The 57,438-nt window shown below is 68.9% G+C and carries 48 protein-coding genes, 1 tRNA gene and 1 pseudogene; 30 read left to right on the forward strand and 20 right to left on the reverse strand.

The genetic code is table 11. The features are described 5' to 3' along the window. Positions 1-172 precede the first annotated feature (172 nt). Positions 173-1,798, forward strand: a complete 1,626-nt coding sequence (locus IEZ08_RS28280) for a methyl-accepting chemotaxis protein (RefSeq protein WP_189243324.1) — start codon at positions 173-175, stop codon at positions 1,796-1,798. 657 nt (positions 1,799-2,455) lie between these two features. Here IEZ08_RS28280 and IEZ08_RS28285 read toward each other — a convergent pair. The 4 genes from IEZ08_RS28285 to IEZ08_RS28300 all read right to left on the reverse strand — a co-directional run bounded on the left by IEZ08_RS28285 (position 2,456) and on the right by IEZ08_RS28300 (position 7,022). Beyond that, positions 2,456-3,544, reverse strand: coding sequence for an LLM class flavin-dependent oxidoreductase (locus tag IEZ08_RS28285; protein WP_189243325.1), 1,089 nt, complete (start codon positions 3,542-3,544; stop codon positions 2,456-2,458). A 174-nt stretch (positions 3,545-3,718) separates the two neighbouring features. Beyond that, positions 3,719-4,270, reverse strand: coding sequence for a flavin reductase family protein (locus IEZ08_RS28290; protein WP_068923800.1), 552 nt, complete (start codon positions 4,268-4,270; stop codon positions 3,719-3,721). A gap of 149 nt (positions 4,271-4,419) precedes the next feature. Beyond that, entirely contained in the window at positions 4,420-5,637 is a 1,218-nt protein-coding gene (locus IEZ08_RS28295; RefSeq protein ID WP_189243326.1) for an FAD-dependent monooxygenase, read from the reverse strand. Between the two features lie 239 nt (positions 5,638-5,876). Next, positions 5,877-7,022, reverse strand: coding sequence for an NDMA-dependent alcohol dehydrogenase (locus IEZ08_RS28300; RefSeq protein ID WP_068923798.1), 1,146 nt, complete (start codon positions 7,020-7,022; stop codon positions 5,877-5,879). Between the two features lie 792 nt (positions 7,023-7,814). On the opposite strand from IEZ08_RS28300, the gene exaC reads away from it, so the two are divergent. Together exaC and IEZ08_RS28310 are read left to right on the forward strand one after the other, a co-directional pair. After that, the gene (gene exaC, locus IEZ08_RS28305; RefSeq protein WP_068923797.1) at positions 7,815-9,332 is read left to right on the forward strand and encodes an acetaldehyde dehydrogenase ExaC; all 1,518 of its coding nucleotides are present in this window, start codon (positions 7,815-7,817) and stop codon (positions 9,330-9,332) included. Positions 9,333-9,708: 376 nt separating this feature from the next. Next, positions 9,709-11,289 carry an acyl-CoA synthetase gene (locus IEZ08_RS28310; RefSeq protein ID WP_189243327.1) on the forward strand — a complete coding sequence of 527 codons (1,581 nt, stop codon included), beginning with the start codon at positions 9,709-9,711 and terminating at the stop codon, positions 11,287-11,289. Positions 11,290-12,147: 858 nt separating this feature from the next. Here the strand turns inward: IEZ08_RS28310 and IEZ08_RS28315 are convergent. Further along, positions 12,148-13,446: an aspartate aminotransferase family protein gene (locus tag IEZ08_RS28315; protein WP_068923795.1), complete on the reverse strand. Its 1,299-nt coding sequence runs from the start codon at positions 13,444-13,446 to the stop codon at positions 12,148-12,150. Between the two features lie 189 nt (positions 13,447-13,635). Between IEZ08_RS28315 and IEZ08_RS40370 the strand changes: the two genes are divergently transcribed. From IEZ08_RS40370 to IEZ08_RS28335, 5 genes are all read left to right on the forward strand, one after another. Further along, positions 13,636-13,761 (forward strand): hypothetical protein, encoded by a 126-nt coding sequence (locus IEZ08_RS40370; RefSeq protein WP_268249370.1) that lies wholly within the window; start codon positions 13,636-13,638, stop codon positions 13,759-13,761. Between the two features lie 325 nt (positions 13,762-14,086). After that, complete coding sequence (mftG, locus tag IEZ08_RS28320; protein WP_189243328.1) at positions 14,087-15,643, forward strand: mycofactocin dehydrogenase MftG; 1,557 nt, start codon at positions 14,087-14,089, stop codon at positions 15,641-15,643. A 244-nt stretch (positions 15,644-15,887) separates the two neighbouring features. Then, positions 15,888-17,396 carry an MFS transporter gene (locus IEZ08_RS28325; protein WP_189243329.1) on the forward strand — a complete coding sequence of 503 codons (1,509 nt, stop codon included), beginning with the start codon at positions 15,888-15,890 and terminating at the stop codon, positions 17,394-17,396. A 604-nt stretch (positions 17,397-18,000) separates the two neighbouring features. After that, positions 18,001-18,795, forward strand: coding sequence for an alpha/beta fold hydrolase (locus tag IEZ08_RS28330; RefSeq protein WP_203863511.1), 795 nt, complete (start codon positions 18,001-18,003; stop codon positions 18,793-18,795). Between the two features lie 35 nt (positions 18,796-18,830). Beyond that, on the forward strand, positions 18,831-20,330 hold the full coding sequence (locus IEZ08_RS28335) for a flavin-containing monooxygenase (protein WP_189243331.1): 1,500 nt from the start codon (positions 18,831-18,833) through the stop codon (positions 20,328-20,330). Between the two features lie 285 nt (positions 20,331-20,615). Here the strand turns inward: IEZ08_RS28335 and IEZ08_RS28340 are convergent, their stop codons facing one another. The 3 genes from IEZ08_RS28340 to IEZ08_RS28350 form a co-directional block, all read right to left on the reverse strand. Further along, a complete protein-coding gene (locus IEZ08_RS28340) occupies positions 20,616-21,707 on the reverse strand; it encodes an LLM class flavin-dependent oxidoreductase (RefSeq protein ID WP_068923791.1) in 1,092 nt (363 codons plus the stop codon). A gap of 386 nt (positions 21,708-22,093) precedes the next feature. After that, positions 22,094-23,437 carry an MFS transporter gene (locus IEZ08_RS28345; protein WP_189243332.1) on the reverse strand — a complete coding sequence of 448 codons (1,344 nt, stop codon included), beginning with the start codon at positions 23,435-23,437 and terminating at the stop codon, positions 22,094-22,096. A gap of 100 nt (positions 23,438-23,537) precedes the next feature. Then, positions 23,538-23,687 (reverse strand): hypothetical protein, encoded by a 150-nt coding sequence (locus IEZ08_RS28350; RefSeq protein WP_189243333.1) that lies wholly within the window; start codon positions 23,685-23,687, stop codon positions 23,538-23,540. Positions 23,688-25,056: 1,369 nt separating this feature from the next. Between IEZ08_RS28350 and IEZ08_RS28355 the strand changes: the two genes are divergently transcribed. The 3 genes from IEZ08_RS28355 (at position 25,057) to IEZ08_RS28365 (ending at position 28,135) form a co-directional block, all read left to right on the forward strand. Beyond that, complete coding sequence (locus IEZ08_RS28355; RefSeq protein ID WP_189243334.1) at positions 25,057-25,446, forward strand: acyl-CoA thioesterase; 390 nt, start codon at positions 25,057-25,059, stop codon at positions 25,444-25,446. Positions 25,447-25,931: 485 nt separating this feature from the next. Next, positions 25,932-26,804, forward strand: a complete 873-nt coding sequence (locus IEZ08_RS28360) for an NAD(P)-dependent oxidoreductase (RefSeq protein WP_189243335.1) — start codon at positions 25,932-25,934, stop codon at positions 26,802-26,804. Between the two features lie 584 nt (positions 26,805-27,388). Continuing rightward, positions 27,389-28,135: an integrase core domain-containing protein gene (locus IEZ08_RS28365; protein WP_203863512.1), complete on the forward strand. Its 747-nt coding sequence runs from the start codon at positions 27,389-27,391 to the stop codon at positions 28,133-28,135. 53 nt (positions 28,136-28,188) lie between these two features. Here the strand turns inward: IEZ08_RS28365 and IEZ08_RS28370 are convergent, their stop codons facing one another. Together IEZ08_RS28370 and IEZ08_RS28375 are read right to left on the reverse strand one after the other, a co-directional pair. Continuing rightward, positions 28,189-29,118, reverse strand: coding sequence for an inositol monophosphatase family protein (locus IEZ08_RS28370; RefSeq protein WP_229803585.1), 930 nt, complete (start codon positions 29,116-29,118; stop codon positions 28,189-28,191). A 17-nt stretch (positions 29,119-29,135) separates the two neighbouring features. Beyond that, positions 29,136-30,071, reverse strand: a complete 936-nt coding sequence (locus IEZ08_RS28375) for a hypothetical protein (RefSeq protein ID WP_189243359.1) — start codon at positions 30,069-30,071, stop codon at positions 29,136-29,138. A gap of 364 nt (positions 30,072-30,435) precedes the next feature. Between IEZ08_RS28375 and IEZ08_RS28380 the strand changes: the two genes are divergently transcribed. The 4 genes from IEZ08_RS28380 (at position 30,436) to IEZ08_RS28395 (ending at position 33,524) form a co-directional block, all read left to right on the forward strand. Further along, on the forward strand, positions 30,436-30,831 hold the full coding sequence (locus IEZ08_RS28380) for a hypothetical protein (protein ID WP_189243336.1): 396 nt from the start codon (positions 30,436-30,438) through the stop codon (positions 30,829-30,831). Beyond that, on the forward strand, positions 30,828-31,034 hold the full coding sequence (locus IEZ08_RS28385; protein ID WP_189243337.1) for a hypothetical protein: 207 nt from the start codon (positions 30,828-30,830) through the stop codon (positions 31,032-31,034). The genes IEZ08_RS28380 and IEZ08_RS28385 overlap by 4 nt, the downstream gene beginning before the upstream one ends. An 11-nt stretch (positions 31,035-31,045) precedes the next feature. Beyond that, positions 31,046-31,669: a hypothetical protein gene (locus IEZ08_RS28390; protein WP_189243338.1), complete on the forward strand. Its 624-nt coding sequence runs from the start codon at positions 31,046-31,048 to the stop codon at positions 31,667-31,669. Between the two features lie 274 nt (positions 31,670-31,943). Further along, positions 31,944-33,524, forward strand: a complete 1,581-nt coding sequence (locus IEZ08_RS28395) for a hypothetical protein (protein ID WP_189243339.1) — start codon at positions 31,944-31,946, stop codon at positions 33,522-33,524. A 445-nt stretch (positions 33,525-33,969) separates the two neighbouring features. Here IEZ08_RS28395 and IEZ08_RS28400 read toward each other — a convergent pair. Next, positions 33,970-34,043, reverse strand: a tRNA-Arg gene (locus IEZ08_RS28400). A gap of 93 nt (positions 34,044-34,136) precedes the next feature. Between IEZ08_RS28400 and IEZ08_RS28405 the strand changes: the two genes are divergently transcribed. From IEZ08_RS28405 to IEZ08_RS28445, 9 genes are all read left to right on the forward strand, one after another. Then, entirely contained in the window at positions 34,137-35,069 is a 933-nt protein-coding gene (locus tag IEZ08_RS28405) for a tyrosine-type recombinase/integrase (RefSeq protein ID WP_189243340.1), read from the forward strand. A 276-nt stretch (positions 35,070-35,345) separates the two neighbouring features. After that, positions 35,346-35,657, forward strand: coding sequence for an STAS domain-containing protein (locus tag IEZ08_RS28410; RefSeq protein ID WP_189243341.1), 312 nt, complete (start codon positions 35,346-35,348; stop codon positions 35,655-35,657). Between the two features lie 110 nt (positions 35,658-35,767). Beyond that, entirely contained in the window at positions 35,768-37,744 is a 1,977-nt protein-coding gene (locus IEZ08_RS28415; RefSeq protein ID WP_229803587.1) for a PP2C family protein-serine/threonine phosphatase, read from the forward strand. Then, entirely contained in the window at positions 37,737-38,168 is a 432-nt protein-coding gene (locus IEZ08_RS28420; RefSeq protein WP_189243342.1) for an ATP-binding protein, read from the forward strand. Before IEZ08_RS28415 ends, IEZ08_RS28420 begins: the two co-directional genes overlap by 8 nt. 180 nt (positions 38,169-38,348) lie before the next feature. Continuing rightward, positions 38,349-39,023, forward strand: a complete 675-nt coding sequence (locus tag IEZ08_RS28425; protein ID WP_189243343.1) for a PadR family transcriptional regulator — start codon at positions 38,349-38,351, stop codon at positions 39,021-39,023. Between the two features lie 86 nt (positions 39,024-39,109). Continuing rightward, on the forward strand, positions 39,110-39,907 hold the full coding sequence (locus IEZ08_RS28430; protein ID WP_189243344.1) for a phosphotransferase: 798 nt from the start codon (positions 39,110-39,112) through the stop codon (positions 39,905-39,907). Between the two features lie 67 nt (positions 39,908-39,974). Beyond that, entirely contained in the window at positions 39,975-40,904 is a 930-nt protein-coding gene (locus IEZ08_RS28435; protein ID WP_268249371.1) for a cobalamin biosynthesis protein, read from the forward strand. Positions 40,905-41,022: 118 nt separating this feature from the next. After that, a complete protein-coding gene (locus IEZ08_RS28440) occupies positions 41,023-42,552 on the forward strand; it encodes a cobyric acid synthase (protein WP_189243346.1) in 1,530 nt (509 codons plus the stop codon). An 8-nt stretch (positions 42,553-42,560) separates the two neighbouring features. Continuing rightward, positions 42,561-42,761: an SHOCT domain-containing protein gene (locus tag IEZ08_RS28445; RefSeq protein WP_203863514.1), complete on the forward strand. Its 201-nt coding sequence runs from the start codon at positions 42,561-42,563 to the stop codon at positions 42,759-42,761. Between the two features lie 103 nt (positions 42,762-42,864). Here the strand turns inward: IEZ08_RS28445 and IEZ08_RS28450 are convergent, their stop codons facing one another. Beyond that, positions 42,865-43,026 (reverse strand): hypothetical protein, encoded by a 162-nt coding sequence (locus tag IEZ08_RS28450; protein WP_176728582.1) that lies wholly within the window; start codon positions 43,024-43,026, stop codon positions 42,865-42,867. A 100-nt stretch (positions 43,027-43,126) separates the two neighbouring features. On the opposite strand from IEZ08_RS28450, the gene IEZ08_RS28455 reads away from it, so the two are divergent. The 3 genes from IEZ08_RS28455 to IEZ08_RS28465 all read left to right on the forward strand — a co-directional run bounded on the left by IEZ08_RS28455 (position 43,127) and on the right by IEZ08_RS28465 (position 46,034). Then, entirely contained in the window at positions 43,127-44,044 is a 918-nt protein-coding gene (locus IEZ08_RS28455; RefSeq protein WP_068925868.1) for an ABC transporter ATP-binding protein, read from the forward strand. Next, positions 44,025-44,825, forward strand: a complete 801-nt coding sequence (locus IEZ08_RS28460) for a DUF2705 family protein (RefSeq protein ID WP_068925867.1) — start codon at positions 44,025-44,027, stop codon at positions 44,823-44,825. Before IEZ08_RS28455 ends, IEZ08_RS28460 begins: the two co-directional genes overlap by 20 nt. A gap of 99 nt (positions 44,826-44,924) precedes the next feature. Further along, a complete protein-coding gene (locus IEZ08_RS28465) occupies positions 44,925-46,034 on the forward strand; it encodes a PucR family transcriptional regulator (RefSeq protein ID WP_229803591.1) in 1,110 nt (369 codons plus the stop codon). A 27-nt stretch (positions 46,035-46,061) separates the two neighbouring features. Here the strand turns inward: IEZ08_RS28465 and IEZ08_RS28470 are convergent. Beyond that, positions 46,062-47,240: pseudogene (locus IEZ08_RS28470) on the reverse strand (MFS transporter); the annotation flags it as partial. Positions 47,241-47,307: 67 nt separating this feature from the next. Here IEZ08_RS28470 and IEZ08_RS28475 point away from each other — a divergent pair. Next, complete coding sequence (locus tag IEZ08_RS28475; protein WP_189243347.1) at positions 47,308-47,961, forward strand: winged helix-turn-helix domain-containing protein; 654 nt, start codon at positions 47,308-47,310, stop codon at positions 47,959-47,961. An 89-nt stretch (positions 47,962-48,050) separates the two neighbouring features. On the opposite strand, the gene IEZ08_RS28480 is transcribed toward IEZ08_RS28475, so the two are convergent. The 7 genes from IEZ08_RS28480 to IEZ08_RS28510 all read right to left on the reverse strand — a co-directional run bounded on the left by IEZ08_RS28480 (position 48,051) and on the right by IEZ08_RS28510 (position 55,997). Continuing rightward, entirely contained in the window at positions 48,051-49,010 is a 960-nt protein-coding gene (locus tag IEZ08_RS28480) for a quinone oxidoreductase family protein (RefSeq protein WP_068929064.1), read from the reverse strand. A 109-nt stretch (positions 49,011-49,119) separates the two neighbouring features. After that, a complete protein-coding gene (locus IEZ08_RS28485; protein WP_189243348.1) occupies positions 49,120-51,042 on the reverse strand; it encodes a serine/threonine-protein kinase in 1,923 nt (640 codons plus the stop codon). 36 nt (positions 51,043-51,078) lie between these two features. Further along, positions 51,079-51,873: an HAD family hydrolase gene (locus IEZ08_RS28490; protein WP_229803592.1), complete on the reverse strand. Its 795-nt coding sequence runs from the start codon at positions 51,871-51,873 to the stop codon at positions 51,079-51,081. Beyond that, positions 51,870-53,027: an ABC transporter ATP-binding protein gene (locus IEZ08_RS28495; RefSeq protein WP_068925859.1), complete on the reverse strand. Its 1,158-nt coding sequence runs from the start codon at positions 53,025-53,027 to the stop codon at positions 51,870-51,872. The genes IEZ08_RS28490 and IEZ08_RS28495 overlap by 4 nt, the downstream gene beginning before the upstream one ends. Beyond that, positions 53,027-53,908: an ABC transporter permease gene (locus tag IEZ08_RS28500; protein WP_068925858.1), complete on the reverse strand. Its 882-nt coding sequence runs from the start codon at positions 53,906-53,908 to the stop codon at positions 53,027-53,029. Before IEZ08_RS28500 ends, IEZ08_RS28495 begins: the two co-directional genes overlap by 1 nt. Beyond that, positions 53,896-54,834 (reverse strand): ABC transporter permease, encoded by a 939-nt coding sequence (locus IEZ08_RS28505; RefSeq protein ID WP_229803594.1) that lies wholly within the window; start codon positions 54,832-54,834, stop codon positions 53,896-53,898. Before IEZ08_RS28505 ends, IEZ08_RS28500 begins: the two co-directional genes overlap by 13 nt. Beyond that, on the reverse strand, positions 54,831-55,997 hold the full coding sequence (locus IEZ08_RS28510; RefSeq protein ID WP_203863515.1) for an ABC transporter substrate-binding protein: 1,167 nt from the start codon (positions 55,995-55,997) through the stop codon (positions 54,831-54,833). Before IEZ08_RS28510 ends, IEZ08_RS28505 begins: the two co-directional genes overlap by 4 nt. 209 nt (positions 55,998-56,206) lie before the next feature. Between IEZ08_RS28510 and IEZ08_RS28515 the strand changes: the two genes are divergently transcribed. Next, positions 56,207-56,962, forward strand: coding sequence for a GntR family transcriptional regulator (locus IEZ08_RS28515; RefSeq protein ID WP_068925853.1), 756 nt, complete (start codon positions 56,207-56,209; stop codon positions 56,960-56,962). 131 nt (positions 56,963-57,093) lie between these two features. Beyond that, on the forward strand, positions 57,094-57,363 hold the full coding sequence (locus IEZ08_RS28520) for a DUF6504 family protein (RefSeq protein WP_084780556.1): 270 nt from the start codon (positions 57,094-57,096) through the stop codon (positions 57,361-57,363). The last annotated feature ends 75 nt before the right edge of the window (positions 57,364-57,438 follow it).

Below are 57,438 nucleotides of genomic sequence, written 5' to 3' on the forward strand. Positions count from 1 at the left end.
ACAAGAGAGTGATCTTCAACGAACGCTCACTCTCTTGGAGGACGTTTCGCAACAGTCACTGAGGATCGGGTGGATACAGCAAAAGATCTTTCGGGACATCTCAGTACGGGTGGGCGAGGACCGATGGGAGGAGGAGCCCGGAAGGCTGCCGGGCTCCTACTGAGGAGACGTCATGAAGGCTGCAACCATGCGCACGGACGCGGGCAGGCGCCGGCTGTGGAATGATCTGCCGATCGGCATGAAGATCGCTTCCGCAATGTTGATCACACTGCTCGTTTCATCGGCCGCCACGCTCGCCACGCTGGTGCAGGCCAGTACCGTGCGCTCGGCGGGCCAGTCCATCTACACCGGCAATGTCCAGCCGATGGTGGTGATCTCCGACCTGCGCGACGCGGTCCGGGTCCTGCGCCTGGACCAGAACGAGGTCCCCCTGCGCAAGGCGGGCACCGAGGCCATGCAGGAGACGCTCGACGAGGTCGACGGCGACATCCAGAACATCAACGATCTGCTGGAGAAGTACCGGCCGGTCGCCGCCGCCCCGGACAAGGTCGAGGAGTTCGTCGACAGCTTCGGCGCCTACAGCGCGATCGCCGAGCAGCAGATGCTGCCCGCCGCGCTCAAGGGTGATGTGGCGGCTTATGTGTCGATCAAGGACACTGGCCAGGCCGATGAGCTCTGGGAGGCGTGCAAGGCTCTGCTCAAGGAGATGGTGGAGGCCGAGAAGAGCGAGGCCGCCGCCACCGCTGCCGACCTGGACGCCGAGTACGACCGCGCCGTGGTCTTGTCGGTCGCCTTGCTGTCGGGGGCCGTGCTGCTCGGCCTGGCGCTGGCCGTGTGGGTCGCGCGGGGGATCAGCCGTCCGCTGCGCGGCGTCGCCGACGCCCTCAGCGCGGTCGCCGACGGCGACCTGACCGTCGAGGTGCCCGACCCCGGTACCCGTGACGAGGTCGGGGTGATGGCCGGGGCGTTGCGCCGTTCGCTGGAGGCCATGCGTGCCAGTGTGCAGCAGGTGCTCACCCAGGCCCGGCAGCTGTCGGCCGCCTCCGGTGAGCTGACCGGCCTGGCGGCGCGCATCGAGTCGGGTGCCACCGTCACCGCGGCGCAGTCGCACAGCGCCGCGGCGGCCGCCGATGAGGTCTCGGCCAGCGTCACCACCGTGGCCGGGGCCAGCGAGGAGATGAACGCCGCCATCGCCGACATCTCGCGCAGCGCCGCCAGCGCGGTCCAGGTCGCCCAGCAGGCGATGAACGTCGCCGCCCAGACCAACGCCTCCGTCGCCACGCTGGGTGCGGCCAGTGCCGAGGTGGGCGACGTGGTCAAGGTCATCAGCAGCATCGCCGAGCAGACCAACCTGCTGGCGCTGAACGCCACCATCGAGGCGGCGCGCGCCGGTGAGGCGGGCAAGGGATTCGCGGTCGTGGCGACCGAGGTCAAGGACCTAGCCCAGGAGACCGCCAAGGCGACCGAGGAGATCAGCCGCAAGATCGCCGCGATCCAGGCCAGCAGCACCGAGGCCGCGCGGGCGCTGTCGGAGATCACCGGGATCGTCGAGCAGATCAACGAGCACCAGACCACGGTGGCCTCAGCGGTGGAGGAGCAGACGGCGACCACGCAGGAGATCAGCCGCAGCGTCGGCCAGGCGGCCACCGGCGTGGACCACATCGCGCGCAGCGTCACCGACGTCTCGCACGCGGCGGAGGAGTCCAACGCCGGCGCGGTTCAGGCGGCCGGGGCAGCGCAGCAGCTCGCCGATCTGGCGCGTGACCTGGACCGATCGATCGCGCACTTCCGCGTCTGAATCAACGCTACGGGTGGGGTGGACTCCCAGGGTCACCCCACCCGCCTTTGTCTCGACCTTCTCGGCGCAACTGGTTAGGGCCTGTATAGAGTGCGGAGCTCCAGGTGGGCCAGAGCCATGAATCGCCACCGCGACAGCCGCGGTTCCTGCGGTCGGCCGCCAGATGGGCCTTGCTGGTCAGTCCACCCTGAGAGCGGCCCAGTTTGGCCGCCGTCAGCCGGATCCTGCGCTACAACCGCAGCCGCCGACGTCCGGCCCGGTCCCCGTCTTCACGGGAATCGCCACCTTGGAGGTTTTGCCCCTTTGACGCAGCCCCTTTGCCTGCTCGGCGGCCTCCTGCAGCGCCGTGGCCACCTCGCCGTCCAGGATCCATCCCGGCGGTGTGGTGATAGTCGTGGGCCGTGGTGGAGTCCACGCTGACCAGGTTGAGATCGGCCTGCCCGCAGGCTGCGGCCTGGGCGATCACCGCCTGCATCAGACGCTCGAAGACGCCAGTTGAACTGCTGCCGCAGGTCCGGGACCGAGTTCCGCTCGCGCAGGGGAGATGAGGTTCGATCAAGAACTATTCCTCATTGGTGAGTCGCCACACGCCATGGCCTATCAGGAGCGGAGGCCAGAGTGCAGACGAATTCCTCTGATCTCGACTCCGTACAGGCCCTAAGAGCCCACCGCCAAGTGGGACAGCCGGGGAGCCACCTCTGATCCGAGGAGTTCGAGGCTACGCCGGTACCTCTCCGGCTCCTGGCCGCGGCCCGGGGCACCCATGAGGAGCGTGCCGAAGCCGCCTACCTCGGCATGGAGTTTCTCGATCTTCTTGACGACCGTCTCCGGCGAGCCGACGAGGAAGAAGTTGTCCACGAGCCATTCCAGGGAGAGGTCCTGCTCGGGCACGGCTGTTCCCGCCAGAAGCGAGCCCAGTCCGAGGTCTTTGAACAATGGGAGGTTGACCTCGGACCAGACCTCACCCAGAGGGCCACTCAGAGCCTGCTGTCGGGCCTCTTCATCGGTGTCGGCGAGCCAGAGGTCCCTCGTGACGCGCCAGTTCGATCGGTCTGGGACGTGCCCGGCGCTCTTGGCCGCCTCGGCATAAGTCTCCCAGTGCTGGATCAGCGTCTCACTTGAGACTTCCTGGCTGACCGGGCTGTAACCACGCCTGCCCGCCTCGGCGAGAGTCGGTGACCTGGGTTGCATGCCGGTCATCAGGATCTCGGGATGGGGCCTCTGGAAGGGCTTGAGATGCGGACCGTTCACGCTGGAGGAGAACTGGGGCATGTCGGCGGTCCAGTACCGCCCGTCGATACGCCAAGGCCCAGGCTTGGTGAAGATCGCATGGATGATGTCGAGACCCTCGGCGAGCATGCGCGCGTTCTCCCCGCCCGTCCCGAACAGCTGTGCATCCGTCGGAAAGGCGCCTGGAGCGACACCGGCGACGTATCGCCCGCCAGTCAGATGATCCATCCACATCATTCTGTGAGCCAGCGCCACAGGGTTGTGATATGGGATGAGATGTCCAAGGGCTCCGAGCCGAACGCGAGTCGTGGTCTGCGAAGCCGCAGCGATCATCAGTTCGGGCGCGGGACTCGGCTCGTGGCCAAGGGTGTGGTGCTCGGCGAAGAAGACTTCGTCGAGACCGTACTGATCGGCCCATGAAGCGACTTGGAGGTCCCAGGCGATGACGTCGGAGACGCTGTCCGTACCGGCCGCGTAATCCAACGCGTACGGAACGCACAAGATCGAAAATTTCACTCTTGACCCTCCATGGGATCGATCGAACGCTGGATGGGAGGCTTCAGAACCTCACGTCGACACCTACGGACGGGGAGCCGAGCGCCAGGGGCGCCGGAACGGTTGGCGTGACCCGCCCGCGCTCTCACATGACCGCGGTACGCCTTCGAGCATCAGCCTCGACGTACGCGTCGGTCACCAGTGCGCGGCTTCGAGGCCGGCGAGACTGTCGGCACTCACGCCCTGCACGTGCCGGAGACCGCGGAAGCCGCTGGCAAAGAAGACCATGGGGTCGTCCGCATGTGATTCAACCTGGAGCCGGAGGATTTCCAGAACGACGATCTCGTGGTCGCCTGCCTGGTGCGACTCACGAATCGCGCACTCGAACCACGCGTGAGTGCCGCCGACGACGACGGCCCCGGAGGGCAACCGGGTGACCTCCAGGCCGGCGAATCGATCGGCCTCTTTAGAGGCGAGTCGTTGAGCGTGGGCCTGCTGCGCTCGGCTCAGCACGCTCACGCCCACCACGCCCGCCTCCCGCAGTCGCGGCCAGGTCGTCGACGACAACTGGATACACACGCTGAGCAGGGGCGGATCGAGCGACACCGGCATGAACGCCGAGACGGCCATGCCCACCGGCTCCGTCCCATGCATCGCGCAAACCGCGACCACGCCCGTGGGAAATTTTCCGAACGCGGTCCGAAGAAGACGTCCGTCCAGGGGGACCTCAGCATTGTTGTGCGTCATCGGTCGACTCCTCAGCCGTAATCACCGCAGGTGGCATCCGAAAGTGTTCGTTGTCCCAGGGTCACCCGGATCGGCCCGGCGGGCATTGAGTCCGAGTGCCGTCTCGATGTGCGCGAGTGCCAGGCCACGTGAGCATGGCATCGTGCTGGTCAGGCCGCAGCGATGTCGAAATTCTTGTTCGCCATCTCTCCGCCGTCTTCGATGATCCTGCCCATGAGGGAGCCGATCATCGGGGTGTGTATCAGGCGCAGCCAGATGCTGCGGTGAAGGTGTTCCTTGCGGTCATGGGGAGTGAAGAGCGTGCGCAGTTCCAGAGCACCTTTCTGCTCCTGGAGGACGAATGGCCGCATGCGAGCCTCCCATTTCCGCAGGGCTTCGGCCATGTTGCCCGGGTGGCGGTCCAGCATGGTGCCGAGGAGTTCGCCCCCGGCGATGCCGCTGGAAGCTCCCATGCCCGAGTAGAGGGACAGGCACCAGGCGGCGTCGCCGACCAGGACGATCCGGCCGCGATGCCAGCGCGGCATCTTGACCTGATTCACCGAGTCGAACAGGACCTCCGTGGCCCCTTCGTACTTGGCCAGCAGGTGCTCCAGCAGAGCACCCGCAGGTTCGGGGCCGAAGGCTGCGCGGACGGACTCGCTCGGCGGCCGGGAGAACTCGCGATCGACATCGTCGGTGCGATAGGAGAAGAGCAGGCCTGGGGGACGATCGTCGAAGGGGAAGGTCCATACCGAGCGTCCGGGTTCGGCCAGCACCAGCCCTTCGTTCGGGGAGAAGCCGTCGACCGGTTCGTCCAGCGTGGTGGCACCGATCATGTAGTTCAGCGGGTGCAGGTACTCCGAGTGGGAGCCGAAGACCAGTTCGCGGACGGTGGAGCGCATCCCGTCCGCACCGACGACCAGATCGAATCGGTCAGCGGTCGTGGTGGCGGTGGCAGTGTTGAGCAGGGTGACATCGACACCCTGGTCGTCCTGGACGAACCGCGTCGGCACAGTGGAATAGCGGATCTCCACATCGTCGGGCAGCGCCGAGAACAGTCCTCGCTCCACATCGCCGCGCAACAGGGTCCGTGGCCGGCCGGGCAGGTCGGCGAACCCGACCCCTGGGCGGCGGCGTCCCGCTCGGTTCACCTCGTAGGCGACGAAATCGCGGTGGGTGCGGTCCCCGATGGCCTCCAGCACACCCAGGCGCCGGGCGGAAGCGGTGCCGGCGCCGAACAGCGCGATGAAGTAGCCACTGGAGCGGCGCGCAGGGGCCCGTTCCAGCAGTACCGGCGACCAGCCGATCTGGTGCAACCGCACGGCGGTGGCGATTCCGGCGATGCCCAGTCCTACGACGAGGGCCCGGCGGCGCGCCTGCTTCGACATGTACAGCCTCCTTCGGTTCACCCCCTGCAGGGCCTGGACCCCGCATGAGGACTCACCGTGTTGCCTTCTGGTTCCTTCGGAGGGCGTGGACGCGCACAAGCCGACGCTCGCCGAAGAATCCGTCGGTCACCGGAAAAACCGCCCCCACCCCTGAAAAGACCCTGTCGGCCAGCGCCCGGTTCGCCATAGGACGGACGCGTCGGCCGGTTGGACGAGGCAGACAGGCGGCACCGGGACGGTCAGAAGGTGATGAGACCGCGGATGTTCTTGCCGTCTCGCATGTCCTGATAACCCTGGTTGACCTCATCCAGCGTGTAGGTCGTGGTGATCATCTCGTCGAGCTTGAGCCGGCCTTCCTCGTAGAGGCGTAGCAGGCGGGGGATGTCACGACGGGGATTGGCGTTGCCGAAGATGCAGCCGACGAGCTCCTTGCGCTGCATCGACAGGTCGAACAGGTTGAGCTTGACGTCCTCCTGGTGGATCGGGCCGATCGCGGTGACGACGCCCCGGCCGCCCTTGGTGATCATGCTCATCATCGGGTGGATGAGGTCGCCGGTCGCGACGCCGGTGCACAGGATCGCCTTGTCGGCCATCGCGCCCCAGGTCAGCTCGCCGACCTTGGCCACAGCCTCCTCCACGGAGGCCGCCGTGTGGGTGGCGCCGAACTCGATGGCCTTGTCCCGCTTCCATTCGACCAGGTCGACGGCCAGCACGTGACGCGCGCCGGCGAGTGCGGCACCCTGCACCGCACCCATGCCGATCCCGCCCAGCCCGATGACGACCACGGTCTCCCCAGCGCGTACATCGGCTGCGTTGACCGCTGAACCCCAACCTGTCGTGACGCCGCACCCGATGAGTGCGGCCTTGTCCAGCGGAATCCAGTCATCGATCTTGACGCAGGAGCTCTCGGCCACAACCGTGTACGGGGCGAACGTCCCCGCACAGGCCATGATGCCGAGGTCGACGCCGTCCGCCGTGTGATGCCGGGCCGTCATGTCGGTGATCTGACGTCCGGCCAGCAGGAACGCGCCGAGGTCGCACAGATGCTGATAGCCGCGCGCACAAGACGGGCAGCGTCCGCATGCCGGGATGAAGGACAGGACGACGTGGTCGCCCTCCTTCAGGGTCGTCACCCCGGGGCCCACCTCGACGACCTCCCCCGCGCCCTCGTGGCCTCCGATGATGGGGAACTGCTCGACGCCCGTCAGCGCTGAGGTTTCCGGGTTGAGCACCATGTCGCCTGTGAGGATGTGCTCGTCAGAGTGGCACAGCCCGGAGGCCGCGAGCTTGACCTTGACCTCGCCGGCCTTCGGGTCGTCCAGCTCGATGTCCTCAACGTGCCAGGGCTTGTTCTGTTCCCACAAGACCGCTGCCCGAGTTTGCATGTTCTCACCTTTGAGGTAGGACCATCGTGGCAGTCGCGTTCGTGCCTCGACACGGCTGTCTCGATGGCGGGTTCGAATTACCGTGGAGCCGCCGTTGCCCGCTTCGGGCATCGCCGGGCGCCGCTTTGCACGTCCGCCGGGTCGCGGCCAGGTCGACGTCGATGGCGGCGAGCCATGCCCCGTCATTGCGATCCAGGCGGCACGCCACCGGGCGGGATGAAGCTCCTGTCAGCGCACATCTCCATCTCTGGAGACGGCCCATGCCCTGCCGTCGTTTTCTTGAAGGAGCATCAGAGCGCTGACGGGCTGCTTCCGGCTCGGTCCGCAGTCGATTCTGCGTGAAAGCAAAGTGACGTCTATTGGCCCACAGCGCCGTCAAATCGCACGCATGCGACAAGTTCCAGCCAGCTGTAACCGCCTATCGACCAGATGGCCCGGCATCCCCAGCGGGGCGTCGTCCACCTTCCGTCGCCGTCACCGCGCCGGCCCTGCTGGGGGAGGTCGGGGAATGGCATCCCGGAACTACCGGCTGGCGCGCTACTTCAACGAGTAGACCGTCCTGCTCAGGCAGATTGAGGCCCACCGGCGCCCACCGGCGCCCATCCGCAAGGGACGAAAGTCGCAGGTCTGGCACCCGCGCATCGCTCCATCGGGAGCGCTCGCCCGCCGCCGCGCGGATCAACGCAGCCCTGAACGACTTACGCGCCTGACGAGAACGTTTCGGCGGCCTGCGCACCGCAAAGTGTTCGCACCGCAAGCCCGCATCCGGGCTTGTGAATGAGGAGGAAGTCCATGGTCTACGCCAAGCCGGGCAGCGGAGGCAGCATCGTCTCCTACGCCAAGAGCTACGACAACTTCATCGGCGGCACTTTCGTGCCCCCGGCGGATGGCCGCTACTTCGAAGACCTGTCCCCGGTGGACGGACAGGTCTTCACCCGGGTGGCCCAATCCGGAGCCGCCGACGTCGAACTCGCATTGGACGCCGCGCACGCCGCCGCCGACAAGTGGGCTGCCACCTCTGTCGCTGAGCGCGCCCTGATCCTGCACCGGATCGCCGACCGGGTGGAGGAGAACCTCGAGAAGCTCGCCGTCGCCGAGACCTGGGAGAACGGCAAGCCGGTCCGCGAGACGCTGGCCGCCGATCTGCCTCTGGTCGTCGATCACTTCCGCTACTTCGCCGGCGTGATCCGCGCCCAGGAGGGCGGTATCAGCCAGCTCGACGAGGACACCGTCGCCTACCACTTCCACGAGCCGCTGGGGGTGGTCGCCCAGATCATCCCGTGGAACTTCCCGCTGCTCATGGCCACCTGGAAGCTCGCTCCCGCGCTGGCCGCGGGCAACTGCGTGATCCTCAAACCCGCCGAGCAGACCCCCGCCAGCATCCTGCTGCTAGTCGAGCTGATCGCCGACCTGCTGCCGCCCGGTGTGCTCAACGTGGTCAACGGGTTCGGCGTCGAGGCGGGCAAGCCGCTGGCGTCCAGCCCGCGGGTCGCCAAGGTCGCCTTCACCGGCGAGACCACCACCGGCCGCCTGATCATGCAGTACGCATCACAGAACATCATCCCGGTGACATTGGAGCTGGGGGGCAAGAGCCCGAACATCTTCCTGCCCGATGTCATGGCCGCCGACGACGACTTCCTCGACAAGGCGGTCGAGGGGTTCGTGATGTTCGCCCTCAACCAGGGCGAGGTGTGCACCTGCCCCTCCCGCGCGCTGATCGCCTCATCCATCTACGACGAGTTCATGGAGCGCTGCCTCGCGCGCACCAAGGCCATCGTCAGGGGGAATCCGCTGGATCCGGCCACCATGATCGGCGCGCAGGCATCCCGGGACCAGTACGAGAAGATCCTGTCCTACCTCGACATCGGCCGCGCCGAGGGCGCCCAGGTGCTGACCGGTGGAGGCTCGCGGACCGTGGAGGGCCTGGAGGGCGGGTTCTACATCGAGCCAACGGTCTTCAAGGGCACCAATGACATGCGGATCTTCCAGGAGGAGATCTTCGGTCCCGTCGTGTCGGTCACCACCTTCGACTCCACCGATGAGGCTCTGAAGATCGCCAACGAGACGCTGTACGGCCTGGGCGCCGGAGTTTGGACCCGGGACGGTTCCGCGGCGTACCGGCTGGGCCGTTCGATCAAGGCCGGCCGCGTCTGGACGAACTGCTACCACGCCTACCCGGCCCACGCCGCGTTCGGCGGCTACAAGCAGTCCGGCATCGGGCGCGAGAACCACCGAGCGATGCTCGACCACTACCAGCAGACCAAGAATCTGCTGGTCAGCTACGCTCCGCAGCGGCTCGGCTTTTTCTGACGCGCAACGAGCGGATGGGATGCCTCGGGCTCGGACCTGCGCCGGCATCCCTCTGCTTCGGTCCCTGAACACGAGAGCAGATTCCTTCGAGCCGGTGGGCACAGCTCGGCGGACCGGCCGACAGCTCAACGGCTCCCCGTGTCCCCCGAAGACGGCTGCGTGTCTGAACGCACCCCCACCAGGAGACCTGCCGCCATCCTCGGCCGGGTGATCGATCAGCCGGACGACGGGGGTGGCGGCCCGTTCTTTTCGCCAGATACATGCCCGGCCGTCCTGAGCTTGAGGCCGCCAAGCCGAAGAGAAGACTCCTGGTCGACACCTCTGCCCCGGCCCATCCCCTTCCCCGCCCACCCGGAACGAAGATGAGGAGTCTTCCGTGACCGAGCGCACCTATAACCTGGCCGATCTCCTGGAGATCGTCGCGACAGCGGACCCGGACAGGCCGGCGCTGGTCGCCGGCGATGTGCGGCTGTCCTATGGGGAATTGAGCGCGCGGGCGAGCAGGGTCGGCCACCACCTGGCGCAAGTGGGTATCAGGCCGGGCGATCATGTGGCGATCCTGGCGTACAACCGGGCCGAGTGGCTGGAGTCGATGTTCGGGATACACAAGATCAGAGCGGTGCCGATCCCGGTCAACTACCGCTATGTCGCAGGTGAGCTCCGGCACGTCCTCGTTGATTCCGACTCCGTCGCGATCATCGGGGAACGCTCCCTGCTCGCCCGTGTCGAGGAGGTCCGCAACGAGCTGCCGAAGCTGAGCCACGTCATGGTCCTCGAGGACGGCGGCGACGAGACGATCCCCGGCGCAGTGCCCTATGAGGAGGCGCTCGCGGCGGCCTCACCCCACGACGATTTCCCGCCACGTTCCAGTGACGACCGTTACATCATGTACACAGGCGGCACGACGGGTTACCCGAAAGGGGTGGAGTGGCGTTGCGAGGACATCTTCTTCGGCGCGCTCGGGGGCGGCAGCTCCCTGAACACCCCGATATCGCACCCCGCTCAGCTCGCGGAGGCCGCCAACAAGCCCGGCGCCGTCATCTTGAACTGCGCGCCGGTGATGCACGGGGCCGGTCAGTGGATGACGCTCATGGGCCTGTTCGTCGGGGCCAAAGTCGTGCTCTACACCGAGCGTGCGTTCGCTCCCGAGGAGGCGCTGGCCCTGCTGTCCGCGGAGGGCGCGAACGTATTGATGATCGTGGGCGACGCCATGGGCCGCCCGATCGCTGAGCAGCTGGCCAACGGCCGGTACGACACCGATTCGCTGTACGCACTCTCGTCCGGTGGAGCACCGCTGACCCCCGCCGTCCGCGATGCGCTCCGCAGCCATCTCCCTGACGTCCGCTTCGTCGATAACTACGGCGCCTCGGAGACCGGTGTCGGCGGCACCTCCGCCGATGGCAGGAGCAGCGGGACCGCCAAGTTCAGGATGGGGCCCGACTGCACCGTGCTCGATGACGAGCTGCGGGTCGTCGCACCCGGCGAGATCGGCAAGCTGGCCCGCAGCGGGCACATTCCCCTTGGCTACTACAACGACCCGGCCAAGACCGCGGCCACCTTTTTCACCGACAGCCAGGGCACCCGCTGGTCGATTCCCGGAGATTTCGCCACTCTTGAGCCTGACGGAACGATCGTGTTGCTCGGCCGTGGCTCCTTGGTAATCAACAGCGGTGGCGAAAAGATCTTCCCGGAGGAAGTGGAGGCGTCCATCAAGGAGCATCCCGATATCTCCGACGCGATCGTCGTCGGCGTACCCGACGAGAGGTTCGGCCAGAAGGTCGCGGCGGTGGTCTCTGCTCACCCGGGCAAGGAGGTCTCTCTGGAGGAGCTCAACACGTTCCTGGCCGACCGGATCGCCGGCTTCAAGCTGCCTCGCAAGATCAAGGTCGTCACCGAGGTGAAGCGCACGGCCGTCGGCAAGCCCGACTACAAATGGGCCGCGTCGGTCGTCGGCTGAGCCGGTCCCCGACGCCGGGCAAGCTCTTGTGCGCTGAACCGGGCGATTCAGGGATCGCCGCGATCTGCGACTACCAGAACGCTGCCGAGTTCATAGGCGGTCTCATGTCTGTTCGCCCCTTTTCGCCCGCAGGTGGGCCGAGTCCGGCACGATGCGGGCAAGGCCGAGCAGCTCAGGAGCGGCAAGTTTGTCGAGCACCGCTCGGCGCAGCCTGCCCCCCCGGGGGGCTCGCGACCGGATGAGGAAGCGGTGAGGGGTGCTCACGAGCGGTGTCAACCTGTCGGCGGACCAAGGAACGGTTGATCACTTCCCGGGACGAGGCGACGGCCCGCCCGAGTCGGGGTGACTTCCCGCGACCGACTGTCGAGCTGCCGGCGGGATCACCGCCTCCACAACATGCCGACCGGCCGGTCTGTGGTGCGCCCGCATGGCCGCACATCGTCAGTGCCCTTCTCCATGACCGTCATCCATGCTCGGAAGAGCCCGTCAACAGCCACGCCATCCGGGAGCGCAGTAAGATCCCGTCCGATCGAGGTGGTCGGACGGGATCTCGTCAACGTGCTTCAGGCCGTCTCGAGAACGGCCCCGGTGATGCGCGGCGGACTTTTCAGGTCCCGAAATGCGACGGCAGAGCCTGTCACGCACACCCGCTCTATCAACAGGTAGATGATGGCCTCGAACACCGCTTCATCAGGCGCATTCCGCGTCCCGCCCTCCTTGCGGGTGCAGCTGCGCCGACGACAGCAACGGCCGGGTGATCTCCCCGGATCCACCCGGAAGCGATTCACCGCCACACGCTCTTACCCATGCCTGACTGACGCCCGGCTCACCCCATAGGACATCCTCTAAGGCGCCGGATCAGGAGGTGACGCGCGGGGGCGGCAGCATGGCGAAGACCTCGGCGAAGGCGGCGACGGTCTCGGCGACCTCGGCCGGGCCGTGTTCGGTGGACAGGAAGAGCCTTCCATGGGGAAGCAGATAGATGCCGCGGGCCAGCATCTCCGGAACGAGGAGGTCGTCCCACCAGTGCCAGTCGGCGGTGATGAAGTCGTCCGGGCCGGTGATCTCCGGCAGGCCGGGCGCGACGAGCGCGGTCGCGCCGATGCCGTGGACGGCGATGGTATGCCCGGTCTTGGCCGCGGCAGCCCGGATGCCTTCCACGAGAGTCCGGCTGGTGTTCTCGATCTGCGGGTACACCCCGTCCGCGCTGAGCACGTCCATCGTGGCGTCGACCGCCGCCATGGCCAGCGGGTTGCCGTTGAAGGTGCCCGAGTGCACGGTGTCCCGGGTGACGAGGTCGATGATGTCGGCGCGTCCCGCCACCGCGGAGGCCCCCAACCCGCCGCCGATGGCCTTGCCGAAGGTCGCCAGGTCGGGGGTGACCCCGAATCGTCCGGTCGCGCCGGCGAGGCCGAGCCGTAGCCCGGAGACGACCTCGTCAAAGATCAGTAGGGCTCCGTGCTCGTCGCACAGGCGGCGCAGGCCCTCGAGGAAGCCCGGAGCGGGAACCACGCTTCCGGTGTTGGACGAGGTCGGGTCCACCAGGACCGCGGCGACCCGGCCGGGTTCGGCGGCGAAGAGCGCCGCACAGGCGTCGAGGTCGTTGTAGAGGCCGACTCGCAGGTCGGCCAGCGAGGACGCGGGCTGCCCCGCAGAATGCGGGATGGCGCTTCCCCCGCCACCGTAGACGACGACGCTGGCGAAGACGGTGTCATGCCAGCCGTGGTACCCGCCGCCGAGCTTGATGACGACATCGCGGCCGGTGTGGGAACGCGCCAGGCGCAGTGCGATCTGCACAGCCTCGGTGCCGGTATTGGACCACAGCAGCCGCTCGGCCCATCCCAGCGCGGCGAGGAACTTCTCGGCCGCGACGATCTCGGTGAGGTTCCCGCCGCCGAACAGGGTTCCCCGATCGAGCTGCGCTTTGACCGCCGCGCCGACCTGCGGGTGCGCATGTCCCAGCAGGAGCGGCCCCCAGCCCAGGACGTAGTCGATATAGCTGTTGTCCTCGATGTCGACGATGCGCGGTCCGTTACCCGAAGCGAAGTAGATCTGGTGGGGCTTGACCGAGCTGCGCACGCTCGACGTCACGCCTCCACCGATGCTTCGCTGCGCCCGGTCCAGCGCCGTCTTCGACGCGCTCCACTGCGACACCATGCCACTTCCTCCTGCGCGAGACCAGAGTTCTCGGACCGCGTCCGCGATCCGATCGTGCGGAACGCCGCGTCCTGATCCGACTCTGGCATCGGCGGCCGCGGGATCATTGACGACGAGTGCCAGCTTGTAGAAGCAAGGCGTCCGTCGCTACGGACGGGGTTTCGGCTGGACGGCAGGGCAAGGAAGTCCATGGTCGACCAGTCGGCCGGATCGGAAGGTCGCGTCACGGCCATCGGCACCATCCCGCCGGACGAGTACGAAGCCCTCTACTACGCTCAACACCACCCCAGCGAACCCGCTGGAATCAACTCCTGAGGTCTCCACCGAAGCCGGGGCGGTTCAACCTGAGGTGCGGCCGTCACGCAGGACAGAGCATGCAGGGCGGCAGCCCCGTCCAACGTCTTGGCGCGTTCGCCCAATGAGTTGTGGACGCTGCGACCGATAGTCGGAACACCGTCCATGGCGCGCGGAGCTTGTACCGCCAAGTGGGGCGACAGCGGTATCCCGGATGGAACGGCGGTCGGTTCCTTCACCCCGGTCTCCCCGGAACCGCCTTTCGTCTATCCGGTCCTCACACCGCTCCCGCGACTCCTGCCGGGATGTGAAAGGCATCAAGCGCGAGAGAAATGGGGTGGGGTCAATGGGCCTCCGTTCGGTCCCGGCGGTCGACGGCCGCCCCGACGTGCTGATCGTCGGGGCCGGGGGAGCGGGTGCGGTGCTCGGGGCGAGGCTCAGCGCCGATCGGAGCCGGTCGGTGCTGGTCTTCGAAGCAGGGCCGGTCCCGGTCGGCGGATTCTCCGCCGACCTTCTCGACGCGCGGCTGGTGCCAGGTGCACGGCCCCGTCTGACCACCACGAACGCTTATCCGGCAGAGCTCGCGCCGGGGCGGCCCTATATGGCGGTTCGCGGGAAGGTGCTCGGCGGCTCGACGACGGTCAACGGCGGCTACTTCATCCGGGCACGGAAGTCCGACTTCGCCCGCTGGGCGGCGGCCTCCGGAGATGCCCGCTGGTCCTACGAGGCGGCGCTTCCTTTGCTGCGGCGGCTGGAGAACGATCTCGACATGGGGGAGTCGGACCTGCACGGCGGGACCGGGCCGATCAAGGTCCGGCGGACTTCGCTCACCCACCCCGCCGCGCACGCCTTCGCGGAGGCCGCACGGGAACTGGGCCATACCGCAGAAGCCGACAAGAACGCCCAAGGTCCCCCGGGTTTCGGGCCGGTTCCCACCAATGTGGCCTGCGGCGTGCGGATCAACACCGGGGCCGCCTACCTGTTGGGCGTCATCTCCCGGCCGAACCTCGCCGTACACGGCGACTGCACCGTGCGTTCCATCGTGCTGCGACGGGGACCGGGCGGTCTGCGCGCGACGGGTGTCCTGGCGGTCCGGGACGGTCATGCCGAGGTGATCGAGGCAGGCCGGGTCATTGTGTGCGCCGGGGCGTTCGGCTCGGCGCACCTGCTGCAGGTGTCGGGGATCGGCCCGGCCGAGGTGCTGACCGCCGCCGGAATCCAGGTCGTCCACGACCTTCCGGCCATCGGCGCCGCGTTCAGCGACCATCCACAGGTCGTCGTCGAGTGGGTGCCCAACCGTACGCTGCCGGAGCCCGAGGACAGCTGGCTGGGCGGGGCGCTCCACCTGGGCTCGGGGGGAGGCGAGCCTGGCGACCTGGAGATCCTCCAGTCGCTCGTGCCTATGGCGGGACTCGTCAGGGGCCAGACCACGGCGCCGGGGGCGCCGCATGCGTTCCTCGTCTCGGTGCAGACTCCCCGGCCGCTCGGCCGGTTGCGCGCGCTCTCGCCCGACCTGGATACTCCACCCCGCATCTGCTACGGCTATCTGGCCGAACCGGAAGATCGCCGACGGCTGCGCCAAGCGGTCAGGGCGACAGCGGCGATCTTGGGATCGGCCGCGTTCGCCGAGCTGACCGCCGAGCGGGCCGAGGTCGTCGATCTGGACGACACGGGGCTCGACGAGTGGATCGCCGCCCGGCTCGGCACGTCGCAGCACACCTGCGGGACCGTCCCGATGGGCCGCTCCGGTGACCCGGCGGCGGCCGTGGACGGGAGCGGCGCGGTCCATGGAGTGGCCAACCTGACCATCGCGGACACATCGATCCTGCCGGCCGCCCCCCTACGCGGCCCGGCGAACTCGGCTGTGCTGGTCGGAGAGGTGATCGCGGAGGCGCTGGCCTGAGTACCCGCAAAAAGAGCGGCCGTCCGGAGCAACCTGTCCATGCGGATCAGGCCAGGGACTGGGAGCGGCTTCATCGAAGTCCCGAAAGGCCGACGTGCAGGCAGACCGGTGCGCAGCGGCGCACTGCGCCGACACCGTGGCACGCAGACGCAATGCGTAGATCGGCACAACGGCCAGACTTTCGGCGTATGCCGGGCGGTGCCGAGGTTCGCACACGCCGACCGGTTGCGGAGGGGGACCGAAAGTGCTTGACGACAGCGGCGCCACACAAGCAGATGCCAAGGAGCCCGTCCTGGGCGATGCCGCGCCCAAAGGCGGCAGGCAGCGCCGGGAGCGCTACCGGGAGGGCACCGAGGAGGGATCTCCTCGGCTGGTACTGCTGACGATGGCGAGCGCCGGATTCCTCTTGTCGATGATCCAGAGCACTGTGGTGCCGGCTTTGCCGTTGATGGCCAGCCAGTTGAATACCTCGCTCACCACAGTGGCATGGGCGACCACCGTCGTTCTGCTGAGTGCTTCCGCCATGACGCCTTTGATGGGAAGGCTGGGAGACGTCCACGGCCACAAAGTGGCATTCATCGGCGTGCTGACCGTGGCTCTGGCAGGCAGCCTTCTCGGGGCTCTCACCCACAGCGTGGGACTGCTGATCCTGGCGCGAGCGCTCCAAGGCGTGAGCCTGGGTCTCTTCCCGCTCGCCATGAGCGTCCTCCACCGGGAGATGCCGTCACACCGGCTGGCCGGCTCCATGGCCATCACCGCGTCCGCGATGAGCGTCGGCGGATGTCTCGCCCTCGTCGCGGGAGGGCTGCTGACACTGAACGGCGCGGACTATCGCCGCATCTTCTGGCTCAGCGTGGTGCTGTGCTGCCTCGTCCTGCTGCTCGCGACGCGGCTTCCACGACGGCGCGGGCCGGGCGGACGGGTGGACTATGCAGGCGCCGCGCTGCTGGCCTTGGGCCTCCTGGCGCTGCTGCTGCCGATCTCCCAAGGTGAACGCTGGGGGTGGGCCTCGGCTCCCGTGCTCGGACTCTTCGGCATCGCGGCGTTCGCACTCTGTGCCTTCGTCTGGTCTCAGGCTCGATCGTCGCAACCACTGGTCGCCGTCGGCATGCTCAAGAACGGCCCCGTGCTGGCGGCGAACATCGCCGGCTTCTGTGTCGGTCTCGCCATGCTGGTGCTCTACATGGGAGCCACCTACTTCGTTCAGGCGCCGACCGGTTCTGGATACGGCTTCGCCGCAGACGGTCTCCGCACGGCGTTCGTCTACATGTTGCCGGGTGCTATCGCCGCCATTCTGGCCGGTCCCATCCTCGGATCGTTGGTTCAGCGATTCGGCCCCAAGATCATTCTGGTGTTGGGCAGCCTCGTCGGTCTCGGGGCGATGCTCATGTTCACGCTCCGGCATGCCACGACCGCCGAGGTCGTGATCGCCATCATGGTCGGTGACCTCGCCATCGCCGCTGCCTATGCCTCAATGCCGGTGTTGTTGGTCGCGCACGTGCGGCCGGAAGAGACCGGGGTCGCTAACTCGATCAACTCGATCACGCGCACCATCGGCGGGGCCGTCGGCGCAGCAGTGGTGGGGGCTCTGCTGGTGAGCGACGTCAAGATGGTCGTCACCGGGACAGGACCGATCGAATTGCCGACCGAGGACGTCTACAACAAGATCTTCCTGCTCGGGGCCGTCTTCTTCGCCGGGGCCGCCGTGGCGGCCGCACTCGTCAAGACGCCACGTCTCCGGGACGGCAGATAAATCATTGGCCGCATTCCGATCGACCTCAGTGAGATCCGTTGGCCTCCTACCCGATGCCACATCGGCACGGGGCGGAAAAGCGGGCACGATCTGCGCCCGACCGCACCGCCACGGAGAAGCACCATGAAAAGCAGACCGCCATGATCGCGACCGAAACGCGAAGCGGCATGCCTCGTCCGGCCGGATGACAGAGCCGTCCTATGCCCTGGCGCGCCTGCTCAATGAGCAGCGCCGACACTGGCCGATAGTCGGAGCAGTCATAAACCCGCTCGCGGATCAGCAGGTCCGGGGGTGGATGACGAGGCGGAGGGTGGTTTCACCTCTTCGCCGCCGGCGTGGCAGTGGAAGAGCTGCTTTCCCAGCGGGTGTCCCTGCTCGGCGATCCCGCTCGACCGCCGCTCGTCTTCCACGGCAGCCGATTCCGTGCGCTGACCGTCACCGGTTGAGGCCCACCCCGTCCGCGAGGCGGTGAGGACCGGCGGACCGTAACAGCACATGATCATAAACCTTGGCAAGGAGAGCTATGTCAACGGCTAGCACGGTTCCGGCAACTGCCGGAGACGTCAAAGAGAACCACGGCTCACTTCACATCGGTGACCTTGAGGTGAACTTCTTCGATTCGGTCGACGAGCACAGCGGTCTTCCGCCCATCGTGCTGGTCCACGGAACCGGCGGCAGCGCCCGCAGCCATTTCGGCTTCCTGTTCCCCATGCTGGCGGCCAAGCAGAGAGTAGTGGCAGTGGACCTGGCCACCCCGCAGGGCCCGCCGGACGAAGGACAGATCCGGATGGCGGAGCAGGTCCAGGCGGTGATCGAGAAGGTCCTTCCCGACCGGCCCGTGACCCTCGCCGGCTACTCGCTCGGCGCGGTGGTCGCCGCCACCGCCGCCGGCACCCGACCGGACCTGGTGGGGGGACTGATCTTGATGGCCGGCTGGCTGAAGACTGACGCGCAGCAGAAGCTGCGCAACGACATCTGGCGGGCCCTGCGGCAGTCGGACGTCGAAGCGCTCCGGCGCTACCAGGCTTTCTGCGCCTTCAGCGCGCCTCTCCTGGCGATGTTGAGCGACGGTGAGATCGAAGCGCTCGTGTCGAGTTTCCGGACCGACGACCTCATGGCAGCCCAGATGGAGATCAACCGACACGTGGACCTCACCGATGTCGCGCCGAAGATCGCCTGCCCGACCCTCATCGTCGCCGGCACGGACGACTTGATGACGCCGTTCAGGCAGTCCAAGCGGCTCTTCGGCGCCATCGCGGACGCCCGATACACCGAAGTCACCTCCGGCCACGCGATGGTCGTCGAGCGGCCCGCCGAACTGGTGCACCTGATCGCAGCGTTCAACGCCAACCCGAACCAGTACCCCGCGGGCGCGATTCTGCCGACCCGCCGACCCTGACCCGCACCCCGTACCTCCATCCGAAGGAGCTTGATGTGCCCACTTCCACCCCAGACGCGTTGCGCGACGTTTCAGTGATCATCGTCGGCGCCGGATTCTCCGGCCTCGGCCTCGGCATCCAGCTCCGCCGGCGCGGCGAGAGCTCGTTCGTCATCCTGGAACGAGCCGATGATGTCGGCGGATCGTGGCGGGACAACACCTACCCAGGTGTGGCATGTGACGTTCCCTCGCCGCTGTACTCCTACTCCTTCCGGACGAACCCTGACTGGTCGCGGATGTTCTCACCCGGTCAGGAGATCTGGGATTACCTGCGGGCGGCGGCCCGAGAAGAAGGCCTGGGACCACACCTGCGCTTCGGCGCCGAGATGCTCGAGGCCCGCTGGAATGAGAACGACCACCGCTGGACGGTCCGGACGCCGCAAGGCGAGTTCTACGGTGACGTCCTGGTCGCCGCGACCGGACACCTGACGGACATCAAATTGCCCGAGGTGCCAGGCCTGGAGACCTTCACCGGCGAGCTGTTCCACTCCGCCCGATGGAACCACGATTTCCCGCTGGCTGGAAAGCGCATCGGCGTGGTGGGAACCGGAGCCTCGGCGATCCAGATCGTTCCACAGCTCGCAGAGATCGCCGATCAGCTCGTCGTGTTCCAGCGTTCGGCGCCCTACATCCAGCCCCGCCGGGACCGTGTCTTCTCCGAAGCGGAGAAGAATCTCTTCCGCCGCGATCAGCGCACGGTCGAGGAGATGCGGGAGATGTTGTTCTGGTACAACGACTCCCGCTTCGCCGCCCGCCGCCTCATCGACGACTACCTCGCAGAGGCCAGCTGGCAGGCGTTGAGCCACCTCGATAAGCAGGTATCCGACCCTGAGCTGCGCGCGAAGCTCACCCCCGACTACACGATCGGTTGCAAGCGGATCCTGCTGTCCGACGACTACTACCCGGCCATCCAGCGGCCCAACGTGCACCTCGAAGCGGCGGCCCTGGAACGGGTGGAAGGCTCGACGGCGTTCAGCGCCGCGGGAGAGGCGTTTGAGCTCGATGTCCTGGTCGTCGCGACCGGCTTCGAGACCTACGACCTCCCGTCGTCGTACCGGATCTTCGGGCGTGGGGGGAACGCTCTCGCCGACCACTGGTCGAACGGAATGCAGGCCTACAAGTCGATCGCCACGGCCGGCTTCCCCAATCTCTTCCTACTCAACGGGCCAGGGACGAGCCTGGGCCACAACTCGGTCATCTACATGATCGAAGCCCAGATCGACCACCTTCTCGCGGCGCTGGACTGGCGCTCGGCACACGACGGGCGGGTCCTGGAAGTCTCTTCTGACATTGAGAACGCCTTCGCGAAGCGTCTGGACGAGGGGGCCGCCGAAACGGTGATCATTCGGGGCGGATGCAGCAGCTGGTACCTCGACCCCCGCAACGGGCGAGCGACGCTGTCCTGGCCGGACTTCGCCCACCGTTTCCGAGACGAGTGCGCACCCTTCGACCCGGCCGCCTACGACCACGGCGAGCAGAGCGCGGCGCGAGCCTGACGGGACACAGTCCCCGCGGGGTCTGGGCCCCTCCAGGCCGCGACTCTCCCGGGACCTGCGCTACGAAGCCGTTGGCAGGCGTCCTGCCAACGGCTTCCTCACATGCGCATGCGATGCGATCGCCGTCGCACAGGAGTCGAAAGACGGTGTTCTCTCAGGCTGCGGGGACTCTGCTGTGCCCGGAGCGCCCGAACCGGCCCCTGCTCCGCACCACCAGGTGGCTCGCAGCCACGCAAAAGGCGATGGCAGCGATACACCGCTGCCATCGCCTTTTGTCGTCGCAGATCAGTGCCCAGAAGTCAGCTTTCCGACCCGCTCGGTCAGCCGCGGCGCCACCTCGGTGCCCAGCAGCTCGAGGTGCCGGCGGAAGGCCTCCGGCTCCTCGTGGCAGTCGTAGTTGTAGACCAGGAGAGATCCGAAGCCACCGCACTGCTCGTACTCGGCCGCCAGCCGGTCGACGACCGTGTCCACGGAACCGACGATCCACTGGAAGTAGGCGAGCGCCTCGATGTTGAGGTCCTCGGGGCTCACCCCCTCGGGGAGCGTCTTCGCGATGTTGTCCATGTTGTAGGGAAGGACCCACTCCTCCTGAGTCCGCCGCAGCGGCGTGGAACAGGCCAGCGCGAAGGCCTCCTCGTCGGTGTCGGCGACGATCACATCACGCACCACCCGCCAGTCCCGGCGGTCCGGGGTGCGGCCGGTGCTCGCGGCGCCTTCCGCGTAGACCTCCCAGTGTCCTGCGAGGAACTCGTCGGTCATCGCGATGGTGAGCGGGATGTCCCCTCGGGCCCCCGCCCTGAACAGGGTGGAGGAGCGCGGTGAGAACGCGGCCATGGCCACGCGGGGGCCGTTCTCCTGGTAGGGCCGCCAGTGGTTGCCGAGCAGAAGGGGGTTGTCGTTGGGCGGCACGTCGACACCGAAGTGCTTACCCTGGATCTTGAGGCTCTCGCCCTTGTTGGCCCAGATGCGTCGGATGAGGTCCTGGGCCTCCTCCAGCATTTCGTGGTTCTGCTCGGGCATCGAGGTGCCGAACAGCTGGGCGTCGGTCGGGTAGGCGCCGGCGCCGAAGCCGACCATGAGGCGGCCCTTGGTTATGTGGTCGAGCGCCATCAGGCGGTAGGCCAGGGCTACCGGATTGTGGTACGGCAGCAGGTTGGCCGCCGTACCGAGCTTGATCCGGGACGTCTCACGGGAAAGTGCCGCGATGTGGAGCTCCGGCGAGTTCCAGCGCTCGTAGCCCTCCGTGAAGTGCTCCGAGAACCAGGCTTCCGCAAGGCCGTACTCCTCAGCCCAGCGGGCCGTCTGGAGGTCCCACTCGAACCCCACGGAAGGAGGCGTCGAGGGCAACTGATGGGCGTAGAACAGACCGATGTCCATGGAGCCTCCGGGTTACCGTCGGAATCGTTGGATTGAAGAGAAGCAGCCGGTTGACGCTCTGGACGGGCCGGAAAGAAGCGCGACGCCGCGTTCTCTGGCCAGAGTCTGGCATTCGGCGGGCCCTGCGACATCGAGCCCGAGCGCCATCGCCTTGAGCCAGCGCGTCAGCTGGGATGTCCCGCTGTGCAGCGGCCATGACGGCTCCGGCCCCTGCCGTTACCGGCCAGTGCCGTCTCGTGAACGATGCGCCGCCCGAAGGACGGGGGCGAACTCGGTTGTATCGTCCATGAGTCCGGGGTGACGGAGAAGAGGGTGTCGTCTCCTGATGGGTGGGAAGGGACGCCCTCTCCTGCGGCCGGCTGCCGGACCCGAGGATGTCGGAAGCGTTACCGGGCGTTGCGGACGGTGTACATCACCGGGATCGCCGTGATGCTGATCACCGCTCCGGTGATATAGAGACTGATGTAGTTGTGCTCGCCGGAACCCAGGGACAGAAAGAACGGCGTCAGGAAAGGGGCCAGAGTCAGAGGAATCGAGATCGCGACGTTCGTGAGACCGAGATTCCTCGCACTGTTCTCCATATCGGTCATGGTGGCGATCGCGTACCCGAGATAGACCCCCGAATAGGCGGCCAGTCCGATGCCGCCCACCAGCGCTCCCACGTAGAACGTGGGAAGATCATTGCTGAACGCGGTGATCAGGAGCCCGATCACGCTGCACACCGTGCCGAAAAGCAGGATCGGCCGCCGCCGGCCGAACCTGTCGGCGAGCCACCCCGCGAGCGGGCTGCCGAGGAGCGCGGGGAGACATGAGGCCGCGTTGCTGTAGGCGATGACCGTGGTGAGCTCCTCAGAACCCACCTTCAGATGATCCTCGATGAAATACACCGCATATGTCGTTCCGAGTGCGCCGCCTAGGGAGATCAGGAACAGGGAAAGGAGAAGGCGTGCGAAGTCGGGCTCCTGCCGCGGGTCGAAGCGCATGCCCGCGAGCAGATTGCGCAACCTCCCGCCGGTGGCCGGCGAATCGTCGTCCGTGTCCTCCCGCTCCTGCGGGAGGCGATCGGGGAAAGCCAGAATGAAGGCGAGGACCGCGATGACCGCCATGGCCACGGGGAGGTTCACTTGAAGGAATGAGCTGTGCGGGACGAAGGCGATGATCAGGCTGCCCACCATCACGGCGATGAGGTTGCTCGCGCCGACGAGTCCGCCCAGTAGGCCCTGCTGGTTTCCGGGTACCCGGTCGGAGATGGCGGTCAGCAGCAGGGAGGCCACGGCCGTGCCGAAGGCCGACATCAGCATCCAGCCGGCGGCCAGCGTGACCAGACCGTGCGCGATGCCCATGAGGAATCCGCCGAAGACCGTGCCGATGAGGCCCAAGACGATCCATGGGCGGCGCATACCGAACCGGCTCCGCGTCCTGTCGCTCAAGGCGCCGAAGACGGGCGCGCTGATCGTCGCGATCAGCATGCCCATTCCGGAGAGGAGAGCAAAGGAGGTGGTCTTGCCGTCGGGATCGATTTGGGAGACGCGTAGTGCGAGAGTGACGAAGAGCGGTGTGTTGATCGCGGTCGCTGTGGCGAGCGAAGCCAAGGTGTAGAGACTGATGAATCTCTTGCCTACCGGCGCCATGTCATCCTGCGCGGGTACGGGCTCACTCCGAGAGGCCTCGAACGTGACGCCGTCCTCTGCGTCTGAATGATCAAGTGGGTTGATTTTGGAATAATCCACCGGACCTCCTGTGGTGGGGATGGGGAACGGGGATGATGTAGGCGAGGAAGGGGGGTGCCTCGACCCCGGCATGGTCCGTAAGCGTTGGTCCAGCAGGCGCTTAGATCGCGCTGGCCTGCATTTCGGGAGGGCGGATCAGGCCGAGGGCGTCGACGAATGCCTCGACGGTCTCGGCGGTCTGATCCGCGGAGGGGACGGTGGAGAGAAGGAGCCGGCCCCAGCCCGCCGCGCAGATGCCGCGTTCCAGCAATCCGGCAAGGACCGGTTCGCGGCGGTGATGCCAGCCCGCTTGCAGCGGATCCGGCTACCGTCGCGGCCGGGTTGTTGCCTTCTACGTCGACGAGCCGTGCGCCCTTGCCGGACCGGCGGTGCACAGGATGTGGGAGCATGGAGGCGTGTACCGACGGGGTGACGCCACCGCTGATGACGTGATGAGGGCTCTCGTAAGGAGCCGCGGATCGGCTCTAGAGGGATCGCAAGGAACTGCCCCTTTGTTGTGATCTTGGGATCGGTCCGGTGTTGGATCGGGTTCACGGGAGCCGCTGAACTGGATTCGACATGAGCATCTGTCCAGTGCAGGACATCCGATAAGGGTCCAATCTCCCTGCGAGAAGCGGCTTGCTAATTGAAGTACCGCGCCAATCGATGGGCTCGCGCTGCCATGTTTGTCATGCGGCCACCTGAGCGTTTCCCTGAGGCCAGGTAGTCAAGTCGGTCGTGGCACTGTCAAGCATGTGAGTTCCCGGGGGCGGGGAAACGGAGATCCAGTAGGTAGGTGGTCTCCATGGCCATCCATCGGAAACCGGGTCCCCGTTGACCGCCGAGTCAGTCAGGTCCATCGCCTCCAGCGCTATCAACACGGATACCCCCGTACCGGTGAACCGGTGCGGCTCGGCTACCAGGTCAGCGAGGCGACCGTAGGGCGGATCCTCCGGTGGCGGCGCATCGACCGGCATCCCGAGAGGCGACGCCTCCTGGCGAACGTTCCTGCGCGCTCAAGCACGAGGTTTGCCGGCCGTCGACTCCTTCCACGCCGACATGGTCTTCTTGTCGCCCGCGTCGGTCCCGCACGCAGCGGCCACCGGGTCATGACGAGCGGAGCGTGATGCCGCTGGAAGGACGGGTCGAACGCCGGAAAGTGCTCAGCAGACCGATCGACGAGTACCGCCGAGCCGCGTAGTCACTTCGCAGGACTTCAACTCAAGCCTTTGCGATGGATTTTGAAGCGGTACAGGGTCTGCGTCGGTCTCCGTCGACGACCGAGAGATCCGAATGGTACAATCCGGCCGCCTCGATCCGGACGAGAACCTCGCCGGGACAGGGCGGTTCAAGAGCAGCGTCGCGACCGTGATGGGCGGGGCTTCCGATAGGAGGGCGACGCGCTGATCTGCTCGAAAACGACTCCCTGGATCGACGCTTCGGAGCGGGATTTCCCAAAGCTGGACGATGATCCCCCACCGTGCTCGCTTCCGCCGGCGTGCCCGGCTTTGCTGGCACGGATTTGCCGCCATCTGGCAGTCTGGTCCGATTCGCAGAGCCATGTCTGTTGTTACCTTCACCGCGAGACGGCGGAGAATCTTCGGAACAGCAGAATCGGAACGCGATGTGAAGGAAGAGACATGGGATACGTCCACCCGTGGCACGTGCGTTATTACGAGGTCGACCAGCAGGGGGTGGTCTTCAACGCCTGGTATCTGGCATGGTTCGACGAGGCCATTTCGGGCTTCTTGCAGCACAAGGGTTTGCCTGTCCTCGGGTTACAGGAACAGGGTGTCGATTTCCAGCTCGTCCGAGCCGAGCTGAATTGGCGCTCAGGTGTCCGTTTCGGCGACGACGTGTCGATCCTGGTCGAGCCGGTGCGGATCGGGAACACGAGCTTCGAGGTGTCCTTCACCGTACTGCGGGATGCCGAGGCCGTGTGCGAGGCGCGCATCGTCTATGTCTCGATCGCCGGGGACGGTTCGGGCAAGTGTCCGGTGCCCGAGATCCTGCGCCGGGTACTGGGTTAGTATCGGCGATCCTGCCGCGATGACCGGTAGGGCCCCTCCCCGGCTGTTCTCCATCGAATCACCGGGACACGAAACGGGGGGCAGTGCTCGCCGGCCCACCGTCCTGGGGCGGGCAGGTCCGTCGCCGTGAGGTAGCCGAGCTACTCCAGGACAAGCCGGCCAAGCGCTGACGGCGCATGAAGCCGGGTCGTCGGTCCGGCGATGACCTCCCGGAACCGGTGATCGATCGCCCCTGAACCCGGCTCACCCCATCCCCAGGGAAACGGCTGAGGCACGGCCTCCCTCGGCATTCACCCCGGGCCGCTATCGCTTGACCGCGGCCGGTGACGTTCCCGTCGGATCATGTGGCACGTGGGCTCAATCACGGCCTGGTTCACGCGGTGCAGATTCACATGAACAGACGCGGTCGGCTTGATGAGCCCATGACCGCTGTCCTCGCTCGTGCACGGCGACTGGTCGAGCACTCGACACGAAAGGACGCGCGGATGTCTGCTCAGCTCGATGTGGCCGTGCTCGGCTGCGGATACATGGGCTCCGCTCTGGCCAGGACATTCGCGGGCAGAGGAGCCAACGTCACGGTGTGGAACAGGACTCCGGAGCGCGCACAGGCTCTGACAGCCTCGGGATGCTCCGCCGTTGCGGCCGTGCAGGAGGCCGTGAGGCGCGCGCGGATCGTTGTGATCTGCCTTAGCACCTACGAAAGCGTCGAGATCGTTCTCGGTGATGCCGGGACACTGGCCGGCCGCGTCGTCGTCAATGTGACCACGGGCAGCCCGGATCAGGCGCGGCCGATGCGGGACCGGGTCGCCGAGCAGGGTGGCGGCTACCTCGACGCCGTAATCGTCGGTTATCCGGAACAAGTCGGGCGAGACGATTTCCTGCTCCTGGTCTCCGGCCACGAACCGGAGTGGGAGACCGCTCGGCCGGCCCTGGCGCTGCTCGGCGGCATCTCTCACCACGTATCCGGGTCTCCGGAGGGTGCGAACGCCTTGGAGGCCGCCACGGTCGGCGCCTTCCACATGACCATCCTCGCCGCGTTCGCCGAGGCCGCCCGCTACGCGAAGTCCCAAGGGATCTCTCCGAAGGAGTTCCTGCCGCTGGCGGTGCGTGTGGCCAGCGTGTTCGAGTTCCAACAGGAGGAGATAGTCCAGCGGCTCGTGGGCGAGGACTTCACCACCGACCAGGCGACCCTTGCAACCTATGAGAAGGCAGCCCGCACGTTTCAACACGCGCTGTCCTCCTCTGGCACGCGGGCCCCGCTGTTCGACGCGGCTGTGGCCGAGTTCGGGCGCGGTGTCGCGCAGGGCCGGGGCGAGGACGCGGTCTGGACGCTCGCCGCAGACCGGGACGGCGCCTGAGGAGAGCCGTCCCGGCTGACACGTGGGCCCGTCCCTGCGGTGCTCTCGGACAAAGCGCACGTGATCCGCGCCTTTGAGACTTGCGAAAGGGCGGTCGTCCGTCTCGGCGTGGGTTTCGCCGTCGCCGGTACCTGTGGGTGTCGAAAATTCATCCGTACAGGCCAGAGTGCTGAGTGGTGATCACGTGCCTTGAGTCTCGGCGTCGTGAGGTCTACGCCGCCGCGGCATGATGATTGGTCGTGCTGCTGCGTCTGGTCTACCTCACCGTGACGACCGTCTTCGCGTTCCTGCGGATGTTGCCGGGAAGCGATCGTGACAAGGAGCTCGAGATCTGAGGTGCTGCGGCACCAGCTGACGGTCCTGCAGCGCCAGGTGCCCACGCCCGCCTTCACTCCCGGCGACCGCTTCGTGCTCGCCGGATTGCTCGGTCACCTGTCGACGGGTAAGGTGCGACACCTTCGCTGCTGGTGCGCCCGGAGACCATCCTGCGCCAGTACCGTGACCTGCTCAGACACCGCGATGCCACAGCCTGCACGCCCCGGTGCCGAGGGCGTCCGCGCCCCCTCTCCTCCATTCGCCTGCTGGTGCTGCGCCTGGTCCGGGAGAATCCCTGCTGGGGATACCGCCGCATCCACGGCGAGCTGGTCGCGCTCGGCGTCACGGTCGCCGCCTCCACCGTGTGGGAGATCCTCAAGGTCCACGGCATCGACCTGTCGCCCGAGCGCCAGCACACCGCCTGGGCCGATTTCCTCCGCAGCCAGGCGGACGCCCTGCCGGCGTGCGACTTCTTCGAAGTCTGCACCCTGACCGGGGCGCGGCTGTACGTCTTCGCCGTCATCGAGCACGCCACCCGGCGGATCCGGATTCTCGGCGCCACCGTGCATCCCACAGGTCAGTGGGTCACCCGGCTCGGCCGGAACCTCGTCATGGACCTGCAGGACGCGGGTAGCACGGCCAAGTTCCTCATCCGTCACCGCGACGCCACGTTCACCGCGGCCTTCGACGCGGTGCTGGCCGACGCCGGACTCCACGCCGTCACGACCGGCATCCGGATTCCCGGGAAGAACGCGATCACGGAGCGGTGGATCCAGACCTGCCGGCGCGAACTGCTGGACCGCACCCTGATCGGGAACCAGCGCCACCTGCTCCATGCCCTGCGCGAGTTCGAGGTGTTCTATAACGGTCATCGGCCGCACCGAGCTCTCCGCCAGGCTGCTCCGCTCCGGCCGCTCCCCGACCCGGGCGCCGATCGAGTCCCGGTCGCTCGGCTCGACGTCCGCCGACATGATGGTCTGGGTGGTGTCCTCAGGGAGTACCGGTATGCGGCTTGACCTGGACGGATGAATTTTCGGCACTCACAGGCTCATCTGGGAAGGCCCGTTCGCTATGCCTGCTTCAGCGCGGCGACGATGTCCTGAGCAAGGGGGAGACTGGAGGCGGCGACGAACTTCTGGCGTCGGTCCATGGCTTTCCCGATGTCGGCCACGGTGCCGAACCGGTAGTCCAGAGGGATGAGGCGGCCTTGGAGGTCGAGGACGACCCCTCCGGCGGCGTTGAGGATGTAGTGGCCCGGTGCGAGGTCCCAGACCGCAAAGCCCTTCGCGAACTCGACCGTCGCGTCGCTGAAGCCCGCGGCGACATGGCACAGGCTGACGGATCCGAAGTCCACGCCGATCCGGCCACGGCTGGGGCCGTCCTGGGAGGGCCGGCTCAGTGCTTCCACCAATCGAGTCTGCCGGGCGAGCTCCTGGAAGCGTCCGGGCTTCATCAGGTAGTTGGTGACCAAGGCTTCCGGCAGAGAGGGGAACCGGTCCAACCGCAGAGGATGAGGGGTTCCGTCCTGGGTGTAGAGGACGGCATGGTCCTGTCCGGCGTCATCACGAGCCGCCAGATAGATCTGCAGATGGTGGAAGATGTCGCCCACCACCGCGGCGATGGGACGGGCCAGGCTGCGCGAGTAGACCAGGACGTGCGTGTAGCCGTACAGCGCCCGCACGGCCAGCTCGCTCGTGTCGAGCGGATCGACCAGGACGCACAGGTCGGGGTCCGGGTCGTCCCCGATGACCTGGGGGTCCGCCTCCTCCGAGGCGTAGACGTACGACGGGATGATTCGCGTCAGCAGCTCCCGGTAGCGCTCGTGCATCCACAGGTCGTAGTCCGACAGGAAGTTGTCGGCGTGCCGGAGGTTCTTGCTCTCCGACCGATCACCTGACAGTGCGGCCTCGATCAGCCGGGGACGGATCTCGCCGATCACAGTTGAGACCAGCTCGGCGAGTTTCTGCGCGATGCCGGGGAGAGGGGGATGTGACGTCACGATGCACCTCCGGTTCGTCAGCGTAGCTCCAGCGGCGGCTCGATGCCGGGAGGGCTCATGGTCGCGGCGATGAACACCGCTTTGAATCCGGCCGCCCGTATGATGTCGGCGCCGGTGAGGTCGTCGAAGCCGGCCACTTCGAGGTTCCGCTCCTTCGTCATGGCCCCGAAGACGGCGAAGTAGATCTCCGCGCCCGGATACCGCTTGCGGATCTCCCGGGTGACGAAGCCGACGACGTCCGCGTGCTTGACCTCGAAGTCGCACAGGACGATCGACGGAGCCTCCGGCAGCTCCGGGTACGTCGAGGCCGGGTCGAGGGTGATGAAGTCCCGGCTCTTGCTGCACTTGAGGTAGCCGATGGGACAGCGTCCGAACTGGGCGGACGCGAGGAAGGTCGCCATGACCAGCCCGGCTTCGTTGATCCCGAAGCAGGCGTCCACATCCAGGCGCCGCCCGACGTTCTTGATCTGCTGGATGAGCCGCTCGATCCCGTACCCGAACGCCGCCCAGCTCAGGTTCAGCAATCGACCCGGCCGGGGGTTGGGCAGGGAGTACACGCAGATCTCGGGGCTGCCGTACTCGACGGTCGGGGCGGCGAGCTCGAAGTCCGGGCCGATGACGTCGTCTTCCGCGGGCACCGCCTGATGTTCCAGCCGGTCCGGGTGCCGCACCGCGGCTGCCCGCGGTTCGACCGGCTGCCGGGAGGCGTCGGCTTCGGTGAACCTCTTCAACGAGAGCTGGTCTTCGGGAGAGAGGCGCTCGTACGCTTCGGCGATCAGATCGCTGGGGGAGAGGCGCTCATCCGCCACGCCGAGGGGGCCGCCGCCGTACGCGGAGGCGAGGATCAGCAGGCTCGAGAACGACGGAGGCGAACCGGAACTCCCGCGGGCACGTGCCCACGTCTCCCACGCGTTGATTGAGGTACCGCCGAGGTGGGTTTGATGCTTCGTCACCTCGTTGTACCGAACAGCCGCTTGATCCTGCGAAAGGCCGCACGCATATCGGTGCGCCTGAAGGCTGGGTATGTCAGGATAGCGATCCATCAGCTCGACGGCGGCCTTATTGACCGATCCTGTCTCCTGCCATAGCTGTCGACCGATACGTGCTAGTTCACGTCCCCGAGCTTGGGGGCTTTCTCCACTCCGTCCCTGGGCGGGCATTCCGCGCCTCCTCCCGATCTCGGCGCCAGATTACCCATCTCAATGGGTGAAAGCCGAGGATCAAAGAAAAGCGCAGGTCATAGCCGCCCTGAGATCCGATTGATTGCGGACTCGTCCGCAGGTGTGAGGCGAACTCGCCGAGTTCTACGGTCGGAGAATGATCCCCGTACAGAGAGCACCGGAATTCAGCGCAGAGGAGCGCATCCGTCCCGAGGTGAGCGATCTCGTCGCCGAGACACACGGCAAGGCGCTGGCCGTCCTGCAACGACTGCTGAAACCGCACGGCTTCCGGGCGGTGCGCGTTCATACGATCGGCATGCGGCTGCGCGGGGACGGCATGCCGTGGCCGAAGGCATCCGTCACCCACCACGCCCCTGACCTGACGGTGTACGGCGATGCCGGTCGGGTCGTCGCCACGGTGACCGTCGGCCTGCGGGCGGGCTGCTACCTCGTTTCCCTTCCTCCGGCGGGAGTGGACTGCCGGACCGTGACCGCCGACCGGCCTCACACGGTGGTGAACATGATCCGCGCCGCCGCGAAGGCGGCGGCATGACGGCCCGGCCGATGGCGGAGTTCCGCGTAATCGAACGGGCCAGCGGTACCTGGGAAGCCCGGTTCGCCGGCATGCCGTCCGACGTGTCTCCGGACGCGAGTGCCGAAGCCCGCGGTGATCTCCAGGCGGGGTGCGTCACCGAGCGGATCCCCCAGACGTCGGACGAAGGCTTCGCCCGCGCGGAACAGGGGAACGCGGCATGAGAGGCGCTGCGGTGGCGCGGCCTCTCCTGCGCGAGCCCTACGTGATCGCCTACTCCGATGAGGCGGTTCCTCAGCACGTGCTCTTCGCGGAGCACTCCACCGGGCCACGGCTCCGGCACGCTCGACCCCGCCCCGGCGACTGGGCCCACGGGGTGCTGCGTGCCCGGCAGCGCACTCACCGGCGCGGCCGCCCCGACTTCCGGGCCGTCAACGCCCGCCGCCAGTGGCAGTGCATCGGCCGGGGACGCTGCCAGATCTGCGGCCGACCGGCCCGCGACCCCGAATCCGGCCGGGTGTGGTGGCTGCTGTCCGAGGACGGCAGATCGGCCGATCGGGGGTACACCAACGCGCCGCCTACCTGCCGAGCCTGCATCCCCGACGCGGCTGCGCAGTGCCCGCATCTCCGGAGGTCGATGGCCGTCTACACCGCGGCCGACTTCGAGCCCTACGGCGTCCTGGCGAACCTGTACGAACCGTGCGGAGCGCTGGCCGTCCCCGTGGAGCAAGGGGTCGAGCTGACCCTGCGGGACGGCCTCCTCGGGTACGCGCTGGCCACCCAGCTCCTCGTCGTCCTTCACGACCTCCGGCCCGCGCCCCTTCCGTCCGCGCCGCCACGAGGACGAGCCCTCCCGTGAGCCGGCGCGGCAGCGTGCGATCTCGTCTCCGCGCTGCCGCGCCGATCACCCCCTGCGGGCACCGGGAACCCGCAGGGCGCAAGAAAGCGGCCGACGACGCCCAGGAACGGGCTCGATCGCAGCCGCTCGCGGTGCCCTGGAGTCGGGGCCTTTCCCCGCCCGGGCTACCGCACCACACCGCTTCAGCGAGGAATCAGCAGGCCGGCCCCTCAACCGGGCCGGCACCGATCGATTGCTGGAATCCGCAGAGAAACCCCATGAGGACCTCCGGGTCTTGCTGAAGGAATTCAACGAGCTCGGTGAAACCCAGCGCACTCTGATCGTGCGGCATCTGGAGTTGTTCCTGGACGGGCCGATCGAGGACCAGATGTGGCACCACGCCCTGACACGGGCCAAGCTGGAGCAGATGGCCAAGGGCCGGGCCGATCGCGTCTGGAAGTTCTTCGAACCAGCACCTGCAGAGCCTCGGGTGCGTCCACCGCAGCCGGTCGACGTTCCCTTCGCTGTTTGGGCTCAGGCCGTGGCGGCAACTGTCGTCTTTGTCATCGCGACACTCCACATCGGCTATCTGCTGGCACAGGCAGGTCAGGTCATCGAGTTGCTCACCTACCTGCTGAGCGTCATCGGCGGTTACTTCGGCGCGCGCAACGGCGCGGAATGGCGCTTCAGAACAGTACACCGCCATGCGAAAGACATGGAGTACGGAACGCTGCAGCACAGGAGCAGCGCGCCTGCCGGCGGTTTCGCCAGCAAAGTGGATGAGCGATTCGGCTACTACTTCGCCAAATACGTTCCGCACGGTGCGAACCGCGACATCTGGCTGGCCAGAACAGCGGGAATCCGCAACAGCCTGCGCAACGAGATCGTCGATGCCTACCGGGAGACGAGGACCGGATCCGAGGAGATCCATTGGCTGATCCGGCATCGTGTCCAGGACGTCAGAGATCAGTGGAGGAAGGGCACGCTGTGGAACTACCGTGAGGAGCTGGCGACACCGCTGGTGACAAAAGCAGCGACCATCTTCGGAGTAGTCGCTCTCATGGCCGGTGGAATATGGGCAGCAAGTGGCGCTGTACAGGCCGTCCCTCTGAGTGCGGTTCGCTCGATGGCTCTTGTCCTGGCAAGCGGATGGATCGCCGCCCGCGCCTGGCTGCACATCACCCTTGAACGCCGACGGTATACCACCGACGAGCGCGAAGCTGATCAAAGGCTGGAGAAGAGCTGGGAGGCCTTCGGCAAATGGAAGGAGAAGCTGGCCGACAAACCCGACGACCTGGAGATATCCGCCTGGCTGGACTGCGACCGGAAAGTGCTGCTGGACGAGGCATTGCAGCACTACAAGCTGACCATGAGCAATGTTGTCGCTCATGCCTTCATCGAAGCACCTGCTTCCTCGGCGAAGCGTGCTCGGGTACGGGGCGGGCCTTGGCGCTATAAGAAATATCAGCTTCTCGTCTTCCTTCTTACCGAAGACGGAGTACGTCAGCTCACCGTCACCCTCGACTTCGAACGAGGTACGTTCCACGATCGGCAGCGGACCAACTACCGCTTCGAAGCGGTCGCGGCCGTACGAGTAAACCAAGCGGACAATGATGAACGGACTTTCGATCTCGCGCTCATCGACGGGCAGAAGATCAGTGTTCAGGTGACGGGTCCGGGAATGGAGGAACTCCAGCAGGACGAGCAACCTGGAACGGTGTCCGAGGTGACGCTTGATGCCTCAGGTATTCACCATACGCTCCATGTTCTGGAGGGGGTTGCCGCAGAAGGGAAGGAATGGATTTCACGCGAGCGCGGGCGTGGAGAGGAGCGTGCGGGGAAATTCGCAGCCGTTATGAAGAACTCCGAGTCCTGACTGTGAATGGTGCAGCCACCGTATGGTACTTCAGGATCCAGATATTCGGATGGATGATGTCACCGGGGCGAAGCGGAACAATCAAGAACGCCGAGGTTACGGGACTCCGTCGTGATGCGACGGTCTGCGGTATCGGACCCTGCTCCGTGCCGAACCAGGCTGCGGCACAGGACCTGAACGGTTCGACCGCCTGGTTGCTTTCAGTGTTGAGAGGTCGGCGGGGTCCCTCTCTGTCGCCGAGGGCATGAGAGAGCAGGGGTGCTCGCAGAAGCGCTGTGGGCTCGGAAGGTGCTGTGACGGACGAGCGTGGAGGGCCGCGCTTCTGGCGATCATGGTGTGCGCACGGTCCGTGCACGCGAGCACGCCAGGAGCACGCAGGGGCCGGAACTTCATTCCAGAAGAGGCCCGCCCTCCGAGTTTTCGCAGGTCAGGCCATGATCAAAAGCGCGCCCTGCAGGATTCGAACCTGCGACCGTCGGATTAGAAGTCCGGTGCTCTATCCAGCTGAGCTAAGGGCGCTTGAATTTACCGCCTGACCAGCATTTTAACTGGCTATGTGAGACGGTAGCATAACAGTGCACCGGTCGAACAGTATCGGATTTGGAGGGACCCATGGCGCGCTCCCGAAGACAGGTCCCGTCCTCGCCCCGCCTGCTCGACATGGTCGCCTCGTGGGAGCTGTCCCTCCGGGCGGCCGGCAAGTCGCCGGGTACGGTCCGCAGCTACCTCGACAGCGTACGCGCCCTCGCCTCGTTTCTCGCCGAGCACGAGCCGCCGGTCGATGTCGAGACGGTCGGCGCCGGGAACGTCCGGGCTTTCCTCACCGCCAGCCGTGAGGCCACCAGCGCGGGCAACGCGCACAAGCACTTCCGGAACCTGCGGGTGTTCTTCAACTGGCTGATCGCCGAGGGGGAGCGGACCGCCGCGAGTCCGCTGGACGGCGTCGATCCGCCCAGTGGCGCGTCCCGGCCTGCCGACCCGCTGACCGACCGGGAACTGGAAGCACTGCTGGAGACCTGCTCCGGCGGTACGTGGGTGGACCTCCGAGACACCGCGATCATCCGCATCCTCATGGACAACGGCATGCGCGTGTCCGGCCTGGCCGGGCTGCGCTACAGCGCCGACGACGAGCAGGCCAACGACGTGTGGCTGGACCGTCACATCCTGAGGACCACCCTCAGGGACGGGAGCGTGCACCTGGCGCCGATCGGCGGCAGGACCGCCGTGGCGATCGACCGTTACCTGCGCTCACGCGTCCGGCACCCGCACGCCGCCTCGCCGTGGTTATGGCTGCCGGTACGCGGCATCACCGCCGAGGGGGGAGAGCGGCGGCTGACCGTCACCGGCATCCAGCAGATGCTGGAACGGCGCGGCCGGGAGGCGGGGATCGCGGGACGGCTGCATCCGCACCGGTTCCGCCACACCATGGCCGGCCACTACCTGGAAGCGGGCGGCGACCCGCTGAACCTGATGCGGATCGCCGGTTGGAAGAGCATGGAAATGGTGCGCCGTCGCATCGGAGCGCGCGCCGACGGGTGGAAATAGGGGGCGTGCCACGCCGGCGGGCGGGGACAGACGAGTGGCACAAGGAAAAGGCGCGGGCATAAGGCGTGAGATATGAGCCGCGAGGCACGAAGCGCGAGATACAAGCCGTAAGGCGACCGGTTATGCGCCCACCGGCCTGACAACGGGCGGTTTCTTACGAAACAATGAGGAGTTTCTTCGCTCTGGAACTCGCGCCGCCTGTGCCCGATCGAGTGAACCCGTACGACGGGCTGACCGATCCCGGGCCCGTCTCGGTCGGCAGAGAAGAGGACTCCCATGGACGCGGTGTCGGTCAACACGGTTCCCGGCGGCGCACTGCACGTGGTGCTGCGCGGTGAGATCGATTTCACCAACTCCGCCTGGGTGCGGAAGGTGATCTGCGACGCGGTGGCCGAGCAGCGTCCGCCGGCGGTGCGGGTCGAGATGGCCGAGGTGGCGTTCCTGGACTCCTCCGGCATCGGGATGCTGGTGGACGTCATGAGAGCGGCCGGAGAGGCGGATGCGGCCTTCCGGGTGGAGCACCCCACCTCAAGGGTCTATGACCAGTTGCGTACGGCCGGCCTGCTGGCGGCGTTCGGGCTCCCCTGAGCGATGGGTGACGGGCGATGGGCGTGTGCTCACATCGCCGGCGGGGCCGTACCCGCCGGTGGACGGATAGGGCCGTTGACAGTGACTGACGGAGATGGCTGGATCGGCTGATGGAGCCGGAGCAGGACTACCTGAGACGCCTAGCCGACATCGACGCCAGAGTCGAGCAGGCCCGGGCCGATCCCGAGGTGGTGCTCGGGCGTGCGGCCGGGCTGCTCGCCGGACGGACCGGGTGCCGGGTGGACGAGGCCCACGCCCATCTGCTGAGGCTGGCGGCCGAGCGGGAAGGCGACGTGGGGAAGACGGCCGCCGACGTGCTGGCGGCGCTGGAGGGCGGCCGTACACCGCACGAACCGGATCGGCTGCGCGCAATGACGGACACGGTCCTGCGGACCCCGTCCCGCGACCGCCACCCGCAGCCTCCCGGTCCCGGACATCTTCCGGGTCCCGCCGTCGCACCCGGTCCCGCCGTCGCACCCGGTCCCGCCGTCCCGCCCGGTAACGGCTCCCCGCCCGTGGGGAGCGGCTGGGCGGACATCGTGCAGCAGGTCCTCGACGCCGTACCGGGCAGTCACACCGCGTTGATGCCGGTGCGGGACCGGGCCGGACGGATCGAGGACTACGTGTTCGCGGCGGTGAGCCCGTCGGTGGTGGACCTTTCGGGGCGCCGCGGCACGCAGATCGTGGGCCGGCGGATGAGCGAGACCTATCCCACCATCGTGAACGGGCCGGTCTGGGAGATATGGGAGAAGTCGATCGCCGACGGCCTGCCGCGCGAGGTCGGGCCGGTCCCCTACGTCAGTCCCAGTGATCGGGCGCCGGCCGGCGTGACCTTCACCGTCCGGGTGCAGCCGGTCGGCCCGGGCCTGCTCAACAGCTGGATCCGGCACGACGAGGAGGCCCGGCTCGCCGAGCGCATCGACCAGACCGAACGGCTGGGCAACCTCGGCTGGGGCGAGTGGGATCTGATCACCGGGGATATCGTCTGGTCCGAAGGGCTGTACCGCATCTACGAACGCGACCCGGCGGACGGGCCGATGCCCAGCGCGGAGAGCGACGCCCTCACAGTGCCCGAGGACGTGCCCCTGCGACAGCAGGCGGTCGAGATGTTCGGCCGCGGGCAGACCGTCGACGTGAGCTACCGGATCCGCGTCAGCGGCCGGATCAAGCACATCCGTACCATCGTGGATGCCGTGCGCGGCACGGACGGCCGGCCGGTCAGGATCTACGGGATCGTCCAGGACGTCACCGCCGGTGAGACCAGCCGCGCCAAACTCGCCGAGGTCGAGCAGCAGCTGCGCGAGCATCAGCGGAGCCTGGCCGCTGAGCACCGGCTGGCCGTGCAGCTCCAGCAGATCGTGCTGCCCATCCCGGAGACCCCCTTCGATCTGGCGGGACTGCGGGTCGCGGTGCGGTACTTGCCGGCCGAGAAGGCCAGCCAGGTCGGCGGGGACTGGTACCACGCAGCGGCCGCCGGTGACGGCAGCGTGGTGCTCGCCGTGGGCGACGTCGCCGGGCACGGCCTGCAGGCCGCCGCGGCCATGGCCCAGCTGCGCCATGCGATGGCCGCGCTGGCCGTGACCACCACCAGTGATCCGGCGGAGCTCCTGACACACCTCAACCGGCTGCTCTACACCGCCCGTTCGGCGGCCGAGCCGATGCCCGTGACCGCGACCGCGGTGGTGGCCCGCTACGACCCGCCCACCGGCGCGCTGAGGTGGGCCCAGGCGGGACACCCGGCACCGCTGCGCGCCCGCGCCGGTGTCACCGTCGAGCTGGACCGGCCGGAGGGGCCCCTGCTGGGCGCGTTCCCCGGGGCCCGTTACGACACCGCCACCGTCACGTTCGTCCCCGGTGACCTGCTGCTGTTCTACACCGACGGGCTCATCGAACACCGCGACCGGACCCTGGAGGAAGGGCTGGCCCCGATCGTGGCGACCCTCGACCGCGTCTCCGGTGAGCACAACCAGCAGCCCCTCGCCGAGCTTCTGTCGCAGCTGCGCCACGCCAACCCCGACGACGACGCCTGCATCCTCGCCGCCCGCCCGTTGCCCGCCGTGACCGGCAGGGGAGGTGGCGATGGCTGAACCTCCCGATCCCGGCCCCGGTGGCCCGGATCCGTCCGCCGGGCACCGCGTCGACCTGCTGGTCCGCGATTTCGACCTGGGCACGCTGGTCGCCGTACGGCACGAGGTGGAACAGTGCAGCGAACGGCACGGCCTGTCCGGCCTGGCGCTGTACCGCTTCATCGTCGCGGTCAACGAGATCACCACCAATGCGGTACGGCACGGCGGCGGGACCGGGCGACTGAGGCTCTGGCGCACCGATGGCCGGATCTGCTGCGAGGTCACCGATCGAGGACCGGGCATGCCCGCCTCCTCCGCGGACCACCGGCCCGTGCCGCCGGAGAGCAGCGGCGGCCGGGGGCTCTGGCTCGCCCGGCACGGCGTCAGACGCTTCACCGTGCGTACCGGCACCGGCGGCACCAGCGTCACCCTGGAAGCCATCTGATCACCGTCCCACCTCCGCCCCGCCTCTGCCCTGTCTCGGTCCTGCCTCCGCCGTGCCACTCCGCCGCGTCTCCGCAGGCACCGCTCCCCGTGCGTTCCGGGGCAGGCTCTCCCGGCCCGGGTTGCGATGCGTAATGGGTTGGCGAATACTCAAATTCGATTATTCGCCGGGAGGTGGTGCATGGCCCGCGGGCGTGGCAATCCATTGGCGCTGGCGGTGCTGGCGCTCCTGTTCGAACGGCCGATGCACCCGTACGAGATGGCCTCGACCATGCGCGCCCGGCGCAAGGAGGAGAGCATCAAGCTCAACTACGGCTCGCTGTACTCGGTCGTGGAGAGCCTGGTGAAGCGCGACCTGATCGAGGCGGTGGAGGTCATCCGCGAGGGCAGGCGGCCCGAGCGGACGGTGTACACGATCACAGAGCCGGGCAGGCTGGAGCTGTTCGACTGGCTCAGTGAGCTGATCAGTACACCGACGAGGGAGTACACCTCCTTCGAAGCGGGGTTGTCCCTGATCGGCGTGCTCCCGCCCGACGAGGCGATACGGCTGCTGGAGGAGCGCGTGCTCCGGCTGGAGCAGCGGCTTCACATGGAGGAGGCGCTGGGGGAGCTCACCGCCAAGCAGAGGCTGCCCCGGCTGGTCCTGATCGAGTGGGAGTACACGATGATGCTCCGCCGGGCCGAGCGCGACTGGGTGAACGGACTGCTGGAGGAGTTCCGCGAGGGCACGTTCGAGAGCTTGGACTTCTGGCGGACCTTCCACGGGGAACGCGTCATGCGCTCCGGGCGGCCCGTACCCCGGCCGCCGGACGACGATGATAATGGCAGTGATGACGATTACCAGAAATCACTGTAAGTCGCGTAATAGAACCCCCTAAAGACCTGGGTGATCCGCCCGAAACGGTCCCGACCACCGGGCGGATCGGTCTAGGCTCACGTGGCATGTTCGTCACCACGCTCCACGAGGAGATCCCCTTGCTGGGCGGTGACGTGACGGACGGGGTGGTGCGCGTCGGCGATACCGTGCGCAGGCCGACCCGTCCGTCCACGCCGTCCGTCCACGCGCTGCTCCGCCACCTGGAGGCGACGGGGTTCCAGGGCGCTCCCCGGGTGGTGGGCATCGACGAGCGGGGCCGGGAGGTCCTGACCTACCTGGAGGGCGAGTCGGGCCTGCGCCCGCTGCCGCCGTACGCGGCGACGGATGAGGCCCTGGCCGCCCTGGCCGGGCTGCTGCGGCGCTTCCACGACGCCGCCGCCACCTTCCGTCCGCCGCGCCACGCGGTTTGGGAGAACGGCTCCAACGACGACCTGGCGCCCGAGCTGGTCGGCCACTGCGACGTCAACCTCGACAACGTGATCTTCCGGGACGGCCTGCCGTACGCGCTGATCGACTTCGACCTGGCCCGGCCGACGACCCGACTCTTCGACGTGGTGACCACGCTGCGCCACTGGGCGCCGCTCGCCGACCCGGTGGACCTGGACCCGGTCCAGCGCGAGCTGGAGCCCGGTCCGCGCCTGCGCCTGTTCTGCGACGCCTACGGCCTGCGCCCGCGCGACCGGCGACGCCTGCTCGACCTGGCCCGCCTGCGTTTCAGCCGCTCCTACATCGCCATGCGGGCCAGGGCGGCCACTGGGGGCGGCTGGGCCCGGATGTGGGCCGACGGGGCGGGCACGCGCATCCGCCGGGCCGGAGCGTGGCTCGACAACCACCATGATGAGCTCTATGCCCATCTGGTCTAGAAACGTCCCTTCCAGCTCCGCCCTTCCGGGATCCGTTCCCCCCGGATCCCGTTCCTCCGCCGGGAAGATCTCCCCGGGTACGGCCCACGCGCTCGGGATGCTCACCGGAGTCGCCCTCGACGCGATCTTCGCCGACCCGCGCCGCGGGCATCCCGTCGCGCTGTTCGGCCGGGCCGCAGCCGCGCTGGAGAAGCGGTTGTACGCCGACTCCCGCGCCAACGGCGCCGCCCACGTCGCGATCTGCGTCGGATCGGCGGCGCTGCTCGGCGTCGTCGCCACCCGGGTGCGCGGCCCGCTGGCGCGGGGCGCGGTGAGCGCCGCGGCGACCTGGTCGGTGCTCGGCGGGACGACGCTCGGGCGCGAGGGCGCGGCCATGGCGGCGTTCCTGGAGGCCGGGGACCTGGCCGGAGCACGCGCGCGGCTGTCCCACCTGTGCGGGCGGGACCCGTCCCGTCTCCAGGAGGCCGAGCTGGCCAGGGCCACCGTCGAGTCGATCGCGGAGAACACCTCCGACGCCGTGGTGGCGCCGCTGGTGTGGGGGGCGGTGGCCGGGGTGCCGGGGCTGCTGGCCTACCGGGCGGTCAACACGCTGGACGCGATGATCGGCCACCGCAACGCCCGCTACGAGCGCTTCGGCTGGGCCGCCGCCCGGCTGGACGACGTGGCCAACGCCGTACCGGCCAGGATCACCGGCCTGCTCGCGGTCCTGACCGCCCCGCTCGCGGGAGGCTCGGCCGGGCGTGCGGCGGCCGTGCTGCGCAGGGACGGGCACCGGCACCCCAGCCCCAACGCGGGCCGGTGCGAGGCGGCGTTCGCCGGGGCGCTGGACGTGACGCTCGGCGGGACGAACGTCTACGGCGGCCGGACCGAGCACAGGCCGGAGATGGGTGACGGGCGCAAACCGGAAGTACGGGACATCCGGCGCTCGGTACGGCTGGCGCGCGCGGTAGGGTTCGCCGCTGCGGGGCTCGCCGTCCTCACCGCTCTCCGCGGGTGAACCGGCGGTCGCGGACGAGCACGGGCACGGACGGGCAGGCACGGACGGGCGGGCACGGACGGGCGCGGGCATGGGTACGGGCATGGGCGGTCATCGGCGGGAAGGCGGGCACGGAGGCATGAGGGGTTCACTGCTGGTCGCCGGGACGACCTCCGATGCGGGCAAGAGCGTCGTGACCGCGGGGATCTGCCGCTGGCTGGCCCGGCAGGGGGTGAAGGTCGCGCCGTACAAGGCGCAGAACATGTCGCTCAACTCCTTCGTCACCGCCGACGGCGCCGAGATCGGCCGGGCCCAGGCGATGCAGGCCGCCGCCTGCGGGCTGGAGCCGAGCGCCGACATGAACCCGATCCTGCTCAAACCGGGAAGCGACCGGCGCAGCCAGGTCGTGGTCATGGGCAGGCCGCTGGCCGACGTCGACGCGATGGAGTACTGGCAGGTCAAGGAGCGCCTGCGGGAGATCGCCGTGGACGCGCTGGAGCGGCTGCGGGACCGCTACGACGTGGTGGTCTGCGAGGGCGCGGGCAGCCCCGCGGAGATCAACCTGCGCCGGGGCGACATCGCGAACATGGGCCTGGCGCGCGCCGCGGACCTGCCCGTCATCGTGGTCGGGGACATCGACCGGGGCGGGGTCTTCGCCTCGTTGTACGGGACGGTGGCCCTGCTGGAGCCCGCCGACCAGGCCCTGGTCGCCGGGTTCCTGATCAACAAGTTCCGGGGCGCCCGGGAGCTCCTCGAACCGGGCCTCGACATGATCAGAAACCTGACCGGCCGCGAGGTGTACGGCGTGCTGCCCTGGCTGGACGGCCTCTGGCTCGACGTCGAGGACTCCCTCGCGCTGGACAACCGGCCCGCGGCTCCGGCGCGCACGCCGTACGGCAGGCAGACCCTGCGGGTGGCGGTGGTCAGGCTTCCGCGCATCTCCAACTTCACCGACGTCGACGCCCTCGCCTCCGAACCCGGCGTGGTCGTGCGGTTCGTGACCTCTCCGGCCGAGCTGGACGACGCCGACCTGGTGGTCCTGCCCGGCTCCCGCGCCACGGTCGCCGACCTGGCCTGGCTGCGCGCCACCGGCCTGGCCGACGCGCTGCCCGGCCGGGTGGTGCTGGGCATCTGCGGCGGCTACCAGATGCTCGCCCGGACCATCCACGACGACGTCGAATCGGGGGCCGGGCTGGTCGAGGGGCTCGGGCTGCTGCCCGCGACGGTGCGCTTCGCCCCGGACAAGACGCTGGGCCGCCCGGTCGGCAGCGCGTACGGCTGCCCCGTCGCCGCCTACGAGATCCACCACGGGGTGGTGACCGCCGAGGGCGGCGCCCCCTTCCTCGACGGCTGCCGGGCCGGGACCGTCTGGGGGACCACCTGGCACGGGGCCCTGGAGAACGACGACTTCCGCCGCGCGTTCCTCCGCGAGGCGGCCGCCGCCGCCGGTCGCGACTTCACCCCCGCGCCGGACACCTGCTTCGCCGCGCTGCGCGAGGAGCGCCTGGACGCCCTCGGGGATCTGATCGAGCGGAACGTCGACACCACCGCCCTGCTCCGCCTCCTGGAGGCCGGCGCCCCGCGAGACCTTCCGGTCCTGCCGCCGGGCGGACCCCTCCACGGGGCTCCGGATTTTTCGCAGAATGGGAGCATGGACGGTGAACGATGATCACCCGGATGCTCCTGGTCCTCCTCGTCATCGCCGTGCTCGCCGCGGTGATAGTCGGCATCGCGCTGGTGGTGCACACCTCCCGGCGGCGCACGCCCATCCCGGATCCCGACGACCCCCGCGAGATCCTCAGGCGCCGCTACGCGGCCGGTGAGATCGACGAGGACGAATACCTCCGCCGCATGTCCGGCCTCTCCCAGGACTGGTAGGACCCCCGAGCTCCGTGATCCGGGGAGTCGCGCCCCGCCCGGAGGGACCCAACTCCCCGGATCAAGGAACGTGCCCACCGGGGCGCCTTGACCGGTCATCCCTTCATGAAATAGCCGGATTCATCGGCGTTTCGTCGAGGTGGAGGGGCAGCTCGACCACGCCGCCCGTCGGCCTGCCCAGCCCCTCAAGGGTCTCCGGGACGGTGTACGGCCTGCGGTCGCCATAGGAGATCCGAGCCTCGTCCTGGGCGAGAGCGAGGAGCACCGGACGGTGAACGGCTTCCGGAAGTGGGAAGGGAACGGGCGGGCAAGTGTGGTGATCGGGTCATGGTCCGGATGATCGGTGCGGGAGCACCATCGGGGGCATGACAGCGGTAGTGGAGACCGAGGGACTGACCAAGTTCTACGGCAAGCGCCGGGGGCTTGAGGATCTCGACCTGGAGATCCGGCCCGGGGAGGTGTTCGGGTACCTCGGCCCGAACGGCGCAGGCAAGACGACGACCATCCGGCTCCTGCTCGACGTGATCCGCCCCACCCGGGGCCGGATGAGCGTGCTGGGGGCGGAACCCCGCGATCCGGCCGTGCGGAGCCGGATCGGCTACCTGCCCGGGGAACTGGCCCTGGAGGGCAACGAGAAGGCACGCGACTACCTCGCCTTCCTGGGCGGTGTGCGGGGCGGGGTGTCCAAGGACAGGATCTCGGCGCTCGCCGAGCGGCTGGACGCCGACCTGTCGGTGCCGATGGGCAAGCTCTCCAAGGGCAACAAGCAGAAGGTCGGGCTGATCCAGGCGTTCATGCACGAGCCGGAGTTCCTGATCCTGGACGAGCCGACCGGCGGCCTGGACCCCCTGGTGCAGCAGGAGTTCCTCGCGATGGTCCGCGAGGTGCGGGCGGGCGGGCGGACCGTGCTGATGTCCTCCCACGTGCTGGCCGAGGTCGAGGACGTCGCCGACCGGGTCGGCATCGTCCGCGGCGGCAGGCTCGTCGCGGTCGAGGACGTCACGGCGCTGCGGGAGAAGGCGGTGCGCCGGATGGAACTGCACTTCGAGACGCCGGTGCCCCGCGAGGCGTTCGAGGACCTGCCCGGCGTCCGGGACCTGCGGGTGGAGGGGGCCAGCGTGCGCTGCACGATCGACGGCCGCCCCGACGCGCTGATCAAGGCGGCGGCCCGGTTCACCGTGGTGCACCTGGTCAGCGCCGAGCCCGACCTGGAAGAGATCTTCCTGACCTACTACAGCGAGAACGAAGAGCAGGAGGGGCGTCATGCCCGCGCTGGTGTCTAAGAGCCTGCGGGACTACCGCAGGTCGCTGATCCGCTGGACGATCGGCATCGGGGCGTTCTTCACCCTCTACCTGTCGTTCTATCCGAACATCTCGGAGAACCAGGAGATCTACGGCCCGCAGGCCCTGGCGAAGTTCCCCGGTGCGATGCGCGACCTGATGGGCGGCATGGAGGACTTCACCTCCGGGATCGGCTATCTGAGTAGCGTGGTCTACCAGCTGTTCGGGCCGATGCTGTTCATCGCGTGCGCGATGATCCTCGGCAACCGGGCGATCGCCCAGCCTGAGGAGTCGGGCACGCTGGAGCTGACCGTCACCCTCCCGGTCGACCGCAGAAGGCTGGTCTTCGAGCGCTTCGTCGCGCTGGTCCTCGGCCTGCTGGCCGTCACCGTCGCGACGTTCCTGCTCGCCTGGGCACTGTCAGCTGTGGCTGACATGGGCGTCGCGTTCGGCCGGATCCTCGCGGCGCACACCGGGGTCTTCCTCCTGGCGCTGCTCTGCGGCACGCTCTCCCTGGCGGTCGGCGCGGCCACCGGGCACAAGGGGCTGGCGATGGCGGTGGTCGGCGTGGTCGCGGTCGGCGGCTACATCGTGGAGACCATGGGCAAGAACGTGGACTGGATCTCCTGGCTGCGCTGGGTCTCGCCGTTCCACTACTACCTGGACGGGGAACCCCTGTACCAGGGTTTCCCGGTGGGGAATTATCTTGTGCTGGCCGGGGCGACCGTCGTGCTGCTGCTCACCGCGATCCTCGCCTTCGACCGGCGCGACGTGGGAGTGTGACATGAGGTCGCAGAAGTCGGCATGCGATCGATCGAAAACACAGAGGTCGCAGAAGTCGGCATGCGATCGATCAGAGACGCAGAGATCGCAGAAGTCGGCATGCGATTAAACGAGGGGACCGCGGCGATGAAGGTGCCCGCCGACCTGCTCGGTGGGCATGTCCGCGTGCTGGACGAGGCGGTCGCGACCGGGAGGCTGCCGGGACGGGAGGCGCTTGACGCCTACCGGATGGCGGGGGCGCGGGCCGCCGAGCTGGGTCTGCCGCTGCGGGACCTGGTCGACACCGCCCTGGCCATGGCCGAGCCGGCCGAGCGCGACGGGCCCGGACGGGACGGAGATGCCGGTACGGCGCTGCTCCCGGCGCTGCGGCGAGTGGTCTCCGCCCTGATGGAGGGGTACGAGAACGCCCAGCGCCTGGCCGTCCGCCAGGAGGAGGCGGCCCGCAGGGAGTTCGTGGACGATCTGCTCCAGGGCCGCTCCGACCGGCTGGCCGAGCGCGCCGAGCACTTCGGCCTCCGGCTCGCCGAGTCCTACGTGGTTGCGGTGGCCCGCCCGGCCGTACCGGCCGGGCCGGGGGGCGGGGAGTTGCCGGCCCGGCGGATCGAGGATGCGCTGGTCACCCGGTTCGGCTCGCACAACGTGCTGATCGCCGCCCGGGACGGGCTGCTGGTCTGCGTCGCGCCCGGCAGTCTCACCGCGGCGACCGGGGAGTTCACCCATCACGTACGGCAGGCGTTCGCGCCGGGCTGGCGCGTCGGGGTGGGACGCCCGCACCGGGGGCCCGGCGGGGTGGTCGCCTCCTACCGGGAGGCGGGGAACGCGATCGAGCTGGGCGATCGGCTGGGGCTGCGGGCCGCTGTCCTCAAGGCCGCCGACCTGCTGGTCTTCCCGGTGCTGTTACGCGACAGGGAGGCCATCGACGACCTGGTCACGACCGTGCTGAGTCCGCTGCTGGAGGCGCGGGGCGGTCCGGAACCGCTGCTGCACACGCTGGAGGCCGTCTTCGCCGCGCAGGGGAACCAGAGCGCGGCGGCGCGCAAGCTCGGTATCAGCACCCGGGCGGTGACCTATCGCCTGGAGCGGATCCGCCGTCTCACCGGCTTCTCGCCCGACGATCCCACCCAGCGTTTCACCCTGGAGACCGCCGTCCTGGGCGCCCGTCTCCTCGATTGGCCCGCCCAGCCTCTCGCCTCCCAGGTCCGGAGCTGACGCGGCCTCGGCGGCGGCTACCGAGCGGGTCGTGACGCTCCGGCAGCTGAGGGCGACGGCCAGGACGCACAGCGCCGAGGCCGCGGTGAACACCGTCGGCAGACCGGCGACCGAGGCGAGCGCGCCGCCCCCGGCCGCGCCCAGCGGCATGGACCCCATGCCGATCAGACGGATGGCCGCGTTGACCCGGCCGAGCAGGTGCCCGGGGACGAGCCGCTGCCGCAGCGAGACCCGCAGGACGTTGGTGGCGGCGCTGGTGGCGCCCAGGAACACGGCGGTGACGCCGACGGCGGGGACGGTGGGGACGAGGACGGGCACGAGCAGCAGGACGCCGCCGGCCAGATCGGCGGTGACCAGTGTCCTGACCTGCCCGGCCCGCCGGGCGGTCCCGTTGGCCAGCAGCGATCCCGTCACGGCTCCGGCGGCCAGCGCCGCCATGAGGAGGCCGTACTGGCCGGGGGTGAGCCCCACCCGGGACTCCTCCCCGACGATCCACAGGACGAAGACCGCGAAATAGGCCGAGTTCGCGAAGTTGAGCATGCCTGACAGCAGGGCCAGATCCCGCAGGACCCGGTGGTTCCACAGGTGGCGGAGCCCTTCGGCGATGTCATGGCGGAGCGGCAGGGTGGAGGGTCTCTCGACCCGGAAACGCCCGCGCATGCCGAGCAGGGCGACTCCCGCCGCCGCGTAGAGCAGGGCGGGCACCCCGAACGCTGCAGCGGCGCCGGAGCCGACCAGGAGTCCGGCGGCGGGTCCTCCCAGGAAGTTGTTGCCGACGGTCTGCGCGGCGACGAGCTTGCCGTTGGCGTCGCCGAGCCGTTCCCGCGGCACGGTCATCGGCACCACCGACTGCGCCGAGGTGTCGGCGAAGACCTCCCCGGCGCCGAGCAGCAGGGCTCCGGCCAGCAGTGCGGGCAGGGTGAGCATCCCCAGCCAGGCCGCCAGGACCAGTGCGGTCAGGACTGCGACCCGGGTCCACGTGGTCAGGACCAGGATCCGCCGCCGGTCGTGCCGGTCGGCGAGTGCGCCCGCGTGCAGGGAGAGCAGCAGCCAGGGGAGAGTGGCCGCCGCGCTGACGAGCGAGACGAGCAGCGGTGAACGGGTCAGTGTGATCGCCAGCAGGGGCATGGTCACGACGACGACGCCGTCGGCGGTGTTGGACAGGCCCGAGGACGCCCACAGCCAGCGGAAGGGTTTTCCGGCCATCGTTGTCTCCGCTAATGTGTAAGGGAAAGTGTGCAAAAGTTTATTTGCAAAGATATGGCTGCAATTGATGGATGACAAGACCCCTGATCGCGCTCCCGGGTCGCTCGCCGGGAATCCGGCCCACGAACTCGACGCGTCGGCGCTCAAAGGTCTCGCCCACCCGGTACGGCTTCAGCTGCTGGAACTGCTCGACCACCACGGTCCCGCCACGGCGACCCAGCTCGCCGCCCGTACCGGGGAGAACACCGGCTCGACGAGCTACCACCTGCGCCAGCTCGCCCGGCACGGCCTCATCGAGGAGGTGTCCGGGCGTGGGAAGGGCAAGGAGCGCTGGTGGCGCTCCCGGCGGTTCGGGTTCGACGGGGACCGGTTCCGCCGCGACCCCGACACGGCGCAGGCGGCGGAGTTCCTGCTCGCCGAACTGCTCCGCAAGCGCGGCGCCGAACTCGGCCGCTGGCTGGAGGAATCGCGGACCACTCCCCGCGAGTGGGTCGAGGCCACGGTCAACCTGCACGCCGTCGTGCGCATGACCCGGGAGGAGCTCGCCGGTCTCGTCCGGGAGGTCTCGCGGGTCGTCGACGCCCACGTCGAGAAGGTGCGGGGCCGTGAGGAGGACACCCCGGGCACCGCGCGGGTCATCGTCAACTTCGACGCCTTCCCCGTCGGTCTCGGCGGTCAGGACCCGCCGGAATCGACGGAATCGACGGAATCGACGGAATGACGTACGGCCGCCGCCTCGGAGACGAGGCGGCGGCCGTACGGGAACGCGCGTCGGGGGAGGGGCGGGGATCTGCCGGCGGTGCGGCGGGCTCAGGGGATGAGCAGGACCTTGCCGGTGGTACGGCGGGCCTCAAGGTCCTCGTGGGCGCGGGCCGCCTCGGACAGGGGGTAGCGGCGGGAGATGTGCACCCGCAGCTCACCGGAGGCCACCCAGCCGAAGATGTCGGAGGCCCGCCAGGCCAGCTCGTCACGGGTGGCGATGTAGGCCGCCAGGGTGGGCCGGGTCAGGAACAGCGAGCCTCCCCTGGCCAGGACCTGGGGATCGACCGGCGGGACCGGGCCGCTGGCCTGGCCGTACAGGGCCATCATGCCGCGCGGGCGCAGGGCGGCCAGGCTCTCCTCGAAGGTGGTCGCGCCCACGCCGTCGTAGACGACGTGCACCCCCGAGCCGGTCAGGTCGCGGACGGCGTCGGCGAAGCCCCGGTAGCGCAGGACCTCGTCGGCCCCCGCCTGCCGGGCCAGCTCCTCCTTCTCCTCGGTGGAGACGGTGCCGATCACCCGGGCTCCGCGGAGTTTGGCGATCTGGACGAGCAGCAGGCCCATGCCCCCGGCCGCCGCGTGCACCAGAACGTCGTCGCCCGGCCGCACCTCGTGCACCGAGTGGGTCAGGTAGTGCGCGGTGAGGCCCTGGAGACTGACGGCCGCCGCGACCTCCGGCTCGACCCCCTCAGGGAGCACGAGCAGGTGGGAGACCGGCACCACGGCCCTCTCGGCGTAGCTGCCCATCACGTTCGCCCAGGCCACCTTGTCGCCGACGGAAACGCCCTCCACGTCCTCGCCGACCGCGGCGACCGTGCCCGCGCCCTCGTTGCCGGGGACGAAGGGGAGCGAGAGCGGGTAGCGGCCGATCCGGTGGTAGACGTCGATGAAGTTCACGCCGCTGGCGGTGACGTCGACCAGGACGTCACCGGGGTTCAGCTCGGGCTCCGGGCAGTCCGAGTAGGTGAGGACCTCGGGGCCGCCGGTGGCGGAGACGACTATGGCGCGCATCGTGCCGGACTCCTTCGTTCGGGCGAGTGATTCGGTCATCCCCAACTCAGATCCGATCATTCGTTGTTCCCCCGGAGCGGATCTCCGGGAACCGCGCGGAGCCGGGCCGTCAGGGCTGCTTCTTCGCGGTGGCCGGGCCGTGCATCGTGAAGTTGTCGTAGGACGTCTTCAGGACGGCGCCGCTCTTCTCCTCCACCCTGACGATCATGCCGACCTCCCCGGCGGGCAGCGGGTTCTCGTCCAGGACGGAGTGCACCCGCTCACCGTTGACCCACATGCTCAGGCGCACGCCGTCCTGGCCGCCCGAGCACTCGGCCTGGAGCCGGACGGGCTTGCCCTTCTCCAGCTCCAGCTGGACCGGCTCGCTGAGGTCGCCCCCGGCGCTCTTGACGGCCCGGCGGACCCGGGCCTTGCCGGAGGTGTCCAGTAGGAACTCGTACCGGGTCGCCTCGGTGTCGTCATCGCCCCGGCAGAAGAGCCCGTACTCGCCGGTGCCGGAGCTGCCGCCGCGGACGGTGACGTCCACGCCGAGGAGGAGCCGCGCCGGGATGGCGGGCGTGGGGGTGACCGAAGGGTCGGGGGTGGGGACGGGCGTGGGGGAGGGCTCGGTCAGGAAGGGGACGGGCGCGGGCACGCGCCGGATCCGGTCGTCGCCGTTCACGTCGATCGCGTAGTAGCCCTCGGGCGCGTGGCCGTACTTGATCGTCTGCCCGTCGTACTTGCCGCCGAGCCAGCCGCTGCTCTGGGTGAAGTCGTCCTGGTAGAGCAGGGTCAGATCCGTCGGAGGGCCGCCGGAGGCGAGCGCGAGGTAACCGCCGACCCCGAGGGCCGCCGCGACCAGGGCCGCGACCGTCGCCCCGATCACGACCTTCTTCCGCCTGGCGTCCGGGGCGCGGGAGCCGGGGGCGGCCTGGCCGGGGCCGGACGTGTGCGTCTCGCCGGGCGGCCACGCGGCGGTCGGCCCGGTCTGCCCGGGACCGCCGGAATGGGGGGCCTGTCCGCCGTGGAAGGTCTGGCCCGCGTGAAGCGTCTGGCCCGTGTGGGTCTGCCCGGACCGGTGCGACGGCCCGGCCTGTACGGCACCCGTCCACGGGATGGTCCCGTGCGGCGCGGGCGGACTCTGCGGCGCGGAAGGATTCTGGGACGCGGAAGATCCCTGCGGAGCGGAAGGGCTCTGCTGCCACACCGCCTGTACGGAGTGCGCCGTCTGCTCCGGAGCCGCCGAGCGGCCGACCAGATGGTCGAGCACCTGCTGGGCGGTGGGACGGCGGCCCGGCTCCTTGTCCATGGCGTACGCGACCAGCTCGCGCAGGCCGGGCTCCATGCCCTCCAGCACGGGGTCGGTGTTGAGCACCTGGTAGAGCACCGCGTGCAGCGCCTCGCCGCCGAACGGCGGCCGGCCGCTCGCGGCGAAGGCCACCAGGCAGCCCCAGGAGAACACGTCGCAGGCGGGGGAGACCGGCTCGCCGCGCAGCACCTCCGGAGCCATGTAACGCGGGGTCCCGATCACCTCGCCGGTCCCGGTCACCCCGCTGAGCGTGTCGAGGGCGCGGGCGATGCCGAAGTCGATCACCCGGGGGCCGACCGTGGAGAGCAGCACGTTGGACGGCTTGAGATCGCGGTGCACGACCCCCGCGCCGTGGATCGCGGTCAGCGCGGTGGCCACACCGACCGCGAGCGCGTCGAGGCTGGAGCCTCGGAGCGGACCGCCCGAGCGGACGGCCTCCTCCAGGTTGGGGCCGGGCACGAACTCGGTGACCACGTAGAGCTGGTCGCCGTCGAGCGCCGCGTCCAGCACCGCGGCCGTGCAGAACCGCCGGACCCGCCGGGCGGCGTCGGCCTCCCGGCGGAAGCGCATCCGGAACTGCTCGTGCTGGCTGTACTCCGAGTTGATCACCTTGATGGCGACCTGCTGCCCGTCGGGAGCCTGGCCGAGGTAGACGGTGCCCATGCCGCCCCGGCCCAGCCGGCCGAGCACTCGGTACTGTCCGATCTGGAGGGGATCACCCGGACTGAGGTTGTTCACCGTCATACCTGCCGCTTGTGCCGTCACGTAAGGTGGCTCAGCCTACCGAGATCTCCCCGCCGCCAGCAGTCGCAGCGTCGACAGGTCCACCTGCTCCAGGCTCTCCACGGTCATGGCCACGTCGTACGGCGCCGCCCCGGGCCCGGCCGGGAGGGATTGCGCCGTTCCGGGACGGTGCGAGGACACCGCCACCACCCGGCACCCGGCCGTGCGGGCCGCCGCGATGCCGGTGGGGCTGTCCTCCACGGCCACGCAGTCTCCCGGCTCCACCCCCAGCCCGGCCGCCGCCCTCAGGTAGGGGTCGGGCGCGGGCTTGGCGCGTCCGGCGTCCTCGGCGGCCACCACCAGGCGGAACCGTCCGGCCCCGACCGTGCGGAGAACGATGTCCACGATCCGCCGGGGAGAGGCGCTGACCAGGGCGATCGGCACGCCCGCCGCGCCGAGGCCGTCCAGGAGCCGCAGCGCGCCGGGCAGGGGAGTGACCCCGGCCGCGACCCGCTCGGCGAAGGCGTCGGTGAGCCGGGCCGCGACCGTCTCGACCCTCTCCGCCGGCTCCGTGGTCTCGGCCGTCTCCGCGGTCCCTGCCTCCCTCGTCTTCTCCACGGTCTCCGCCCTGTCCACCGCCGGGGTCCCCGGCCCGCGCCCGTGTCCGCTTCTCGCGCGCCGTACCAGGTGCGCGGCGGTGTGCTCGACCGGGCGGCCCAGCACGGCCTCGCCGTCCGTCCCGGTCAGCTCCACGCCCAGCTCCCCGGCGACCGCCGCGCACGCCTCCCACCACAGTTCCTCGGTGTCCACGAGTGTCCCGTCCATGTCGAACAGGACGGCCCGCAGGCTCACCCCGCGTCTCGCCGTACGGCGGCGCCTGCGGTGAGGGGAGCGGGGGAGGGACGGGCGGAGGGGGCGACCAGGACGGGGCGGCGGACGAGGTCGACCGTCACCGGGGTGCCGGGGGCGAGCCGTACCGCGTCGTGCCCCGGGACGTCGGCGAGGAGCTCCACGTCGCCGAGCCGGATCCGGAGCCGGGCGGAGGAGCCGCGGAACGACGAGGCCACGACGACCGCCCGGCCACCGGAGCCGGGGGACTCCCGGCCTGCCGCGGCGGGTTCCCGGTCCTCGCCGGCGGAGGGACCGTCGCCGGCCATGGGCGTGACGACCACGGCCTCCGGCCGTACCAGCACGTCCACCTCCGGCCCCTCCGGGATCGGGCCGTCCACGGGCAGGAGCCGGCCCAGGACCGTGACCCCGCCGCCGGACAGGCGGCCGGGAAGGTGGTTCATGGCGCCGACGAACTCGGCCACGAACGGCGTCGCGGGCCGGTCGTAGATCTCGGCGGGCGATCCGGCCTGCTCCAGCCGCCCGGCGCGGAGGACCGCGACCCGGTCGGCGATCGACAGCGCCTCCTCCTGGTCGTGCGTCACGAAGATCGTGGTGATGCCGAGGTCGAGCTGGAGCCGGCGGATCTCCTCCCGCAGAGTGACGCGGACCTTGGCGTCCAGGGCCGAGAGCGGTTCGTCGAGCAGGAGCACCCGCGGTTCCAGCGCCAGCGCCCGCGCGAGGGCGACGCGCTGCTGCTGGCCGCCGGAGAGCTCGTGCGGGTAGCGCCCGCCGTGCTCGGGCAGGCCGACCAGCTCCAGCAGCTCGGCCGCGCGGGCGTGCCGCCGGGCGGCGGGCACCTTGCGCACCCGCAGGCCGAACGCCACGTTGTCGCGGGCGTTCAGGTTGGGGAAGAGCGAGTAGGACTGGAAGACCATGCCCGCGTCCCTGCGGTTGGCGGGCAGGCGGGTGATGTCCTTGCCGTCGATCAGCACCGCGCCCGCGTCGGGGTGCTCGAAGCCCGCGACGCAGCGCAGCGCCGTGGTCTTGCCGCAGCCCGACGGGCCGAGCAGCGCCATCAGCTCGCCGGGCTCGACGGCGAGGTCCAGCCCGTCCAGGGCGACCGTGGAGCCGAACACCCGGCGCAGTCCCCGGAACTCGACGCCGGAGGTCTTCATCACGCGTCCTTTCGCTTGGTTCCCGCGCCGGACAGGACCAGCAGCAGCAACCAGGTGATCAACAGGCTGAGGATCGAGACGGCCACCGAGAGCCGGCCGTTCGCCCCGGAGACCGTCACGATCCAGACCGGGAAGGTCTGGTAGCCCAACAGCGCCGCGACGGTGTACTCGCCGAGCACGAGCGCCAGGGTGAGGAACGAGGCCGAGGCGATGGCCGGGCGCAGGTTGGGGATGATCACTCGGAACATCACGTGCGGCCACGAGGCGCCCAGGTTGCGGGCGGCCTCCACGAGCGTGCGCACGTCGACGGCGCGCAACCCGGCGTCCAGCGACCGGTGGACGAACGGCAGGGCCAGCACCACGTAGGCCATGACGAGCACCACGGGGAACGTCTCGTCCTGGATCGCGATCAACGTCGCCCAGAACGGCGTCGCGGCCAGGTAGTCGGGTCCCCAGCGCAGCACGGTGCTGATCCCGGTCACGAAGGTGATCGGCGGGACGACCAGCGGGAGCGTGCAGACCACCTCCAGCACCGGCCGGAGCCGGGGTGCGCCGAGCCGTACGGCGAGCAGCGCCGGCAGGGTGAGCGCCAGCACCACCGCGATCGTGGCCGCGGCCAGGGCGAGGGAGAGCAGCATGCTCGCCGCGAAGCCCTCGGCGGAGAGGATCTCCGCGTAGGTGGACAGCGAGAAGCCCTGCTGCTCGCTGTGGACGGTGAACCAGAACGAGGCGCCCATGGGGACCAGGAAGTAGGCCGCCGCGACGATCAGGACGACCCCGCGCCAGACACGCCTGCGTGCCGGGCGCCCCGGGCGAGCCGGCGCCCCCGCCGCGGGGGCCTCGCCGGCGTCTCCCGGAAGGATCGGGGTCACCGCAGCCATCGGCCGCTCCTCCTCTGCAGGGGCAGATAGACCGCCATCACGAGCGCCGCCACGATGATCATGTCGAGGCTGAGCGCGAGGGCGATGTTCTCGTGGCCGATCAGCACGTCACCGGTGAGCGCGTCGGCGATCTGCAGGGTGACCAGGGGGACGGTGCTGCCGACCATGGCCTTGGCGGTGGCGTAGGCGGCGAAGGCGCCGCCGAACAGCAGCACCGTGCCGCCGAGCAGCGAGGGGGTCAGCACGGGCACGCCGACGTGCCGCCAGTACTGCCAGGCGGTGGCGCCGCTGTTGCTCGCCGCCTCCCGCCACTGCGCCTTCAGCCCGTCCAGGGCGGGCACCATGACCAGCACCATCAGCGGGACCGAGAAGTACAGGTAGACCACCGCCAGGCCCCAGAAGGTGTAGAGGCTCCAGCCGTGGGCGTCCAGCCCGAAAGCCTGGGTGAGAACACCCGAGTTGCCCAGTGTGGCGACCCAGGTGAACGCCAGCGGCACGCCCCCGAAGTTGGCCAGCACGCCCGAGGCGGTCAGCACCGTCTCGCGCAGCGCCCGGAACCGGGAGGTGACCACGGCCTGGGCGAGGAAGGTGCCCAGCACCGCGCCGAGCAGCGCGACCACGGCGGACAGCTGCACGCTGCTGACCAGGGTGTTCAGATAGGCGCCCTGGAGGCTCCCGGCCACGTTGGCGGTGCTGAAGGACGAGAGCCGGGTCTCCGGGTCCCGGACGGTGAAGGCGCCCAGCAGCAGCGCGACCGCCGGGATCCCGAACGCGACCGCGGTGAAGGCGAGCAGGGGGACGGCCGCCGGCCAGCTCCCGGGCCGGTTGCGGCCGCCGCGGACCCGGGCGCGGCGGCCACCGCTCGCAGCGGCCGCGCGCCCGGTCTCCCCGGTCTCCCCGGGGTCTCCGGTGAGAGAGACCATCATCCGCCGACCGCGGCGCCCCAGCCGGTGGCCAGGACCTCCTTGGCCTTGTTGATCTGGGCCTCCGTCGGGAAGGCCGGCTCGCCCTCGACCGGGGGCAGGTTGGCCGCGGCGGCCTTGTCCACCGAGCCGTCGGCCTGCATCGCGGGCAGCAGCACCGGGCGGGCGAAGCCGCCGAGATAGAGGTTCTGGCCCTCGGGGCTGTAGAGGAACTCCTGCCACAGGCGGGCGGCGGCCGGGTGCGGGGCGTCCTTGTTGATCGCCTGGGCGTAGAGCTGGAAGTACTTGCCGTCGGTCGGGACGACGGTCTTCCAGTCGATGCCCTTGCCGGCCATCACGGGGCCGTAGGCGGCGTTGTTGTAGTCCCAGTCGATGCTGATCTGGGTCTCGCCCTTCTCGATGGTGGCCGGGGTGGTCTCCACCGGGTTGAAGTTGCCGGCCTCCTTCAGCTTCTTGAAGAAGTCCAGGCCGGGCTGGATGTCGTCGAAGGAGCCGCCGTTGGCCAGGGCCGCCGCGTAGACGCCGCCGAAGGCCGAGCCGGACTGCGTCGGGTTGCCGTTCAGGGCGACCTTGCCCTTGTACTCCGGCTTGAGCAGGTCGGCGAAGGTCTCCGGGCACTCGGTGATCTTCTTGGCGTCGCAGCCGATCGAGATGTAGCCGCCGTAGTCGTTGGTCCAGAGGCCGTTCGGGTCCTTCTGGTTGGCCGGGATCTTGTCCCAGGTCTGCACCTTGTAGGGAGCGAACAGGCCCTCGGCCGCGCCGCTGATGGCGAAGGACTGGCCGATGTCGAGCACGTCGGGAGCGCGGTCCTGGCCCTTGCGCGTCTTCACCGCGTTGATCTCGTCGGCGCTGGAGGCGTCGGGGGTCTCCTCCTCGATCTCGATGCCGTACTTCGCCTTGAAGGTCTCGATGATCTTGCCGTAGTTGGCCCAGTCGTGCGGCAGGGCGATGACGTGGAGCCTGCCCTCCTTCTTGGCCGCCTCGACGAGCTTGTCCATCCCGCCGAAGTCGGCGGCGGAGGTGGCGGTCCTGGCGTTCACGCCGGGGGCGGAGCCGCTGCCGGCGGTGCCCTCGGGGGTGTCGGTCTGCGGGGCGGCTCCGCACGCCGCGGTCCCCACCAGGAGAAGAGCGGCCAGGCCGGCGGTACGGATTCGGGAAGCGATCACGATGTCTCCCAGCGGGGGTGTCGCGCGATATGCCATGAAACTAGGCGAACTTGTCTGAACAAGCTAGGCCCGGTGCCCCGGTCTCCGGTTTCCTCCGGATGAACGGCCGACGTCCATGTATGGAATGTAAGGACCGCTCCTTCAGCGGTGATCGATCCTTGCCTAGTGTGGAGGCGGAGCCGACAGCCGGTGCGCACAGCGAGGGAGTTATGGCCGCCCGGTACGCACAGATCGCCGGAGAGCTGCGCGACTCGATCACGCGCGGCGAGTACGCCGTGGGCGCCCAGCTGCCCTCCGAGGCCGAGCTCGCCGTCCGCTTCGCGGTCTCGCGCGGCACCGTCCGCCAGGCGGTGGCCGTGCTCGGCGCCGAGGGGCTGGTCGGTTCCCGGCAGGGGGCCAGACGCATCGTGCTCGGGCGCGAGCGCAGTCAGAGCTTCGCCGAACTGCACAGCTTCGCCCAGTGGGCGTGGTCGATGGGCTACGAGGTCGGCGGCCGGGTGCTCCGGCAGGACCGCCGGGCCGCGGACGCCACGGAGGCCGCCCGGCTGGCCCTGCGCCCCGGTGATCCGGTCCTGTCGGTGCTCCGCCTCCGTTCGCTGGAGGGCGAGCCGGTGATGCTGGAACGCACGGTCTACGCGGGCTGGATCGCCCCGGCCGTCGAGCGCCTCGACGCCGACTGCGCGTCGGTCACCCGGGCCCTCCGCGAGAGCGTGGGGCTGGTCTTCGCCTACGGGGAGCACCTCCTGGACGCGATCGCGGCGGGGACCGAGGACGCCCGGCTGCTGGCCGTACGGCGGGGCAGCCCGTTGTTGCGGCAGCGGAGGGTCACCACCACCCCCGAGGGCCGCCCGGTCGAGTGGTCCGACGACCGCTACCGGGCGGGCAGCGTGGCCTTCGGCGTCCGAAACTCGGTGGACGCCAACCCTCTCGTCCGGCAGGTGGGGGAGCTGCGCCCGTCCCCGTGAGCCGGGGGAGAGCCGTTCCGCGGGCGATCGGACGGGACTTGCGCCGACCCCTGGTGAGAACGTATGTTCGAGAGATGAAGACCCGTCTTCCCCCGGGTGATCGTCCCGAAGCCGCGGGGGGAAGATCCGCCTTGAGCAGACTCTACGGCGACCCGATCGAGGTCTGGACCCGTGAGGGGGAGCCGATTCAGTTCGTCTGGCAGGACCGGCTCTACGCCGTCCGCCGGGTGGTCGACCACTGGGTGGTCGCCCGAGAGTGGTGGAAGACCTCCGAGGACGATCCCGGAGAGCGCCGCTTCTGGCGGGTCGAGGCCAGCCCCGGCCGTCGCCTGGGCACCTACGAGCTCCGCTTCGACACCGCGGGTGAGGGCTGGCTGCTGATCAGGGCGTGGGAGCGCTGAGGCGCGGCACCGCCCGTCCTGATCATCGGCCCGGCCCGGCCCGCCCGTCAGGACGCGCGGGCCGGGACACGAGGG

The organism is Planobispora rosea (assembly GCF_014648175.1).
Taxonomy (GTDB): Bacteria; Actinomycetota; Actinomycetes; order Streptosporangiales; family Streptosporangiaceae; genus Planobispora; species Planobispora rosea.

What these genes read in the sequence shown, in the direction of transcription:
- IEZ08_RS28280 (WP_189243324.1), top strand. Translation starts at nt 173, where the DNA reads ATGAAGGCTGCAACCATGCGCACGGACGCGGGCAGGCGCCGGCTGTGG.
- IEZ08_RS28290 (WP_068923800.1), bottom strand. Translation starts at nt 4,270, where the DNA reads ATGACGCACAACAATGCTGAGGTCCCCCTGGACGGACGTCTTCTTCGG.
- IEZ08_RS28295 (WP_189243326.1), bottom strand. Translation starts at nt 5,637, where the DNA reads ATGTCGAAGCAGGCGCGCCGCCGGGCCCTCGTCGTAGGACTGGGCATC.
- IEZ08_RS28300 (WP_068923798.1), bottom strand. Translation starts at nt 7,022, where the DNA reads ATGCAAACTCGGGCAGCGGTCTTGTGGGAACAGAACAAGCCCTGGCAC.
- exaC (WP_068923797.1), top strand. Translation starts at nt 7,815, where the DNA reads ATGGTCTACGCCAAGCCGGGCAGCGGAGGCAGCATCGTCTCCTACGCC.
- IEZ08_RS28315 (WP_068923795.1), bottom strand. Translation starts at nt 13,446, where the DNA reads ATGGTGTCGCAGTGGAGCGCGTCGAAGACGGCGCTGGACCGGGCGCAG.
- IEZ08_RS40370 (WP_268249370.1), top strand. Translation starts at nt 13,636, where the DNA reads ATGGTCGACCAGTCGGCCGGATCGGAAGGTCGCGTCACGGCCATCGGC.
- mftG (WP_189243328.1), top strand. Translation starts at nt 14,087, where the DNA reads ATGGGCCTCCGTTCGGTCCCGGCGGTCGACGGCCGCCCCGACGTGCTG.
- IEZ08_RS28340 (WP_068923791.1), bottom strand. Translation starts at nt 21,707, where the DNA reads ATGGACATCGGTCTGTTCTACGCCCATCAGTTGCCCTCGACGCCTCCT.
- IEZ08_RS28355 (WP_189243334.1), top strand. Translation starts at nt 25,057, where the DNA reads ATGGGATACGTCCACCCGTGGCACGTGCGTTATTACGAGGTCGACCAG.
- IEZ08_RS28360 (WP_189243335.1), top strand. Translation starts at nt 25,932, where the DNA reads ATGTCTGCTCAGCTCGATGTGGCCGTGCTCGGCTGCGGATACATGGGC.
- IEZ08_RS28380 (WP_189243336.1), top strand. Translation starts at nt 30,436, where the DNA reads ATGATCCCCGTACAGAGAGCACCGGAATTCAGCGCAGAGGAGCGCATC.
- IEZ08_RS28385 (WP_189243337.1), top strand. Translation starts at nt 30,828, where the DNA reads ATGACGGCCCGGCCGATGGCGGAGTTCCGCGTAATCGAACGGGCCAGC.
- IEZ08_RS28405 (WP_189243340.1), top strand. Translation starts at nt 34,137, where the DNA reads ATGGCGCGCTCCCGAAGACAGGTCCCGTCCTCGCCCCGCCTGCTCGAC.
- IEZ08_RS28410 (WP_189243341.1), top strand. Translation starts at nt 35,346, where the DNA reads ATGGACGCGGTGTCGGTCAACACGGTTCCCGGCGGCGCACTGCACGTG.
- IEZ08_RS28415 (WP_229803587.1), top strand. Translation starts at nt 35,768, where the DNA reads ATGGAGCCGGAGCAGGACTACCTGAGACGCCTAGCCGACATCGACGCC.
- IEZ08_RS28420 (WP_189243342.1), top strand. Translation starts at nt 37,737, where the DNA reads ATGGCTGAACCTCCCGATCCCGGCCCCGGTGGCCCGGATCCGTCCGCC.
- IEZ08_RS28425 (WP_189243343.1), top strand. Translation starts at nt 38,349, where the DNA reads ATGGCCCGCGGGCGTGGCAATCCATTGGCGCTGGCGGTGCTGGCGCTC.
- IEZ08_RS28430 (WP_189243344.1), top strand. Translation starts at nt 39,110, where the DNA reads ATGTTCGTCACCACGCTCCACGAGGAGATCCCCTTGCTGGGCGGTGAC.
- IEZ08_RS28440 (WP_189243346.1), top strand. Translation starts at nt 41,023, where the DNA reads ATGAGGGGTTCACTGCTGGTCGCCGGGACGACCTCCGATGCGGGCAAG.
- IEZ08_RS28445 (WP_203863514.1), top strand. Translation starts at nt 42,561, where the DNA reads ATGCTCCTGGTCCTCCTCGTCATCGCCGTGCTCGCCGCGGTGATAGTC.
- IEZ08_RS28455 (WP_068925868.1), top strand. Translation starts at nt 43,127, where the DNA reads ATGACAGCGGTAGTGGAGACCGAGGGACTGACCAAGTTCTACGGCAAG.
- IEZ08_RS28460 (WP_068925867.1), top strand. Translation starts at nt 44,025, where the DNA reads ATGCCCGCGCTGGTGTCTAAGAGCCTGCGGGACTACCGCAGGTCGCTG.
- IEZ08_RS28465 (WP_229803591.1), top strand. Translation starts at nt 44,925, where the DNA reads ATGCGATTAAACGAGGGGACCGCGGCGATGAAGGTGCCCGCCGACCTG.
- IEZ08_RS28475 (WP_189243347.1), top strand. Translation starts at nt 47,308, where the DNA reads ATGGATGACAAGACCCCTGATCGCGCTCCCGGGTCGCTCGCCGGGAAT.
- IEZ08_RS28480 (WP_068929064.1), bottom strand. Translation starts at nt 49,010, where the DNA reads ATGCGCGCCATAGTCGTCTCCGCCACCGGCGGCCCCGAGGTCCTCACC.
- IEZ08_RS28485 (WP_189243348.1), bottom strand. Translation starts at nt 51,042, where the DNA reads ATGACGGTGAACAACCTCAGTCCGGGTGATCCCCTCCAGATCGGACAG.
- IEZ08_RS28495 (WP_068925859.1), bottom strand. Translation starts at nt 53,027, where the DNA reads ATGAAGACCTCCGGCGTCGAGTTCCGGGGACTGCGCCGGGTGTTCGGC.
- IEZ08_RS28500 (WP_068925858.1), bottom strand. Translation starts at nt 53,908, where the DNA reads ATGGCTGCGGTGACCCCGATCCTTCCGGGAGACGCCGGCGAGGCCCCC.
- IEZ08_RS28505 (WP_229803594.1), bottom strand. Translation starts at nt 54,834, where the DNA reads ATGATGGTCTCTCTCACCGGAGACCCCGGGGAGACCGGGGAGACCGGG.
- IEZ08_RS28515 (WP_068925853.1), top strand. Translation starts at nt 56,207, where the DNA reads ATGGCCGCCCGGTACGCACAGATCGCCGGAGAGCTGCGCGACTCGATC.